Consider the following 57,671-nt stretch of genomic DNA (forward strand, 5'->3'; position numbering starts at 1 on the left):
GCAGCGGTTGTTGTTGGAGACGTCGTGGGAGGCGGTGGAGCGGGCGGGTATCGATCCGTTGTCGTTGAAGGGGAGTCGTACCGGTGTGTTCGCCGGGATCATGTACCACGACTACGGCGCGCGGATAACCGACGCCCCGGATGACGTCGAGGGCTACCTCGGAAACGGCAGCGCGGGCAGCATCGCCTCGGGCCGGGTGGCGTACGCGTTGGGGTTGGAGGGGCCGGCGGTGACGGTGGACACGGCGTGTTCGTCGTCGTTGGTGGCGTTGCACCTGGCGGCGCAGGCGTTGCGGTCGGGTGAGTGCTCGGCGGCGCTCGTCGGCGGTGCGACGGTCATGTCCACGCCCGCGACGTTCGTGGAGTTCAGTCGGCAGCGGGGGTTGTCGGCGGATGGTCGGTGCAAGGCGTTCGGTGCGGGTGCGGACGGCACGGGCTGGGCCGAGGGTGTCGGTGTGTTGTTGGTGGAGCGGTTGTCGGATGCCCGGCGGCTCGGTCACTCCGTGTTGGCGGTGGTGCGTGGTTCGGCGGTGAACCAGGACGGTGCGTCGAACGGGTTGACCGCGCCGAATGGTCCGTCGCAGCAGCGGGTGATCCAGCAGGCCCTGGCGTCGGCCGGCCTGGTGGAATCCGATGTGGACATCGTCGAGGGGCACGGCACCGGCACGAAGCTGGGTGATCCGATCGAGGCGCAGGCGTTGTTGGCGACGTACGGGCGTGGTCGGGGTCGTCCGTTGTGGCTCGGTTCGATCAAGTCGAACATCGGTCATACGCAGGCGGCTGCGGGTGTGGCGGGTGTGATCAAGATGGTGATGGCGATGCGGCATGGTGTGTTGCCGCGCACGTTGCACGTGGATGAGCCGTCGCCGCACGTGGACTGGTCGGTGGGTGACGTCCGGTTGTTGACGGAGTCGGTGGAGTGGGCTTCGTCGGGTCGTCCGCGTCGGGCGGCGGTGTCGTCGTTCGGGATCAGCGGCACCAACGCCCACGTCATCATCGAACAGGTCCCACAACCGGAAACCAGTCCCTCGCCCGAGGTCGGCGGCATCGTGCCGTGGGTGCTGTCCGGGCAGACGGCGGAAGCGGTGCGCGAACAGGCCCGGAGGCTGGCGGTCGTCGACGGCGCCGCGATCGACGTGGGCCTGTCGCTGGCGACCACGCGCCCCCGGCTCACCGCGCGGGCGGTCGTGTGGGGTGATCACGCGAACGGACTCGCGAACCTGGCGGACGGTTCCGGCAGCGTGGTGGAGGGCATGGTTCTCCCGGGTCGTTCGGCGTTCTTGTTCTCGGGTCAGGGTTCGCAGCGGGTGGGTATGGGGCGTGGGTTGTATGCGGCGTTCCCGGTGTTCGCCGCTGCGTATGACGAGGTGGTCGCGGGGTTGGGTGGGGCGTCGTTCTTCGGCGTTGACGTGGAGGTGTTGAGCGGGACGGGTGTGGCGCAGCGTGCGTTGTTCGCGTTGCAGGTGGGGTTGTTCCGCTTGTTCGAGTCGTGGGGTGTGCGGCCGGATGTGTTGGTGGGGCATTCGGTGGGGGAGATCGCGGCGGCCCACGTGGCCGGGGTGTTGTCGTTGGATGATGCCTGTCGGTTGGTGTCGGCCCGCGCGGATTTGATGGAGGCGTTGCCGTCGGGTGGGGCGATGGTGGCGGTGGAGGCGGCCGAGGACGAGGTCGTGCCGCTGTTGACGGACGGTGTGTCGGTGGCGGCGGTGAATGGTCCGCGTTCGGTGGTGGTGTCCGGTGAGGCCGGGGCCGTGGACGCGGTGGTGGCGCACTTCGCGGATCGCAAGACGTCGCGGCTGGCGGTGAGCCACGCGTTCCACTCGCCGTTGATGGATCCGATGCTCGACGAGTTCGCGGCGGTGGTGGGCGGGTTGGAGTTCCACGAGCCGCGCATCCCGATGCTGTCGCCGGTCGCCGAGGCCGACTACTGGGTCCGGCACGTCCGCGACGCGGTCCGCTTCGCCGACCAGGTGGCCGAACTGGACCGACGCGGCGTCTCGAAGTTCCTGGAGATCGGGCCGGGCGTTGTGCTGACGGCGCTGACCAGGGGGTGCTTGCCCGACTCGGAGATCATCGTGGTGCCGACCCTGCGCGCCGACCGGGACGAGGCGGAGACGACAGTCGGGGCGCTCGCGGAGCTGTTCGTCCGGGGCGTCGAGGTGGACTGGTCGTCGTTCTACCCCGGCGCGCGGCGCGTCGACCTGCCCACCTACCCGTTCCAGCGACAGCGCTACTGGCTGTCGGCGGGGCCGCCTCGTTCCGCCGGGGCCGCCGGCCTCGGTCTCGGCTCCACCGGCCACCCGCTGCTGGGCGCGGTGGTGCCCGTGCCGGACCAGGACGAGTACCTGCTGACCGGCACGCTCTCGCTGAGGTCGCACCCCTGGCTCGCCGACCACGTCGTGAACGGCGCGGTGCTCCTGCCCGGCGCGGCGTTCGTCGAGATGGCGATCCGCGCCGGTGACGAGTCGGGCTGCGACCTGCTGGAGGAGTTGACGACCGGCGAACCGCTCGTGCTTCCCGAACGCGGCGGCGTCGCGGTGCACGTGCGCGTCGCCGCACCGGACGACTCCGGTCGCCGTGCGGTGACCGTCCACTCCCGCGCGGACGGGGACGGGGAACCGTGGGTCCGGCACGCCACAGGCGTCCTCGCCGCGTCCACCGGGCACGAGGCCCCCACCGCGTCGGTCACCACCGGCGAACCGGTCGACCTCGACGGCTACTACGACCTGCTGGCCGGGACCGGCCTGGGGTACGGGCCCGCGTTCCGGGGTCTGGAAGCCGCGACGCACGACGGCGCGTGGGTGCTCGCCGACGTCCGGCTGCCGGACGAGGCGGGCGACGCCGCCGGCTACGGCCTGCACCCCGCGCTCCTCGACGCGATGCTGCACGCGATCGGCGCCGGTGGCCTCGTGTCCCCGGACGACGGTCCGCACGTCCCGTTCTCGTGGAGCGGCGTGCGGTTGTGGTCCACGGGCGCGTCGGCCGTCGCGGTCGAGGTGACCGGGCGCGGTGACGGAGTCGTGGCGCTCGTCGCCCGGGACGCGGCCGGCGGACCGGTGCTGTCCGTCGATTCGCTGGTGCTCCGGAGGGCCGCGTCGACCGCACGGCACGACGGGGGGCGGTTGTTCGCCCTGGAGTGGCAGCCGCTCGACCTGCCGTCGCCAGGTGGCGTGGACGTGGACGTGCTGGAGGTCCCGCCGACCGCGGACATCCGAGCCGCCCTCGCCCACGTGCTGCCCGCCCTCCAGGACCGGCTCGACGGTGACGACACGTCCCCGGTCGTGGTGCTGACCCGGGACGCGGAGACCGAGCCCGCGCAGGCGGCCGTGTGGGGCCTCGCGCGGTCCGCGCAGACCGAGTACCCCGACCGCGTGGTGCTCGTCGACCACGACGGGACGCCCGAGTCGCGGGCGGCGCTGGTCGCCGTGCCGGGCGCGGGCGAACCGCAGGTGCGCCTGACCCGCGGTGCGGCGGCCGTGCCGCGCCTGGCGCCGGTCGCTCCCGGTCAGGACGGTCCGTCGCTTGCCGGCGGCACCACCCTGGTGACCGGAGCGTCGGGCCTGCTCGGCGGTGTCGTCGCCCGGCACCTGGTGCGGGTGCACGGTGTCCGGCACCTCGTGCTGACAAGCCGCCGGGGCGGGGACGCGCCCGGCGCCGAAGAACTGCGGGCCGAACTGGTGGCCCTGGGTGCGGACGTCACGTGGGGCGCGTGCGACGTCGGCGATCGGGACGCGGTCGCCGCCCTGCTGGCCACCGTGCCCGCCGACCGGCCGCTCACGGCCGTCGTGCACACCGCCGGCGTGCTCGACGACGCCGTGCTCGCCGACCTGGACGTCGCGCGCGTCGACGCCGTGCTGCGGCCCAAGGTCGACGCGGCACTGGTCCTCCACGAGCTGACCGCCCACCTCGACCTGTCGGCGTTCGTGCTGTTCTCCTCGCTGTCCGGCCTGCTGGGCGGGGCCGGACAGGGCAACTACGCCGCCGCCAACGCGTCCCTCGACGCGGTGGCGCGACAGCGCCGAGCGGCCGGTCTCCCGGCCACGTCCATAGCCTGGGGCCCCTGGGAGTCCGGTGGCATGACGGACGCGCTGACCGACGTCGACCGACGGCGGATGGAGCGCTCGGGCCTGCGGCCCCTGACCGCCGAGGGCGGTGCGGCGCTGCTGGACGCCGCGCTGCGGTCGGATCACCCGGTGGTCGCCGCCGTCCGGCTGGACACCGCCGCCCTGCGCACCGCCGAGACCGTGCCGCCGCTGTTGCGAGGACTCGTGCGGTCGACCGCACGACCGACGGCCCGAACCGAGGCGGACGGGACGCCGCACCTCGCCGAGCGGCTGGCCGCCCGGCCCCCGGCCGACCACCAGAAGATCGTGCTCGACATCATCCGGACCGAGGTGGCCGGCGTGCTGGGCCACGCCACCGGTTCCGGCGTCCAACCCGACCTGCCGTTCCAGGACCTCGGGTTCGACTCGCTGACCGCCATCGAGCTGCGCAACCGGCTCACCGCCGTCACCGGCCTGCGGCTGCCCGCGACGCTCCTGTTCGACCACCCGGCACCCCGCGTCCTCGCCCAGCACGTCCTCCGGGAGATCGCTCCGGCGGCCACAACCCCAGGGAAGTCCCTACTTGTCCACGTCGACGCGCTCCAGCAGGATTTGAAGGCGAGGGGACCGGGCGACGACGAATTGGAACTGGTCGCCGAACGATTGCGCACACTGCTCGCGGACATCGGGAAAACCGCTGCCGGGCAAGACGTCGACGAGCCCGCCGACAGCCTTGAGTCGGCGACCGACGACGAAGTTTTCGACCTGCTCGGCCGGGAGTTCGGAATTTCCTGAGAAACACGGGGTTCGCCGGCGCCGAGTCCATGCCGTACTGGTGAGGGGTGATTTCGGGTGGCGAACGAGGAAAAGCTCCGCTACTTCCTCAAGAGGGCCACGGTCGAACTCCAGGACACGCGGGAGCGGCTGAAGCAGGTCGAGGAGCGCGCGAGTGAACCGATCGCCATCATCGGTATGAGCTGCCGATACCCCGGCGGGGTCGGTTCCCCCGAGGACCTGTGGCGACTCGTCGCCACAGGTTCGGACGCGATCTCGGAGTTCCCGACCGACCGCGGCTGGGACCTGGACGAGCTGTACCACCCGGACCCGGACAATCGCGGCACGAGCTACGTGCGGCACGGCGGATTCCTCTCCGGTCTGCCTCTCTTCGACGCGGAACTGTTCGGCATCTCGCCCCGCGAGGCACTGGCGATGGACCCACAGCAGCGATTGTTGCTGGAAGCGTCGTGGGAAGTGTTCGAACGAGCAGGGATCGACGCCGACACCGTGCGCGGTAGCGACACCGGCGTGTTCGTCGGCGTGATGAACCACGAATTCCTCGGTGTTGCGCAGAACGCCGCCGAGGACGTCGAGGGATACCTCGGCACCGGCACCTCCGGCAGTGTCGCCTCCGGTCGGATCGCCTACACGTTCGGTTTGGAGGGGCCGGCGGTGACGGTGGACACGGCGTGTTCGTCGTCGTTGGTGGCGTTGCACCTTGCGGCGCAGGCGTTGCGGTCGGGTGAGTGCTCGTTGGCGCTCGCCGGCGGCGTCACGGCCATGGTCGGCGCGGCGACGTTCATCGGCTTCAGTCGGCAGCGGGGGTTGTCGGCGGATGGTCGGTGCAGGGCGTTCGCGGCTGGTGCGGACGGCACGGGGTGGGGTGAGGGTGTCGGGTTGTTGTTGGTGGAGCGGTTGTCGGACGCCCGCCGCAACGGTCACACCGTGTTGGCCGTGCTTCGGGGTAGTGCGGTGAACCAGGATGGTGCGTCGAATGGTTTGACGGCTCCGAATGGTCCGTCGCAGCAGCGGGTGATCCGGCAGGCGTTGGGTTCGGCGGGTTTGTCGGTGTCCGATGTGGATGCGGTGGAGGCGCACGGGACGGGTACGGCGTTGGGTGATCCGATCGAGGCGCAGGCGTTGTTGGCGACGTACGGGCGTGGTCGGGATCGTCCGTTGTGGCTCGGTTCGATCAAGTCGAACATCGGTCATACGCAGGCCGCCGCGGGTGTGGCGGGTGTGATCAAGATGGTGATGGCGATGCGGCATGGTGTGTTGCCGCGCACGTTGCACGTGGATGAGCCGTCGCCGCACGTGGACTGGTCGGTGGGTGACGTCCGGTTGTTGACGGAGTCGGTGGAGTGGGCTTCGTCGGGTCGTCCGCGTCGGGCGGCGGTGTCGTCGTTCGGGATCAGCGGCACCAACGCCCACGTCATCCTCGAACAGGCTCCCGCCGTCGAGACCGCGCCGGAACCGGCCGTCGACCGGGTGCTGCCGTGGGTTTTGTCGGCCAAGAACGGGCAGGCCCTGCGCGCCCAGGCCGCACAACTGTCCGAGGTGGACCTGAACCCGGCGGACGTCGGTCTCTCCCTGGCGACCGGTCGCGCGATGCTGGAGCACCGCGCGGTCGTGTGGGGTGACGTGGTCGCGGGAATGACCGCCGCCGTCACCGGGCAACGCCACCACGGCTTGACCACCGGCAAGGCGGAGACCGACGGCGGACTCGTGTTCTTGTTCTCGGGTCAGGGTTCGCAGCGGGCCGGTATGGGGCGTGAGCTGCACGCGGCGTTCCCGGTGTTCGCCGCTGCCTATGACGAGGTGGTCGCGGGGTTGGGTGGGACGTCGTTCTTCGACGTGGGTGCGGAGGCGTTGGCGCGGACGGGTGTGGCGCAGCGTGCGTTGTTCGCGTTGCAGGTGGCGTTGTTCCGCTTGTTCGAGTCGTGGGGTGTCCGACCGGATGTCCTTGTCGGGCATTCGGTGGGGGAGATCGCGGCGGCCCACGTGGCCGGTGTGCTGTCGCTGGAGGATGCCTGTCGGCTGGTGTCGGCCCGTGCGGATTTGATGCAGGCGTTGCCGTCGGGTGGGGCGATGGTGGCGGTGGAGGCGGCCGAGGACGAGGTCGCGCCGCTGTTGACCGACGGTGTGTCGGTGGCGGCGGTGAACGGGCCGCGTTCGGTGGTGGTGTCCGGTGAGGCCGGGGCCGTGGACGCGGTGGTGGCGCACTTCGCGGACCGCAAGACCTCGCGGCTGGCGGTGAGCCACGCGTTCCACTCGCCGTTGATGGACCCGATGCTCGACGGGTTCGCGGCGGTGGTGCGGGGACTGGAGTTCCACGAGCCGCGCATCCCGATGCTCTCCCCGGTCGCCGAGCCCGACTACTGGGTGCGGCACGTCCGCGACGCGGTGCGGTTCGCGGATCAGGTCGCGGAGCTGGACGAGCGCGGCACGACGAAGTTCCTGGAGATCGGCCCTGCCGGCGTGCTGACCGCACTGACACGGAACTGCCTGCCTGATTCGGAAATCCTCGCGGTCCCCACCTTGCGGGCCGACCGGCCGGAGGAACCCTCGGTGGTCGAGGCCCTGGCCGAGCTGCACGTGAACGGTGTCCGGGTCGACTGGACGCCGTTCTTCCCCGGCGGCCGGCGCGTCGACCTGCCCACCTACCCGTTCCAGCGTGAGCGGTACTGGTTGTCGCCGGCCCCGAAAACCTCCGCGTCCGGCCTGGGCCTCACCTCGGTGGCGCACCCCCTGCTCGGTGCGACCGTGCCGGTCGCGGACGACCAGGGCACGCTGCTGACCGGCCGGCTCTCGCGCGCGGAACTGCCCTGGCTCGTCGACCACGCGGTCGACGGCGTGGTCGTCGTCCCCGGTGCGCTGATCGTCGAACTGGTCGTCCGGGCCGGTGACGAGGTCGGCTGCGGTGTCGTCGACGACCTGACGCTCGAAGCGCCGCTCGTCCTGCCCGAGCACGGACACGTCGCGGTGCAGGTCTGGGTGGGGGAGGCGGACGGGGACGGCCGCCGGCCGATGACCGTGCACGCCCACACCGACGAGGACCGGCAGCGGATCGCGTCCGGTGTGCTGGGCGAGAACGTGCCCGGTGTCGCGACACCGCCCGAGTGGCCCCCCGCCGGCGCGACCGGCGTGGACGTGGACGACCTGTACGACCGAATGGCCGACCTCGGCTTGGACTACGGCCCGGCGTTCCGGGGTGTGCGCGCCGCGTGGCGCTCCGACGCGGGGCTGCACGCCGAGTTGAGCCTGCCCGGCACCGCGGCCGACGAAGATGCCTTCGCGCTGCACCCGGCGCTGCTGGACTCGGCGCTGCACGTCCTCGGGGTCGGCGGCCTGCTGCCCGACGGCGGTCCCGCGCTGCCGTTCTCCTGGAAGGGCGTGGTGCTGTGGGCGGCGGGGGCGCGCGACCTGCGCGCCACGCTCACCGCCATCGGCCCGGACGCGGTCTCGCTGGACCTCGCCGACACGAGTGGCGCTCCCGTGATGTCGGTGTCGCGGTTGACCCTGCGGGCGTTCGCCCCCGGCTCGCTGCGGCCCCGGGAGGACGAACACCTGTACGCCGTCGAGTGGGCCCCGGTGACCGTCCGCGAACCGGCGGGGGCGGAATCCTGGGCCGTGTCCAGCGCACCCGCCGCGAGCACCACGGCCGCCGGCGTGCGCGACGTCCTCGCCTCGGTCCTGGCCTCGGTGCAGTCGTGGCTGGCCTCCGAGGACGCCGACGTCCCGCTGGTGATCACCACCCGCGCGGCGGTGGGCGTGGGGGACGAGGAGGTCGACCCGGTCCAGGCCGCCGTGTGGGGGCTGGTGCGGTCCGCGCAGTCCGAGCACCCCGGCCGGTTCGTGCTCGTCGACCTGGACGGTGACGACGCGTCCGCCGGGACCGTCCCGGCGGTGGTGGCGAGCGGCGAACCGCAGGTGGCGGTGCGCGGTGGCCGGGTGTTCACGCCCGGTCTCGCGCGCGTGGCGGCGGGAACCGCAACGCCGCGCTTCGGGACCGGCGCGGTGCTGGTCACCGGCGCGTCCGGCGCGCTGGGCGGACTGCTCGTGCGGCACCTGGTCGAGGAGCACGGCGTGCGCAGGCTCGTCCTGGTCAGCCGGCGCGGCCCGGTCGAGGACCTGGAGCGGCTGCCCGCCGACATCACGTGGGTGGCGTGCGACGTCGCCGACCGGGACGCCCTGGCCGAGGCCTTGGCCGGGCTCGACGTGTCGGCCGTCGTGCACGCGGCGGGCGCGCTGGACGACGGCGTGGTCACCGCGCTGACGCCCGGGCACCTGGACGCGGTGCTGCGCGCCAAGGTCGACGCGGTGCTCGCCCTGCACGAGCTGGTCGGCGACGTGGACGAGTTCGTCACCTTCTCCTCCCTGGCGGGCGTGCTCGGCACACCCGGCCAGGCGAACTACGCGGCGGCCAACGCCTTCCTCGACGCCTTCGCCCGCCGCCGTCGGTCCTCCGGGCTCCCGGCGCGGTCGTTGGCGTGGGGGCTGTGGGCCACGGGCGGCACGGGAGCGGTGGCCGACCGCGACCGGATGGCGCGCGGCGGTGTGCTCGCGCTGCCCGCCGAGACCGGCCTGCGCCTGTTCGACCGGGCGCTCGCGGTCGACCTCGCCGCAGTCGTGCCCGCCGCGCTGGACTTGGCCGGACTGCGCGGTGAGCGGCAGGTCCCGGCGCTGCTGCGCCGGCTGGCGGGTGTCCGGCAGGGCCGTCGCGCGGTGAGCGTCCCCGGGGCGACCGGCCTGGTCGGGGCCGGTGTGCTCCCCGCGGACCGGCCCGCGGCCGTGCTGCACCTGGTGTGCGTGGAGGTGGCGACCGTCCTCGGCCACGCCTCGGCGACCGCCGTCGACCCCGGCCGCTCGTTCAGCGACATGGGCTTCGACTCGCTGACCGCGGTCGAGCTGGCGAACGGCCTGCGCACGGCGACGGGTCTGCGGCTGCCCGCGACCCTGGTGTTCGACCACCCGAGCCCCGCGGTGCTGGCCGGGTACGTCCACGACGAGCTGTTCGGCGCCGCGGACGAGCCGGTCGCGACCGCGCCCGCCGCGGTGCCGCCGGACGAGCCGATCGCGATCGTGGGGATGAGTTGCCGCTACCCGGGCGGCGTCCGGTCGCCGGAGGACCTGTGGCGGCTCGTGGACGACGGAGTGGACGCCATCGCCGGGTTCCCGACCGACCGGGGCTGGGACCTCGCCGGGCTGTTCGACCCGGACCCCGACCACCCCGGCACCTCCTACACGCGGCGGGGCGGGTTCCTGCACGACGCCGCGGCGTTCGACGCCGGTTTCTTCGGCATCAGCCCGCGCGAGGCGCTGGCGATGGACCCGCAGCAGCGGTTGCTGCTGGAGGCGTCGTGGGAGGCGGTCGAACGGGCGGGCATCGACCCGGCCACGCTCAAGGGCCACCCGGTCGGGGTGTTCGCGGGCGTGATGTACCACGACTACGCGCAGAACGTGCGCTCCCTGCCGGACGGTGTCGAGGGCCTGCTGAGCACCGGCGGCTCGGGCAGCGTCGCGTCCGGCCGGATCGCCTACGCCTTCGGCTTCGAGGGGCCGGCCGTCACCGTGGACACGGCGTGCTCGTCCTCGCTGGTGGCCCTGCACCTGGCCGTGCAGTCGCTGCGGTCGGGGGAGTGCTCCCTGGCCCTGGCGGGCGGTGTGACGGTCATGTCGAGCCCGACGACGTTCGTGGAGTTCAGCCGGCAGCGTGGCCTGTCGGTCGACGGCCGGTGCAAGGCGTACGGCGCGGGCGCGGACGGTACCGGCTGGGGCGAGGGCGTCGGCGTCCTGCTCGTGGAGCGGCTGTCCGACGCGGTGCGCAACGGGCACCCGGTGCTCGCGGTGGTGCGGGGGTCCGCGGTGAACCAGGACGGCGCGTCCAACGGCCTCACCGCGCCGAACGGCCCCGCGCAGCAGCGGGTCATCCGGGCGGCCCTGGCCTCGGCCGGGCTGACCCCCGCGGACGTGGACGCCGTCGACGGCCACGGCACGGGCACCGTCCTGGGCGACCCGATCGAGGCGCAGGCCCTGCTGGCCACCTACGGCCGCGACCGCGACCGGCCGCTGTGGCTGGGGTCGGTGAAGTCGAACATCGGTCACACGCAGGCCGCCGCCGGTGTCGCGGGGGTCATCAAGATGGTCATGGCGATGCGCAACGGAGTGCTGCCGCGCACCCTGCACGCCGACGAGCCGTCGTCGCACGTGGACTGGTCGGTCGGTGACGTGCGGCTGCTGAGCGAGGCCGTGGCCTGGCCCGAGGCGGGGCGCCCGCGCCGCGCCGGTGTGTCGTCGTTCGGCGTGAGCGGCACGAACGCGCACGTCATCCTAGAACACGCCGCCGCCGAGGAGTCCCCGGCCGCCGCGCCGGTGGACCGCGTCCTGCCGTGGGTGCTGTCCGCCAAGACCGCGGACGCGCTGCGCGAGCAGGCCGCCCGCCTCGCCCGCCACCTCGACACCCCGGGCGTCGACCCGGTGGCCGTCGGGCACGCCCTGATCTCGGACCGCGCCTCGTTCGCGCACCGAGCCGTCCTCGTCGGCGACCCCGGCGACCTGCCCGACCTGCTGGCCGACCTCTCGGCGGACGCCTCGTCCGCCTCGGTCGTCACCGGTTCGGTCCACACCACCGGCAAGGCCGTGTTCGTCTTCCCCGGGCAGGGCTCGCAGTGGCCGGGCATGGCGAAGTCGCTGCTCACCACCTCGGACGTGTTCCGCGCCCGCGTCGAGGAGTGCGACCGGGCGTTGCGCCCGCACGTGGACTGGTCGCTGCTCGACCTGCTGCTGGAGGAGCCCGACGCGCCCTCGATGGACCGGGTCGACGTGGTCCAACCCGCCCTGTGGGCGGTGAACGTGGCGCTGGCCGCGCTGTGGCGGCACCACGGCGTCGAGCCGGCCGCCGTCATCGGCCACTCGCAGGGCGAGATCGCGGCCGCCGTCGTCGCGGGTGGGCTGTCACTGGAGGACGGTGCCCGCGTGGTGGCCCTGCGCAGCCGCGCCATCACCGCCATCACCGGGGCCGGCGGCATGGTGTCGGTGCCGCTGTCCGCCGCCGAGGTGCTCGACCTGGTCAAGCCCTGGGGCGTGCGCGTCTCGCTGGCCGCCGTCAACGGCCCCGCCGCTGTCGTCGTCTCCGGTGACGCCGACGCGCTCGACGAGCTGGTGGCGTTGTGCGAGGAGCGTCGCGTCCGCGCCCGCCGCGTCGCGGTCGACTACGCCTCGCACTCCGCGCACGTCGAGCGCGTCGAGGAGCGGCTCGCCGAGCTGCTGGCCCCCGTCGCGCCCCGCTCCGGCACGGTCCCGTTCTACTCGACGGTCACCGGCGGGCTGCTGGACACCGCCGCCCTCGACGCGGGCTACTGGTACCGCAACCTGCGCCGGACCGTGCGCTTCGAGGACGCGCTGCGGGTGGCGCTCGACGACGGGCACGACGTGTTCGTGGAGAACAGCGCCCACCCGGTCCTGACCTCCGGGATGCAGGACACCATCGAGTCCGCCGGCGTGCCCGCGGCGGTCGTCGGGACCCTGCGGCGCGACAACGGCGGCCCGAACCGGTTCCTGCTGTCCCTCGCCGAGGTCCACGTGCGGGGCGGCCGGGTCGACTGGCCGGTCTCCTACGCGGGCCTCCCGCGCCGCCGCGCGGACCTGCCCACCTACGCGTTCCAGCACGAGGACTACTGGCTGGCCGACAACGGCGCCGACGCGGGCGACGTGACGGCCGCCGGCCTCGCCTCGCCCGGTCACCCGCTGCTCGGCGCGACCGTACCGCTGGCGGACGGTGACGGCGTCGTGCTGACCGGCCGGCTGTCCCTGTCGTCGCACCCGTGGCTGGCCGAGCACGCCGTGGGCGGCGTGGTCCTGGTGCCCGGCGCGGCGTTCGTCGACCTGGCCCTGCGCGCCGGCGACGAGGTCGGCTGCGACCTGCTGGAGGAACTGGTCGTCGAAGGTCCGCTGGTCGTGCCGGACGGCGCGGCCGTGACCCTCCAGGTGGCGGTCGGCGACCCCGACGACGCGGGTCACCGGTCCGTCACCGTGCACTCGGCCGTCGAGGGCGGCCCCTGGTCCCGGCACGCGACGGGCGTCCTGGCGAGCGGGGCCGGGCCGGTCGTGGGGCTCGACCGGTGGCCGCCCCCGGGCGCCGAGCCGGTCGACGTCGACGGGGTCTACCGCGACCTGGAGCGGTTGGGCCTGCAGTACGGGCCGCTGTTCCAGGGGTTGCGCGCGGCCTGGCGCTCCGCCGACGCCGTGTTCGCCGAGGTGGAGCTGGACGAGTCCGCGGACGTCACCGGGTTCGGCCTGCACCCCGCCCTGCTCGACGCCGTCCTGCACGCCGTCGGCGCGGGCGGCCTGGTGCCGCCGTCCGACGACCCGCTGCTGCCGTTCGCGTGGCGCGGGGTCGGACTGCGGGCGGTCGGCGCGCGGTCCCTGCGGGCCCGGCTCACCGCCGGCGAAGACGACGGCGTGTCGCTGCTGCTGGCCGACCCCGACGGCGACGTCGTCGCCTCGGTCGACTCCCTGGTGCTGCGGCCGGTCTCGGTCGACGGGCTCGCCGCGGCGGCCCCCTCGACCGCGGCGGCCTCCCTGCTGCGGCTCGACTGGATACCGCTCCCGGCCGGCACCGGCTCGGACACCGCGCTGCCCACCCTCGACGAGGCGACCGCCGCCGACGGCGACGCGCCGGACGTCGTGGTCCACACCTGCCCGCCGGGACCGGCGGCCGACTCCCCGACCTTCGCGGCCGACGTGCGGGCGCTCGCCGCGTCCACCCTGGCCGTGGTCCAGTCGTGGCTGGAGACCGACCGCTGGGCGTTCTCCCGCCTGGTGGTCGTGACCTCCGGCGCGGCGGCGGTCGGCGACGAGGCCCCGACCGACCCAGGCCAGGCGGCCGTGTGGGGGCTCGTGCGGTCCGCGCAGTCGGAGAACCCGGGCCGCTTCACGCTCGTCGACACCGACGACCCCGCCGGCGTGCCCGCCGCGGCGGCCTCCGGGGAGGCACAGGTCGCCGTGCGTGGCGGAGCGCTCCTGACGCCCAGGTTGGCGCGTGCCGACTCCGACCGGGCGGAAACCGACGTCGACCTCGGCGCGGGGCCCGTGCTGGTGACCGGCGCGACGGGCGCGCTCGGTGCCGTGCTCGCCCGCCACCTGGTCGCCAGGGGCGTCCGCGAACTGCTGCTGACCAGCCGTCGCGGCCGGGACGCGCCGGGCGCGCGGGAGCTGACCGCGGAACTGGAGGCGCTCGGCGCGGCGGTCACCTGGGCCGCCTGCGACGCCGCCGACCGCGACGCCCTCGCCGACGCCCTCGCCGGCGTGCCCCTCACGGCGGTCGTGCACGCGGCCGGCGTGCTGGACGACGGCGTGGTGCCGGCCCTGACGCCCGAACGCCTCGACGCGGTGCTCAAGCCCAAGGTCGACGCCGCCGTCAACCTCCACGAGCTCACCGCGGGCGCGGACCTGAGGGCGTTCGTCCTCTACTCCTCGCTCGCCGGCACGCTGGGCAACCCGGGCCAGGCCAACTACGCGGCAGCCAACGCCTTCCTCGACGCCTTCGCGCAGCGCCTGCGGGCGAACGGCGTCCCGGCCACCTCCCTGGCCTGGGGCCTGTGGGCCTCCGACAGCGCGTTGACCGCAGACCTCGACGACGCCGACCGCAACCGGATGGCCCGCGGCGGTGTGCTGCCGGTCGACCCCGCGGAGGGCATGGCCCTGTTCGACGCGGGCCTGGCGTCCGGACGGCCGGTGCTGCTGCCCGTGCGGCTCGACGTCACGGCGCTGCGCTCGCGCGCAGACCTGCCCCCGCCGCTGCTCGGCCTGGTGCCGGGCGCGGCGCGGCGGCTGGCCGGCTCGGTCCGCGCCGCCTCCGGCGAGGCAGCCCTGCTGCGGCAGCTCGCCGCCGTGCCCCCGGCCAAGCGGCACGACGCCGTCACGGCCGCCGTGCGCGCCGAGGTCGCGGCGGTGCTGGGCCACAAGTCGGCGACCTCCGTGGACGCGACCCTCGCGTTCCGCGACATGGGCTTCGACTCGCTGACCGCGGTCGAACTGCGCAACCGGCTCACGGCCCTGACCGGCCTGCGGCTGTCCGCCACGCTCGTGTTCGACCACCCGACACCGCAGGAGCTGGCCGCCGCCGTGCTCGCCAAGCTCCCCGTCGAGGGCGCGCCCGGCTCCCTCTTCGACGAGGTGGACCGGCTCGTCACCGTCCTAGCCGACGCAGAACCCGACCACACCACCCGGAACCGGATCAAGGTCCGGCTCCAGTCCCTGCTGTCGCGGTGGGACACCCCCGCGACGGCCGGCGACGACGAGGACTTCAGCGCCGTCAGCGACGACCAGCTCTACGAGCTGCTCGACGAGGAACTCGGCGATTCGTGACCAGCGTGCAGACCGGACCGCGTTCAGGAGCAGACGGCAGATGATGAACGAGGACAAGCTTCGCGACTACCTGAAGCGCGCGACCGCTGACCTGCGCCAGGCCCGCCGCCGGTTGCGCGAGGTGACCGAGCGCGAGCAGGAGCCGATCGCGATCGTCGCCATGAGTTGCCGCTTCCCGGGCGGCATCGCCTCGGCCGAGGACCTGTGGGACCTCGTCGCCGGCGGGGGCGACGCCATCGGCGACTTCCCCGACGACCGGGGCTGGGACCTCGACGCCCTCTACGACCCCGACCCCGACCGCACCGGCACCGTCTACACGCGGCACGGCGGGTTCCTGCCGGGCGCCGCCGACTTCGACCCCGCGTTCTTCGGCATCAGCCCGCGTGAGGCGTTGGCGATGGACCCGCAGCAACGGCTGCTGCTGGAGACCGCCTGGGAGGTGTTCGAGAAGGCCGGCATCGCGCCGAAGTCGGTGCGCGGCAGCCTCACCGGCGTCTTCACCGGCGTCATGTACCACGACTACGCCTCGCGCCTGGCCAGCACGCCGGACAACCTCGAAGGTCTGCTGAGCACCGGCAACTCCGGCAGCGTCGCGTCCGGCCGCATCGCCTACACGCTGGGCCTGGAGGGGCCGGCGGTGACGGTGGACACGGCGTGCTCGTCGTCGCTGGTCGCCCTGCACCTCGCCGTGCAGGCGCTTCGGTCCGGCGACTGCACGATGGCGCTGGCGGGCGGCGTCACGGTCATGGCCGGCCCGTCCGCCTTCGTGGAGTTCAGCCGGCAGCGCGGCCTCGCGCCGGACGGCCGCTGCAAGTCGTTCTCCGCCGACGCCGACGGCGCGTCCTGGTCCGAGGGTGTCGGCCTGCTGCTGGTGGAGCGCCTGTCGGACGCCCGCCGCAACGGCCACCCCGTCCTCGCGGTGGTCCGGGGCAGCGCCGTCAACCAGGACGGCGCGTCCAACGGGCTGACCGCCCCCAACGGCCCGTCGCAGGAACGCGTCATCATGCAGGCGCTCGCCGGCGCCGGATTGTCCACCGAGGACGTGGACGTCGTCGAGGCGCACGGCACGGGTACGCCCCTGGGCGACCCGATCGAGGCGCAGTCCCTCCTGGCGACCTACGGGCGCAACCGCCCCGAGGGGCGGCCGCTGTGGTTGGGCTCGGTGAAGTCCAACCTCGGTCACACCCAGGCCGCCGCCGGCGTCGCCGGTGTGATCAAGGTGGTCATGGCGATGCGGCACGGCGTGCTGCCGCGCACCCTGCACGCCGATGAACCCACGCCGCAGGTCGACTGGACGGCCGGCGACGTGCGGCTGCTCACCGAACCCGTGGACTGGTCCTCCTCGGACCGCCCGCGCCGCGCCGGCGTGTCGTCCTTCGGCATCAGCGGCACCAACGCGCACACCGTCATCGAGGAGGCCCCACCCGTCGAACCCGCCCCCGGGGAGGAGGCCGCCGAGTCCGAGCCGGTGTCGGTGCGCACCGACGTCGTGCCGTGGGTGCTGTCGGCCGCCACCGCCGAGGGCGTGCGGGCACAGGTGGCGCGGCTGCTCGACCACCTGCCGGCGAACGCCGACCCGCTCGACGTGGCGTTCTCCCTGGCCACCGGTCGGTCACCGCTGGAACACCGCGTGGCCGTCGTCGGCTCGGACCTCGTCGGTCTCCGTGCCGCCCTCGACGGCGGTGACCCCGTCGTGGGTCGCGCCTCGGCCGGTGGACCGTTGGCGTTCTTGTTCTCGGGTCAGGGTTCGCAGCGGGTGGGTATGGGGCGTGGGTTGTATGCGGCGTTCCCGGTGTTCGCTGCCGCGTATGACGAGGTGGTCGCGGGGTTGGGTGGGGCGTCGTTCTTCGGCGTTGATGTGGAGGTGTTGGCGCGGACGGGTGTGGCGCAGCGTGCGTTGTTCGCGTTGCAGGTGGGGTTGTTCCGGTTGGTGGAGTCGTGGGGTGTGCGGCCGGATGTGTTGGTGGGGCATTCGGTGGGGGAGATCGCGGCGGCCCACGTGGCCGGGGTGTTGTCCCTCGACGACGCCTGTCGGCTGGTGTCCGCCCGCGCGGACCTGATGCAGGCGTTGCCGTCGGGTGGGGCGATGGTGGCGATCGAGGCGACCGAGGACGAGGTGCTGTCGCACCTGGCCGACGGTGTCTCGATCGCGGCGGTGAATGGTCCGCGTTCGGTGGTGGTGTCCGGTGCGGTGGACGCGGTGGACGCGGTGGACGCGGTGGTGGCGCACTTCGCCGACCGCAAGACCTCGCGGCTGACGGTGAGTCACGCCTTCCACTCGCCGTTGATGGACCCGATGCTCGACGACTTCGCCGCTGTGGTGGGCGGGTTGGAGTTCCACGAGCCGCGCATCCCGATGCTCTCCCCGGTCGCCGAGCCCGACTACTGGGTCCGGCACGTCCGCGACGCGGTCCGCTTCGCGGACCAGATCGCGGAGCTGGACGAGCGCGGCACGACGCGGTTCCTGGAGATCGGGCCGGGCGGCGTGCTGACGGCGCTGACCCGCAACTGCCTGCCCGACGCGGAGATCCTGGCCGTCCCGACCCTGCGCGCCGACCGACCGGAGGACCTGTCGGCCGTCACGGCGCTGGCGGAGCTGCACGTCAATGGGCTCGCCGTCGACTGGTCGGCCTTCTTCGCGGGGCGGGGCGCCGGGCGGACCGACCTGCCGACCTACGCCTTCCAGCACGAGCGGTACTGGCTGGAGGCGTCCACCGGACCCGGCGACCTGCGCCGCGCCGGGCTCACCCCCGCCGACCACCCTCTGCTGAGCGCCGCCGTGTCGGTCGCGGACGTCGACGGCTTCCTGCTGACGGGCCTGCTGTCCCCGCGCACGCAACCGTGGCTCGCCGGGCACGGCGTGCACGACTCCGCGGTCCTGCCCGCCGCCGCGTTCGTGGAACTGGCCGTCGTCGCGGGTGACCACGTGGGCTGCGGGACGATCGAGGAGTTGGCGGTCGAAACGCCACTCGTGCTCGCCGAGGGCGAGTCGGTCGCCGTGCAGGTGTGGATCGGCGCGCCCGACGCGGCCGGCCACCGCGAACTGCGAGTGCACTCCAAGCCGGAGAACGCGGACGTGCCGTGGACGCGGCACTGCACCGGCGCCCTGGGCGACACGCGCCGCGCCGAGCCGGAACAGGTCGTCGACCGGGCCGGCGCGGTGTCCGCCGAGGTCGACGACGCCTCGACGTTCGCGCTGCACCCGGCCCTGCTGGACGCCGTCCTCGCGACCGCCGCCGACGACCGGCCGGACTCGTGGGTGCACGCCGCCACCTGGCGCTCGGTGACCCTGTGGGCGACCGGTGCGACCGCGGTGCGGGCCTGGCTCACGCCCGCCGGCGACGGCGCGTTCTCCCTGCTGCTGACCGACCAGGACGGCCGCGCGGTGCTGACCGCCGAGTCCGTCGGGTTCCGGGCGATCCCGCTCGCCGACCTGCCGCTGAAGTCCGACGACCGGCTGCTGCGCGTGGACTGGACCGCCGTCGACGAGCTCGCGGACCCCGGTGACAGGCCCTGGCACCTGCTCGGCGCGGATGACCGGCTGCCCACCGCCACCGGCGTGTTCCGGACCCTGGAGGAAGCCGCCGCCGACGCACCGGAACTGCTGGTCCTGCCCGGTGGCGACCCGTTCTCGGTGCTCGCGCACGTCCGAGCACTGCTCTCCGACGACCGGCTCACCGGCACGCGGCTCGCCGTGGTCACCCGCCGCGCCGTGGCGACCACCCCGGCCGAGGATGTCCTGGACCTGCGCGCGGCGCCGATCTGGGGCCTGCTGCGGGTGGCGCAGTCCGAACACCCCGACCGGTTCGTCCTCGCCGACACCGACGACGACTCCGCTCACGTCCTGCACGCCGCGCTGCGCTCGGGTGAGCCGCAGGTGGCGCTGCGCGGCGGCACGGTCCTCGTGCCGCGGCTCGACCGCGTCACGCCCACGGCCGAACCACTCCGGCCGCTCGACCCGGAGGGCACCGTCCTGATCACCGGCGGCACCGGCGCGATCGGTGCCGTGGTCGCCCGGCACCTGGTCACCAAGCGGAGCGCACGGCACCTGCTGCTCGTGAGCCGGCGAGGCCCGGACGCCCCCGGCGCGGCGGACCTGCGCGCCGAGCTGACGGCCCTCGGCGCGCACGTCACCGTGGCGGCGTGCGACGTGGCCGACCGTGACGCGCTCGCCGCACTGCTGCGCGACGTGCCCGCCGAGCACCCGCTGACCGCCGTCCTGCACACCGCCGCGGTCGTGGACGGCGGCCTGGTCGAGCAGTTGACGGAGGAGCAGCTGGCCCGTGTCCTCGCCGCCAAGGCGACCGCCGCCCTCACCCTGCACGAGCTGACCGAGGACCTCGACCTGGCCGAGTTCGTCCTGTTCTCCTCGCTCACCGGCGTCCTCGGCGACGTGGGGACCGGGGCCTACGCGGCGGCCAACTCGCTGCTCGACGCGCTGGCCCACCACCGCCGCGCCCAGGGCCTGGCCGGCACCTCCCTGGCCTGGGGCCTGTGGTCGGTGCGCGGCGAGCAGACCGCCCTGAGCCGCGCCGACCTCGACCGGATGGGCCGCGCCGGGGTGCTCGCGCTGTCCGAGGGCGAAGCACTCGCCCGACTCGACCACGCCTGTGCCGCGCCCGACGCGTTGCTGGTGCCCGCCAAGCTCGACCTGACGGCGCGCTCCGGCGCGGTGCCGACGATGTTGCGCCGCCTGGTCCGCGTCTCCCCACGCCGCGTCGCCGCCACCGGCCCGGCCCGCGATTCCCTCGCCGCCCGGCTCCTCGCGACACCCGTCACCGACCGGGCGGACCTGGTCCTGGACCTGGTGCGCGCCCAGGCCGCCACGGTGCTCGCGCACGCCACCACCGACCTGGTCGAGGCAAGCCGGGCGTTCCGCGACCTCGGCTTCGACTCGCTCACCGCGATGGAGCTGCGCAACCGGCTCGGCACCGCCACCGCACTGCGCCTGCCCGCCACGCTCGTCTTCGACTACCCGACCCCCGAACTCCTCGCCGACCACCTGCTGGAGCGACTCGTCGGCGACACCCCCGCGCCCGCGCGCCCCGCCGCCGTCGGCGACGTGGCGGACGACCCCATCGCCATCGTGGCCATGAGCTGCCGCTTCCCCGGCGAGGTCGCCTCGCCCGAGGACCTGTGGCGGCTCGTCCGGGACGGCGTCGACGCGATGACCCCGATGCCCGCCGACCGGGACTGGGACCTCGACGACCTCTACGACCCCGACCCCGACCGGGCCGGGACTTCCTACGTGCGTGAAGGCGCGTTCCTCGACTCCCCGGCCGACTTCGACCCGGCGTTCTTCGGGATCTCGCCGCGCGAGGCGGTGGCGATGGACCCGCAGCAGCGCCTGCTGCTGGAGACGTCGTGGGAGCTGTTCGAGCGCGCCGGCATCGACCCCGCCGCGCTGCGCGGCAGCCTGACCGGCGTCTTCGTCGGCACCAACGGCCAGGACTACGCCGAGCGCCTGCGCCACGGCGGACCTGACGTGCAGGCGCACCTCGTCACGGCCAGTTCGGCGTCCGTGGTGTCCGGTCGGATCGCCTACACGTTCGGTTTGGAGGGGCCGGCGGTGACGGTGGACACGGCGTGTTCGTCGTCGTTGGTGGCCCTGCACCTCGCGACGCAGGCGCTCCGGCTCGGTGAGTGCGACATGGCCGTGGTCGGCGGGGCGACCGTGATGTCCACGCCGAACGCGTTCGTCGGGTTCAGCCGGCAGCGCGGCCTGGCGGCGGACGGTCGGTGCAAGTCGTTCGCGGCGGCGGCGGACGGCACCGGGTGGGGTGAGGGTGTCGGGTTGTTGTTGGTGGAGCGGTTGTCGGATGCCCGGCGGCTCGGTCACTCCGTGTTGGCGGTGGTGCGTGGTTCGGCGGTGAACCAGGACGGTGCGTCGAACGGGTTGACCGCGCCGAATGGTCCGTCGCAGCAGCGGGTGATTCGTGCGGCGTTGGCGGGTTCGGGTCTTGGTGCGTCCGATGTGGATGCGGTGGAGGCGCACGGGACTGGTACGGCGTTGGGTGATCCGATCGAGGCGCAGGCGTTGTTGGCGACGTACGGGCGTGATCGGGATCGTCCGTTGTGGCTCGGTTCGATCAAGTCGAACATCGGTCATACCCAGGCCGCCGCGGGTGTGGCGGGTGTGATCAAGATGGTGATGGCGATGCAGCACGGTGTGCTGCCGCCGACCCTGCACGTGGACGAGCCCACGCCGCACGTGGACTGGTCCGCCGGTGACGTCCGCCTGCTCACCGAAGCCGTTGAATGGGCCGAGCCGCGTCGGGCGGCGGTGTCGTCGTTCGGGGTCAGCGGCACGAACGCGCACACCGTCATCGAGTACGTCCCGGCGGAGCGTCCGGTGCCCGCGCCGCCGGTGGACGGTCCGGTGCCGTGGGTGCTGTCGGCCAAGACCGAGCAGGCCCTGCGCGACCAGGCCGCCCGATTTCTTGCGGTGGACGCCTCACCGGTCGACGTGGGCTACTCGCTGGTCGGCACCCGGGGGACGCTGGAGCACCGGGCGGTCGTCTTCGGGCGCTCCCCGGAGGACTTCGCCGGAGCGCTGAACGCGCTGGCCGGGGGGACGGCCCATGCGGCGGTCGCCCGAGGACGGGGCCGGTCCGGTTCCACGGCGTTCCTGTTCTCGGGTCAGGGTTCGCAGCGGGCGGGTATGGGGCGTGAGCTGCACGCGGCGTTCCCGGTGTTCGCTGCCGCGTATGACGAGGTGGTCGCGGGGTTGGGTGGGGCGTCGTTCTTCGGCGTTGATGTGGAGGTGTTGGCGCGGACGGGTGTGGCGCAGCGTGCGTTGTTCGCGTTGCAGGTGGGGTTGTTCCGGTTGTTCGAGTCGTGGGGTGTGCGGCCGGATGTGTTGGTGGGGCATTCGGTGGGGGAGATCGCGGCGGCCCACGTGGCCGGTGTGCTGTCGCTGGAGGATGCCTGCCGGTTGGTGTCGGCCCGCGCGGATTTGATGGAGGCGTTGCCGTCGGGTGGGGCGATGGTGGCGGTGGAGGCGTCGGAGGAGGAGGTCGTGCCGCTGCTGACGGACGGTGTGTCGGTGGCGGCTGTGAATGGTCCGCGTTCGGTGGTGGTGTCCGGTGCGGTGGACGCGGTGGACGCGGTGGTGGCGCACTTCGCGGACCGCAAGACCTCGCGGTTGGCGGTGAGTCATGCGTTCCACTCGCCGTTGATGGATCCGATGCTGGACGACTTCGCGGCGGTGGTGCGGGGACTGGAGTTCCACGAGCCGCGCATCCCGATGCTGTCGCCGGTCGCCGAGCCCGACTACTGGGTGCGGCACGTCCGCGACGCGGTGCGGTTTGCGGATCAGGTCGCGGAGCTGGACGAGCGCGGCACGACGAAGTTCCTGGAGATCGGACCGGGCGGTGTGCTGACCGCCCTGACCCGCAACTGCCTGCCCGACACCGAACTCCTGGCCGTCCCCACCCTGCGCGCCGACCGACCGGAGGAGACGACCGCCCTCACGGCGCTGGGTGAGTTGTTCGCCCACGGCGTCGGGGTGGACTGGACACCGTTCCTCCAGGGGGGCCAGCGGGTCGACCTGCCGACCTACCCATTCCAGCGGCAGCGCTACTGGCTCCAACGCGCTGCGGGGAGCACCGCCGACACCGACGCGGCGGGCTGGCGCTACCGCGTCGACTGGAAGCCGCTGGGCGTCCTGCCCGAGGGACGGCTCACCGGGACGTGGTTGCTGGTCGTGCCGGAGTCCGAAGACCTCACGGAGCCGGTCGCCGCTGTCCTGCAACGAGCGGGTGCGGACGTGGTGCGGTGGCGCTTCACGGGGGCCCCGCTGCCGGCAGGCGACTACAGCGGCGTCCTGTCCCTGCTCGCGTTAGGCGACGACCCGGCCCCGGCCACCCTCGCCCTGGTCCAAGCCGTGCTGGCCGCCGACGTCGAAGCGCCGCTGTGGTGCGCGACGCGCGACGCGGTGACCGAGCCGGCGCAGGGCATGGTGTGGGGTCTGGGGCGGACGGTGGCGTTGGAGCACCCGGCGCTGTGGGGCGGTTTGGTCGACCTGCCTGCCGAGCCGGACGAACGCGTCCTCGAACGACTGGCACCAGTGTTGGCCGGTGGTCATGGTGAGGATCAGGTCGCGGTGCGTGCATCGGGTGTGTTGGTGCGTCGTTTGGTGCGGGTGTCGTCGGTGTCGTCGGGTGTGTGGCGTGCTCGTGGTACGGCGTTGGTCACGGGTGGTACGGGGGCTCTGGGTGGTCATGTGGCCCGGTGGTTGGCGGGTCGTGGTGTGGGGCGGGTGGTGTTGACCAGCCGTCGTGGCGCCGGGGCGCCGGGTGCGGCCGAGTTGGTGGCCGAGCTTGGTGAGTTGGGTGTCGAGGTCGTGGTGGTGGCTTGTGACGTGGCGGACCGCGTCCAGGTGGAGGCGTTGCTTGCGGAGTTCGAGCCGACGTCGGTGTTCCACGCGGCCGGGCGCGACCACTTCGACCCGGTGGACACGCTCGACCAGGAAGAATTCGCCGCGGTGCTGTCGGCGAAGGTGGAGGGTGCGCGTCACCTGGACGAGTTGCTGGGTGAGCGGGAGTTGGACGCGTTCGTGCTGTTCTCGTCCATCGCCGGTGTGTGGGGCAGTGGTTATCAGGCCGCGTACGCGGCGGCCAACGCCTACCTGGACGCGTTGGCGCACCGGCGCAGGTCCCGTGGGCTGGCGGCTACCGCGGTGGCGTGGGGGCCGTGGGCCGACGGCGGCATGGCAGACGGCGACTCCGCCGACCAACTGCTGCGCCGCGGTGTGCGCAGGATGTCGGCCCGCCGCGCGATCGACGCGCTCGGGCACACCCTCGACCGCGGCGAGCACGCCGTCGTGGTCGCCGACGTGGACTGGTCGCGGTTCGCGCCGACGTTCACGGTCGGCCGGCCCAGCCCGCTGCTGGGCGACCTGCCCGAGGTCCGGGCGGCGCTGGAGCCGACCGCCGCCCCGGACGGCGGCGGCTTGGCGGCCAGGCTCGCGACCCTGCCCGTCGGCGACCAGGAGCACGTCCTCGTCGACCTCGTCCTGACGCACGCGGCGGCCGTCCTCGGCCACGCCGGCACGGACGACATCGAGCCGGACCGGGCGTTCAAGGAGTTGGGCTTCGACTCACTCACCGCGGTGGAGCTGCGCACGGCGCTGGCCGGCGCGACCGGCCTCGCCCTGCCCGCGTCCCTGGTCTTCGACTACCCGAACGCGATCGTCCTCGCCCGGCACCTGCGCGCGGAACTCGTCACGGCCGACGTCGTCGTGGCGAACACGGCCCGTGTCGCCGACGTCGCGGACGACCCGGTCGTCATCGTCGGCATGAGCTGCCGCTTCCCCGGCGGCGTCCGGTCCGCCGGCGACCTCTGGGACCTGGTCGCCGAGAGCCGCGACGCCATCGGGGACTTCCCCGTCGACCGCGGCTGGGACCTGGACCGGCTGTACCACCCGGACCCGGACCACGCGGGCACGACCTACAGCACGCGCGGCGGGTTCCTCCACGACGCGGCCGACTTCGACGCCGCTTTCTTCGGCATCAGCCCGCGTGAAGCACTGGCGATGGACCCGCAGCAGCGCCTGCTGCTGGAGACCGCCTGGGAGACGTTCGAGGTCGCCGGGATCGACCCGCGCTCGGTCGCGGGCAGCGCCACGGGCGTGTTCGTAGGCATGGCCTACCAGGGCTACGGCGCGGGGGCCGGCGACCGGCCAGACGGCGTCGAAGGGCACCTGCTCACCGGCGGCGCGGCGAGCGTCGTGTCCGGCCGGATCGCCTACACGCTGGGCCTGGAGGGGCCGGCGGTGACGGTGGACACGGCGTGCTCGTCGTCGCTGGTCGCCCTGCACCTCGCCGCCCAGTCCGTCCGGTCCGGTGAGTGCTCGATGGCGCTGGCGGGTGGCGTCACGGTGATGGCCGACCCGACGGTGTTCGTGGAGTTCAGCAGGCAGCGCGGTCTGTCGGTCGACGGCCGCTGCCGGGCCTACGGCGCGGGCGCGGACGGCACGGGCTGGTCGGAAGGCGCCGGCCTGCTGCTGGTGGAGCGGTTGTCGGATGCCCGGCGGCTCGGCCACGAGGTGTTGGCCGTGGTCCGGGGCAGTGCGGTGAACCAGGACGGCGCGTCGAACGGGTTGACCGCGCCGAACGGTCCTGCGCAGCAGCGCGTCATCCGGCAGGCGTTGGCGAACGCGGGGTTGAAGACGGATGACGTGGACGTGGTGGAGGGCCACGGCACCGGGACCTCGTTGGGTGATCCGATCGAGGCGCAGGCGTTGTTGGCGACCTATGGGCGTGATCGGGGTCGTCCGTTGTGGTTGGGGTCGTTGAAGTCGAACATCGGTCACACGCAGGCTGCCGCGGGTGTCGGCGGTGTGATCAAGATGGTGATGGCGATGCGGCACGGTGTGCTGCCGCGCACCCTCCACGCCGACGAACCCACGCCCGGGGTCGACTGGGCGTCCGGTGAGGTCCGGCTGCTGACCGAGGCCGTGGAGTGGGTGGAGGCGGACCGGCCGCGTCGGGCGGCGGTGTCATCGTTCGGCGTCAGCGGCACGAACGCCCATGTGATCATCGAACAGGCGGCCGAGGTCGAGGTTCAACGCGAAGTGAGCCCCGAGCCGCCGGTGGTGCCGTGGGTGCTGTCCGGTCGCGGTGCCGCCGCATTGCGGCGGCAAGCCCGGCAAGTGCTCCACACATCGGCCGACGCGGACGCCACCGACGTCGCGCTGTCCCTGGCGGGACGCACGGCCTTCGAGGACCGCGCGGTCGTGCTGGGCGCGAACCTGCTCGACGGTCTCCGGCACTTGGCGGACGGCGAATCCGCGCCGGGTGTGGTAATCGGCAGTCGGCGCGCCGGACGGCTCGCGTTCCTGTTCTCGGGTCAGGGTTCGCAGCGGGCTGGTATGGGGCGTGAGCTGCACGCGGCGTTCCCGGTGTTCGCTGCCGCGTATGACGAGGTGGTCGCGGGGTTGGGTGGGGCGTCGTTCTTCGGCGTTGACGTGGAGGTGTTGGCGCGGACGGGTGTGGCGCAGCGTGCGTTGTTCGCGTTGCAGGTGGGGTTGTTCCGCTTGTTCGAGTCGTGGGGTGTGCGGCCGGATGTGTTGGTGGGGCATTCGGTGGGGGAGATCGCGGCGGCCCACGTGGCCGGTGTGCTGTCCCTCGACGACGCCTGCCGGTTGGTGTCCGCCCGCGCGGATTTGATGGAGGCGTTGCCGTCGGGTGGGGCGATGGTGGCGGTGGAGGCGGCCGAGGACGAGGTCGTGCCGCTGTTGACGGACGGTGTGTCGGTGGCGGCTGTGAATGGTCCGCGTTCGGTGGTGGTGTCCGGTGCGGTGGACGCGGTGGACGCGGTGGTGGCGCACTTCGCGGACCGCAAGACCTCGCGGCTGGCGGTGAGTCACGCCTTCCACTCGCCGCTCATGGACCCGATGCTGGACGAGTTCGCGGCGGTGGTTGGTGGGTTGGAGTTCCACGAGCCGCGCATCCCGATGTTGTCGCCGGTCGCCGAGCCCGGCTACTGGGTCCGGCACGTCCGTGACGCGGTGCGGTTCGCGGATCAGGTCGGTGAGCTGGACGAGCGGGGTGTCAGCAAGTTCCTGGAGATCGGACCGGGCGGTGTGCTGACCGCTCTGGCCCAGAATTGCCTGCCTAACAAGGAGGTCGTGGCCACTCCGGCGCTCCGTGCCGACCACGAGGAGGTCGCCACCACCGCCATGGCCGTGGCGAGGCTGTTCGTCACCGGTGTCCCGGTGGATTGGCGGGCGTTCGTGCCCGACGCCCGGCCCATCGGCCTCCCGACCTACGCGTTCCAGCGTGAGCGGTACTGGCTGACGACCGGGGCGCACCACCGGAGCGATCCGGCCGAGGCCCGATTCTGGGAGACCGTCGAACGCGAAGACCTGGAGCAGTTGGCCGCCACCCTGGACATCACCGGCGACGAGTCGTTCAGCGCGGTGCTGCCGAGGTTGTCGGCCTGGCGCAGGCGCCGTCGTGACGAGGCAGCCGCCGACGGCTGGCGCTACGACGTCTCGTGGCAGCCGCTGGACGACGCGGAAGCCGTGACGCCGGACGGTACCTGGTTGCTCCTCCTGCCGGCGGTCGGCGACGTGCTGCCCTGGGTGGACGTCGTGCACGACCTGCTGGCCGATCGTGTGGCCGAGCTGGTCGTGGTGCGGGTCGGCCTCGACACCGACCTGTCCACCGCGCTCGCGGACCTGCCCGAGGTCGGGCGAGTGGTGTCCCTCCTCGCCGGCTCGGACACCCGGGACGGGACCGCGCTGACCCTCCGCCTGGTCCAAGCCCTGTTGGACGCGGGTGTCGAGGTGCCGTTGTGGTGCGTGACGCGCGAGGCGGTGGCTGACCCGGCGCAGGGCATGGTGTGGGGTCTGGGGCGGACGGTGGCGTTGGAGCACCCGGCGCTGTGGGGCGGTTTGGTCGACCTGCCCGCCGAGGTCGACGACGTGGCGATCGGCCGTTTGGCGTGGGTGTTGGCCGGTGGTCATGGTGAGGATCAGGTCGCGGTGCGTGCATCGGGTGTGTTGGTGCGTCGTTTGGTGCGGGTGTCGTCGGTGTCGTCGGGTGTGTGGCGTGCTCGTGGTACGGCGTTGGTCACAGGTGGTACGGGGGCTCTGGGTGGTCATGTGGCCCGGTGGTTGGCGGGTCGTGGTGTGGGGCGGGTGGTGTTGACCAGCCGTCGTGGTGCCGGGGCACCGGGAGTCGACGCCCTGGTGGCCGAGCTTGGCGAGCTGGGTGTCGAGGTCGTGGTGGTGGCCTGTGACGTGGCGGACCGCGTCCAGGTGGAGGCGTTGCTTGCGGAGTTCGAGCCGACGTCGGTGTTCCACGCGGCCGGGCGCGACCACTTCGACCCGGTGTCCTCCCTGTCACTCGAAGACCTGCACGCGGTGCTGTCGGCGAAGGTGGAGGGTGCGCGTCACCTGGACGAGTTGCTGGGTGAGCGGGAGTTGGACGCGTTCGTGCTGTTCTCGTCCATCGCCGGTGTGTGGGGCAGTGGTTATCAGGCCGCGTACGCGGCGGCCAACGCCTACCTGGACGCGTTGGCCCACCGGCGCAGGTCCCGTGGGCTGGCGGCTACCGCGGTGGCGTGGGGGCCGTGGGCCGACGGCGGCATGGCGGCCGAGACCGGTGCCGAGGAATCCCTGCGCCGCCGCGGGTTGAGGACCATGCCCGCTGCCCAGGCCGTGCTCGCCCTGCACCGGGCACTGGCCGACGACCGCACCACGTCGACGGTCGCCGACGTGGACTGGTCGACGTTCGCGCCGACCTTCACGGTCGGCAGGCCCAGCCCGCTGCTGTCCGCGCTGCCCGAGGTGCGGGACGCCCTGGACGGTGGAGCCGCGCCCACGTCGACCGCGAGTGCCGAACTGGTGGCGCGGTTGACCGGACTGCCCGAACCCGAGCAGGACCGCCTCCTGGTCGACCTGGTCCGGACGCGCGCCGCCGCCGTGCTCGGCCACGGCTCGACCGGGTCTGTTTCGGCGGACCGGGCCTTCCGCGACCTCGGGTTCGACTCGCTGACCGCGGTCGAACTGCGTAACACCCTGGGTGCCGAAACCGGTCTGTCCCTGCCGACCACCCTCGTCTTCGACCACCCGAACGCCACCGAGCTGGCCCGGCTGCTCAAGACCGAACTGCTCGGCACGGCAGGGGGTGCCGACACCGTCCTGCCCGTCGCGGTGGGCTCGTCCGAGGACCCGATCGTGATCGTGGGGATGAGTTGCCGCTACCCGGGCGGTGTCCGGTCGCCGGAGGACCTGTGGCGGCTGGTGGCGGACGGCGTCGACGCCGTCGACGAGTTCCCCACCGACCGCGACTGGGACGTCGAGAAGCTCTACGACCCGACCGGCAAGGCCGGCAGCTCCTACGTGCGGCACGGGGGTTTCCTGTACGACGCGGCGGAGTTCGACGCGGATTTCTTCGGTATTTCGCCGCGTGAGGCGGTGGCGATGGACCCGCAGCAGCGGTTGCTGTTGGAGACGTCGTGGGAGTTGTTCGAGCGGGCGGGTATCGATCCGTCGTCCGTGCGGGGTTCGCAGGTCGGTGTGTTCATCGGCTCGGGCTACCAGGACTACGCGGCACAGGTCTTGGCGGCCGACGGTGCGGGCGGCTACGTGGGCACGGGCACGTCCGGCAGTGTGATCTCCGGGCGGCTGGCCTACACGTTCGGCCTCCAGGGGCCGGCGGTGACGGTGGACACGGCGTGTTCCTCGTCGCTGGTCGCCCTGCACCTCGCCGCCCAGGCGGTGCGCAACGGCGAGTGCACGATGGCCCTCGCCGGCGGTGTGACCGTCATGGCGACGCCGGGGCCGTTCATCGAGTTCAGTCGTCAGGGTGGTCTGGCGGCGGACGGTCGGTGCAAGCCGTTCGCGGCGGCGGCGGACGGCACAGGGTGGTCCGAGGGTGTCGGTGTGCTGCTGGTGGAGCGGTTGTCGGATGCCCGGCGGCTTGGTCACGAGGTGTTGGCCGTGGTCCGGGGCAGTGCGGTGAACCAGGACGGCGCGTCGAACGGGTTGACCGCGCCCAATGGCCCCGCACAGCAGCGGGTCATCCGGCAGGCGTTGGCGAACGCGGGGCTGCGGACCGACCAGGTGGACGTGGTGGAGGGGCACGGCACGGGCACCGTCCTGGGTGATCCGATCGAGGCGCAGGCGTTGCTGGCGACGTACGGGCGTGATCGGGGTCGTCCGTTGTGGTTGGGGTCGTTGAAGTCGAACATCGGGCACGCGCAGGCGGCGTCGGGCGTGGCGGGTGTGATCAAGATGGTGATGGCGATGCGGCACGGTGTGCTGCCGCGCACGTTGCACGTGGACGAGCCGACCCCGCACGTGGACTGGACGGCCGGTGACGTGCGGCTGCTGACCGAGCAGCGGGAGTGGCCCGCCGGGGACCGCCCGCGCCGGGCGGGTGTGTCGTCGTTCGGCGTGAGCGGCACCAACGCCCACACCATCATCGAGTCCTACGACGACGTCCCACTGGTTGTACCGGCCGCGCCGCCGTCGCCGGAGGTCGTACCGTGGCCGTTGTCGGCCAGGAGCGTCCCGGCACTTCAGGAGCAGGCCCGGCGCCTGCTCGACGCCGTGGACTCCCGGGGACCGGACCTGGCTTCCGTGGGGCTCACGCTCGCGACGCGGCGTGCGGCGCTCGAACACCGGGCGGTGGTCGTCGGCACGGACATCCACGACTTCCGCGCCGGTCTGGCAGCCCTCGCGCAGGGACAGCAGGCTGCCACCGTGGTCACCGGTGAACAGGAGGCCGGTCAGACCGCGTTCCTGTTCTCGGGTCAGGGTTCGCAGCGGGCCGGTATGGGGCGTGAGCTGCACGCTGCGTTCCCGGTGTTCGCCGCTGCGTATGACGAGGTGGTCGCGGGGCTTGGCGGGACGTCGTTCTTCGACGTGGGTGCGGAGGTGTTGGCGCGGACGGGTGTGGCGCAGCGTGCGTTGTTCGCGTTGCAGGTGGCGTTGTTCCGCTTGTTCGAGTCGTGGGGTGTCCGACCGGATGTGCTGGTGGGGCATTCGGTGGGGGAGATCGCGGCGGCCCACGTCGCCGGTGTGCTGTCCCTCGACGACGCCTGTCGGTTGGTGTCCGCCCGCGCCGACCTGATGCAGGCGTTGCCACCCGGCGGCGGGATGGTCGCGGTGGAGGCGACCGAGGACGAGGTGTTGCCGCACCTGGCCGACGGTGTCTCGATCGCGGCGGTGAACGGTCCGCGTTCGGTGGTCGTGTCCGGTGAGGCAGGGGCCGTGGACGCGGTGGTGGCGCACTTCGCGGACCGCAAGACGTCGCGGCTCAAGGTGAGCCACGCCTTCCACTCGCCGTTGATGGAGCCGATGCTGGACGGGTTCGCGGCGGTGGTGGGCGGGTTGGAGTTCCACGAGCCGAGCATTCCGATGCTGTCCCCGGTCGCCGAGGCGGGTTACTGGGTGCGGCACGTTCGGGACGCCGTCCGCTTCGCCGAGCAGGTCGTGGAGCTGGATGAGCGGGGTGTCAGCAAGTTCCTGGAGATCGGGCCGGGCGGCGTGCTGACCGCCTTGACCCGCAACTGCCTGCCCGACGCGGAGATCCTGGCCGTCCCGACGCTGCGCACTGACCACGACGAGGCGACGACGATCGTCACGGCCGTGGCGCGGCTGCACACCCACGGCGTCAACGTGGACTGGTCCCCGTTCTTCCCCGACGCGCAGCCGGTCGACCTGCCCACCTACGCCTTCCGGACGCGCACCTACTGGATGAGCGCGCCGGCGGCCGAAGTGGCGGCCGACCCGGCCGACTCCGCGTTCTGGAGCATCGTCGAAAGGCAGGACGCGATCGGCCTGGCCGAGGTGCTGGGCACCGCGCCGGCCGAGTTGGACCACGTGCTGCCCGCCTTGTCCGCCTGGCGTCGGCAGCGGCACGACCAGTCGGCGGTGTCCGGGTGGCGCTACCGGGTCGCCTGGCAGCCGGTGACCCTGGACGACCGCCGACCGGCCGGCCGTTGGTTGGTGGTGGTGCCTTCGGGCGTCGAGCACACGGACTTCGTCGAAGGCGCTCTCACCCGACACGGGGCTGTTCCGGTCACTATCGAGGTGGAGCCGGGCACCACCCGCACGTCCCTCGCCGACCTGGTTCGCCAAGCCCTCGAAGCGCCGGACGAGCCGTTGGCGGGCGTCCTGTCGCTGCTCGCCCTCGGCGACGAGGACGCGACGCCGGGCCTGGCCCAGGGGTTGAGCGACGCCGAGGTGATCGCGCCGCTGTGGTGCGTGACGCGCGGCGCGGTCGGCACCGGTCCCGTCGACGCCGTCGAGCACCCCGAACAGGCCAAGGTCTGGGGTCTCGGCCGGGTGATCGGCCTGGAGCGCCCCGACCTCTGGGGTGGTCTGGTGGACCTGCCTGCCGAGCTGGATGAGCGTGTCCTCGGCCGTTTGGCGTGGGTGTTGGCCGGTGGTCATGGTGAGGATCAGGTCGCGGTGCGTGCATCGGGTGTGTTGGTGCGTCGTTTGGTGCGGGTGTCGTCGGTGTCGTCGGGTGTGTGGCGTGCTCGTGGTACGGCGTTGGTCACGGGTGGCACGGGGGCTCTGGGTGGTCATGTGGCCCGGTGGTTGGCGGGTCGTGGTGTGGGGCGGGTGGTGTTGACCAGCCGTCGTGGCGCCGGGGCGCCGGGTGCGGCCGAGTTGGTGGCCGAGCTTGGTGAGTTGGGTGTCGAGGTCGTGGTGGTGGCCTGTGACGTGGCGGACCGCGTCCAGGTGGAGGCGTTGCTCGCAGGCATCGCGGACTTGACCGTCGTCGTGCACACCGCGGGCGTCGACCACCTCACGCCGCTGGACGAGTTGACCCCGGAGGGCTACGCCGCCGTGCTGTCGGCGAAGGTGGAGGGTGCGCGTCACCTGGACGAGTTGCTGGGTGAGCGGGAGTTGGACGCGTTCGTGCTGTTCTCGTCCATCGCCGGTGTGTGGGGCAGTGGTTATCAGGCCGCGTACGCGGCGGCCAACGCCTACCTGGACGCGTTGGCCCACCGGCGCAGGTCCCGTGGGCTGGCGGCTACCGCGGTGGCGTGGGGGCCGTGGGCCGACGGCGGCATGGCGGAAGGCCCCGCCGAGGAGCAGCTGCGGCGGCGTGGCCTGATCCGGATGCCCGCACGGCAGGCAGTGCTCGCCCTCCAAGGGGCACTGGCCGACGACGAGATCGCCCTGACCGTGGTCGACGTCGACTGGGCCGCGTTCGCGCCGACGTTCACCGTGAACAGGCCCAGCCCGCTGCTCGGCGACCTGCCCGAGGTCCGGGCGGCGCTGGAGACCGTTGCACCCGAGTCGGGCGGTGAGCCCGAGTTGGTGGCCCGGTTGTCCACGCTGTCCGAGGCGGAGCAGGAGCGAACGCTGGTCGAGCTGGTCCGGGCCGGTGCGGCGCTCGTGCTGGGCCACGGCGCGGCGGGTGACGTCGCCACCGACCGCGCGTTCCGCGACATGGGCTTCGACTCCCTCACGGCGGTCGAGCTACGGAACGCGTTGAGCGAGCGGACCGGGCTGGCCCTGCCGTCGACGATCGTCTTCGACTACCCGGACGCGCGGGAGCTGGGCAAGTTCATCAAGGCCGAGCTGCTGGGCTCGTCCGATGGAGCGGTGACCGCGTCCGAGGTCTCGGCGGACCTGTCCGAGGACCCGATCGTGATCGTGGGGATGAGTTGCCGCTACCCGGGCGGTGTCCGGTCGCCGGAGGACCTGTGGCGGCTGGTGGCGGACGGCGTCGACGCGGTCGACGAGTTCCCCGCCGACCGCGGTTGGGACCTCGACTCCTTGTACTCGCCGGACGGGGGCCCCGGGCGGTCCTACGTGCGGCACGGGGGTTTCCTGTACGACGCGGCGGAGTTCGACGCGGATTTCTTCGGTATTTCGCCGCGTGAGGCGGTGGCGATGGACCCGCAGCAGCGGTTGCTGTTGGAGACGTCGTGGGAGTTGTTCGAGCGGGCGGGTATCGATCCGTCGTCCGTGCGGGGTTCGCAGGTCGGTGTGTTCATCGGCTCGGGCTACCAGGACTACGCGGCACAGGTGCTCAAGGCCGACAACGCCGAGGGTTACCTGGGAACCGGCAGTGCGGCGAGCGTCCTGTCCGGGCGGCTGGCCTACACGTTCGGTCTCCAGGGGCCGGCGGTGACGGTGGACACGGCGTGTTCCTCGTCGCTGGTCGCCCTGCACTGGGCGGTCCAGGCCCTGCGCAACGGCGAGTGCTCCATGGCCATCGCGGGCGGTGTCATGGTGATGGCTACCCCCACGGCGTTCGTCGAGTTCAGTCGTCAGGGTGGTCTGGCGGCGGACGGTCGGTGCAAGCCGTTCGCGGCGGCGGCGGACGGCACAGGGTGGTCCGAGGGTGTCGGTGTGCTGCTGGTGGAGCGGTTGTCGGATGCCCGGCGGCTCGGTCACGAGGTGTTGGCCGTGGTCCGGGGCAGTGCGGTGAACCAGGACGGCGCGTCGAACGGGTTGACCGCGCCGAACGGTCCTGCGCAGCAGCGCGTCATCCGGCAGGCGCTGGCCAGTGCCGGGCTGTCGACGGCGGACGTGGACGTGGTCGAGGCGCACGGCACGGGGACCACGTTGGGTGATCCGATCGAGGCGCAGGCGTTGCTGGCGACGTACGGGCGTGATCGGGGTCGTCCGTTGTGGTTGGGGTCGTTGAAGTCGAACATCGGGCACGCGCAGGCGGCGTCGGGTGTCGCGGGTGTGATCAAGATGGTGATGGCGATGCGGCACGGTGTGCTGCCGCGCACCCTGCACGTGGACGAGCCGACCCCGCACGTCGATTGGACGGTCGGTGACGTCAGGCTGCTCACCGAACCCGTGGACTGGTCCTCTTCGGACCACCCGCGCCGGGCGGGCGTGTCGTCGTTCGGCGTGAGCGGCACCAACGCCCACACCATCATCGAGGAGCCCTCGCTGGTGGTCGGCACACCCCCCGCCCCCGGTAACCCGGCCCCGGTGGTGCCGTGGGTGCTCTCCGCGTCGACCGCGGACGGCTTGCGGATGCAGGCCGGTCAACTGCTGTCGTTGGTCGAGTCGACCGGACCGGACCCGGTGGACGTCGCGTACTCGCTGGTGACGGGCCGTGCCGCACTGCGGAACCGGGCCGTGGTGCTCGGGGACGGACCCGGTGGACTGACCGCTGGTCTCCGCGCCCTGGCGGCGGGCGACAGCGTCCCCGCCTCGATCCGGGGAGAGGCCGTCCAGGGCTCCACGGCGTTCCTGTTCTCGGGTCAGGGTTCGCAGCGGGCTGGTATGGGGCGTGAGCTGCACGCGGCGTTCCCGGTGTTCGCTGCCGCGTATGACGAGGTGGTCGCGGGGTTGGGTGGGGCGTCGTTCTTCGGCGTTGACGTGGAGGTGTTGGCGCGGACGGGTGTGGCGCAGCGTGCGTTGTTCGCGTTGCAGGTGGCGTTGTTCCGGCTGGTGGAGTCGTGGGGTGTGCGGCCGGATGTGTTGGTGGGGCATTCGGTGGGGGAGATCGCGGCGGCCCACGTGGCCGGGGTGTTGTCCCTCGACGACGCCTGCCGGTTGGTGTCCGCCCGCGCCGACCTGATGCAGGCGTTGCCGTCCGGTGGGGCGATGGTGGCGATCGAGGCGACCGAGGACGAGGTGCTGCCGCACCTCACCGAGGAGGTCTCGATCGCGGCGGTGAACGGTCCGCGTTCGGTGGTGGTGGCGGGTGAGGCCGGGGCTGTTGAAGTGGTGGTTGCGCACTTCGCGGACCGCAAAACCTCGCGGCTCAAGGTGAGCCACGCCTTCCACTCGCCGCTCATGGAGCCGATGCTGGACGACTTCGCCGCCGTGGTGGGGGAACTGGAGTTCTCCGAGCCGCGCATCCCGATGCTGTCGCCGGTCAGCGAGCCCGACTACTGGGTGCGGCACGTGCGCGACGCCGTCCGCTTCGGCGACCAGATCGACGAACTCGACCGGCGCGGCATCGCGAAGTTCCTGGAGATCGGGCCGGGCGGTGTGCTGACGGCGCTGACCCGCAACAGCCTGCCCGACGCGGAGATCCTCGCCGTCCCGACCCTGCGCGCCGACCGACCCGAAGTCACCGCCGCCACCACCGCCCTCGCCCACCTGCACGTCAACGGAGTCGAGGTGGACTGGACGCCGTTCCTGGCGGGCGGCTCGCGGGTGCCCGTGCCGACCTACCCGTTCCAGCGGGAGCGCCACTGGCTGGAGAGCTCTCCCGCCGCGACCGCCGCCGACCCGGTCGACGCGGAGTTCTGGGCGACGGTCGAGCGCGGCGACCTCGGCGAACTGGCGAGCACCCTCAACGTGCGCACCGACGACCGGTTCGGCGACGTGCTGCCCCGGCTCACGGAGTGGCGTCGCCGCCGACGTGAGCAGTCCGCCTCCGACTCGCTGCGCTACGACGTGGCGTGGCGGTCACCGGCGGACCTGCCGGCGGCAGATCTGGACGGGACCTGGCCCGTGGTCGTACACGCGGACCGCCTCACCGCCGAACCCGTGGTCGCCTGTCTGCGCGGACTCGTCGAGCACGGCGCCACACCCCTGGTGGTGGCGCTGGAGCCCGGCGACGACCGGTCGACCCTGGCCGCGCGGCTGGCGGGCACGGACGCGGCCGGCGTCCTATCGCTGCTGGCGGTGACCGGCGACCCGGGACGGCCCGCCGACGCGGTGGCCTCGACGGTGCTGCTGGTGCAGGCGCTGGTCGATGCCGGGGTGGGAGCGCCGCTGTGGTGCGCCACCCGCTCGGCGGTCTCCACCGGTGCCGATGACCCGCTGCGCAACCCCGTGCAGGCACTGGTCTGGGGCACGGGCCGGGCAGCTGCCCTGGAGCACGCCGCGCGCTGGGGCGGCCTGGTGGACCTGCCGGAGACCCTGGACGACCGGGTGCTCGCCGACCTCGCCTCCGTGCTCTCCGGGCGGTCCGGGGAAGACCAGGTCGCGATCCGCCCGTCGGGCGTCCTGGTCCGCAGGCTCCGGCGGACACCTCCGACAACACGACCGGTGCGCGCCCGCGGCCTCGGCGGCACGGTGCTCGTCACCGGCGGCACCGGCGGGCTGGGCGCGCACGTGGCCCGGTGGCTCGCCACCGGTGACACGCGGGACGTGGTGCTCACCAGCCGGCGCGGCGAGGACGCACCCGGCGCCGTGGACCTGCGCGCCGAGCTGGAGGCCGCGGGTGTCGGCGTCACGATCGCCGCGTGCGACATCGCCGACCGGGCCGCGGTCGCGGCGCTGCTGGACCAGGTGGGACCGCTGACGGCCGTCGTGCACGCGGCGGGTGTCGCCGACGCGGCGATGATCGCCGACACCACGGCCGAAGAGGTCGCCGCCGCGCTGGCCGCCAAGGTCGACGGCGCGCGGCACCTCGACGAGCTGCTGGGCGACCGGGAACTGGACGCGTTCGTGCTGTTCTCCTCCATCGCCGGCGTCTGGGGCAGCGGTGGTCAAGCGGCCTACGCCGCGGGAAACGCCTACCTCGACGCCCTCGCCGCAGCCCGGCGCGCCCGCGGCCTCACCGCGACGGCCGTCGCGTGGGGTCCGTGGGGCGGGGGCGGCATGGTGGCCGACACCGGGGACGAGGAGCGACTGCGGGCGCGCGGCCTGACGCCGTTGACCCCCTCGTCGGCGCTGCTCGCCCTCCAGCGGGCGCTGGACGAGGACGCGACCGCGCTCGTGGTGGCCGATGTCGACTGGGAGCGGTTCATCGAGCCGTTCACCGTCACCCGCCCCAGCCCCCTGCTCGACGAGCTCGCCGGGACGCACCGCGCGCCCGACCCCGTCGAGTCAGGGTCGGCGCAGGACGCCCTGCGCGCCACCCTGGCCGACGCGCCGCCCGCCGAGCGCGACCAGGTCCTGCTGGACCTGGTCCGGGCGAACGTGGCGAACGTCCTCGGCCACGGCAGCCCCGACCGCGTGGAACCCGGCCGGGCGTTCCGGGACCTCGGCTTCGACTCGCTCACCGCGATCGAGATGCGCAACGGCCTGACCGCGGCGACCGGGCTCGCGCTGCCGGCCACGCTGGTCTTCGACCACCCGACGCCGAGCACCCTCGCCCGGCACCTGCTCGCCGAACTCGTCCCCGACGACGCGGCGCCGGGCACCTCGGTGTTCGGCGAACTCGACCGGGTGGAGTCGGCCATCGCCACCACCGGCGGCGACGTCGTCGTCCGGTCCCGGATCAAGCTCCGTTTGCAGGACCTGCTGGCGCGGCTCAACGGCGACGCGGACGACACCGCGGCCGACCGGCTGGCCGACGCGACGGTCGACGACATCTTCGACCTCGTCGACCGGGAACTGGACGTGTCGTGAGCAGCCCCACCGCACATGCCGAGACCACCGGGCGGAACGCACCATGACGAACACCAACGAAGAGAAGCTCCTCGACTACCTCAAGAGGGTGACGGCCGACCTCCGCCAGGTGCGGACCCGGCTGCGCGAGGTCGAGGAGAAGGACCAGGAACCGATCGCCATCGTCGGCATGGCCTGCCGATTCCCCGGCGGTGTCCGCTCGCCCGAAGACCTGTGGGCCCTGGTGGAGGAGGGGCGCGACGCGATCGGCGACTTCCCCGCCGACCGCGGTTGGGACGTCGAATCGCTCTACGACCCGGACCCCGACGCCCAGGGCAGGTCCACCACCCGGTCCGGCGGGTTCCTGTACGACGCGGCCGACTTCGACCCCGCGTTCTTCGGGATCTCGCCGCGTGAGGCGGTGGCGATGGACCCGCAGCAGCGCCTGCTGCTGGAGACGGCGTGGGAGGCGTTCGAGCACGCGGGCATCGACCCGGACACCGCGCGCGGCACCAGGACGGGCGTGTTCGTCGGCTCGGGCTACCAGGACTACGCGACGCGCGTGTTCGCGGCGGCCGGCGAGTCCGACGGCTACCTCGGCACGGGCAACGCGGCGAGCGTGCTGTCCGGGCGCCTGGCCTACCTGTTCGGGCTGGAGGGCCCGACCCTGACCGTCGACACGGCGTGCTCGTCGTCGCTGGTCGCCCTGCACCTGGCGGCGCAGTCGCTGCGCTCCGGCGAGTCGACGCTCGCCCTGGCGGGCGGGGTGATGGTGATGTCCAGCCCCACGGCGTTCGTGGAGTTCAGCAGGCAGCGCGGTCTCGCCCCGGACGGCCGCTGCAAGGCGTTCGGCGCGGGTGCGGACGGCACCGGCTGGTCCGAGGGGGTCGGCCTGCTGCTGGTGGAGCGCCTGTCGGACGCCCGCCGCAACGGCCACCCCGTCCTCGCGGTGGTCCGGGGCAGCGCCGTCAACCAGGACGGCGCGTCCAACGGGCTGACCGCCCCCAACGGCCCCGCGCAGCAGCGCGTCATCATGCAGGCCCTGGCGAACGCCGGGTTGTCCACGTCGGACGTGGACGTGGTGGAAGCGCACGGCACGGGCACCGTCCTGGGCGACCCGATCGAGGCGCAGGCGCTGTTGGCGACGTACGGGCGTGATCGCGAACAGCCGTTGCTGCTGGGGTCCCTGAAGTCCAACATCGGCCACGCCCAGGCCGCCGCCGGGGTCGGTGGCATCATCAAGGTGGTCATGGCGATGCGGCACGGCATCGTGCCCCGCACCCTGCACGCCGATGAACCCACCCCGCACGTGAACTGGGCGAGCGGCGCGGTCCGGCTGGCCACGGACGCGGTGCCGTGGCCCGAGGTCGACCGGCCGCGCCGGGCCGCCGTGTCGTCGTTCGGAGTCAGCGGCACGAACGCGCACACGATCGTCGAGCAGGCGCCGGAGGAGCCGGAGCCCGGGCCGACGCCGTCGATGCCCGCCGTGCCGTGGGTCCTGTCCGCCCGCAGCCCCGAGGCGTTGCGGGACCGCGCCGCGTCGCTGTCGGCGCACGCCCCCGCCTGGACGGACCCGGTGGACACCGGGTTCTCGCTGGCCACCGGACGTGCGGCGCTGGAACACCGCGCGGTCGTCGTCGGCACGGACGCCGAGGGGATCGCCGACGCCTTGCGCGCCTTGGCGACCGGAGCGCCGTCCGCCGGCCTGGTGACGGACACCGCGCGGCTGGGAAAGGTCGCGTTCCTGTTCTCGGGTCAGGGTTCGCAGCGGGCCGGTATGGGGCGTGAGCTGCACGCGGCGTTCCCGGTGTTCGCCGCTGCCTATGACGAGGTGGTCGCGGGCCTGGGTGGGACGTCGTTCTTCGACGTTGACGTGGAGGTGTTGGCGCGGACGGGTGTGGCGCAGCGTGCGTTGTTCGCGTTGCAGGTGGCGTTGTTCCGGCTGTTCGAGTCGTGGGGTGTGCGGCCGGATGTGTTGGTGGGGCACTCGGTGGGGGAGATCGCGGCGGCCCACGTGGCCGGGGTGTTGTCGCTGGAGGATGCCTGCCGTGTGGTGTCCGCCCGCGCCGACCTGATGCAGGCGTTGCCACCCGGCGGCGGGATGGTCGCGGTGGAGGCGACCGAGGACGAGGTGTTACCGCACCTGACCGACGGTGTCTCGATCGCGGCGGTGAACGGTCCGCGTTCGGTGGTCGTGTCCGGTGAGGCAGGGGCCGTGGACGCGGTGGTGGCGCACTTCACCGACCGCAAGACCTCGCGGTTGGCGGTGAGTCACGCCTTCCACTCGCCGTTGATGGAGCCGATGCTGGACGGGTTCGCGGCGGTGGTGGGCGGGTTGGAGTTCCACGAGCCGAGCATTCCGATGCTGTCCCCGGTCGCGGAGGCGGGTTACTGGGTGCGGCACGTGCGCGACGCGGTCCGGTTCGGCGACCAGGTCGGTGAGTTGGACGAGCGCGGCACGACGAAGTTCCTGGAGATCGGACCGGGCGGTGTGCTGACCGCCCTGACCCGCAACCGCCTGCCCGACGCGGAAATCCTCGCCGTCCCGACCCTGCGCGACAACGCGCCCGAACCAGTGGCCGCCCTCGCCGCTCTCGGCGCGCTGCACACCTCGCACGTGCCCGTCGACTGGCCGGCGGTGTTCCCCGGCGGTCGCCGCGTCGACCTTCCCACCTACCCGTTCCAGCGCGAGCGGTACTGGCTGGACGTCCCCGGCACCGCCGTGACGCCGGACCTCGACGACTGGCGCTACGAAGTCGCCTGGCGCCCCTTCGACGCGATCGGCCCCGCGCCGACCGGCACCTGGCTCGTGGTCGGTCCGGACGGCGACGACGCGGCCGCGATCACCGCCGCCCTCACCGGCCGGGGTGTGCTGGTCGTGCGCACCGACGGCGCGGACCTCGCCGACGTGACCGCCCCGGTGGACGCGGTCCTGGCCCTGCACACCCTGCACGACACCGACCCGGTCACCACGCTGCTGCTCCTGCGCGCCCTGGACGCCGCCGGGATCACCGCGCCCCTCTGGTGCCTGACCCGCGGCGCGGTGGCCACCGACGCACCCGGCGACCCGACCCGCGCACTGACCTGGGGACTCGGTCGCGTCGTGGCGCTGGAGCAGCCCCACCGCTGGGGTGGCCTGGTCGACCTGCCCGCGGGCGGCATCGCCGAGGACGTCCTGATGACGGTCCTCGGCGGCGGCACGGGGGAGGACCAGGTCGCGATCCGCGACGACCACCCGCTCGCCCGGCGGGTCGTCCGCGCCGCCCGGGGGGCGACCTCGCGCCCCTGGCAGCCATCGGGCACGGTCCTGGTCACCGGCGGTACCGGTGCGCTCGGCGGGCACGTCGCCCGCTGGCTGGCCCGGTCCGGAGCGCGGCACGTCGTGCTGGCCGGGCGGCGGGGCGAGCATGCGCCGGGCGCGGCCGGGCTGCGCGCCGAGTTGGAGGAGCTCGGCGCGCGGGTCAGCCTGGTCGCCGCCGACGTCGCCGAGCGCGCGGACGTCGCCCGACTGCTCGCGGTCGCAGACGAGGACGGCGCGTTGACCGCCGTCGTGCACGCCGCCGGCGTGCCTGGTGCCGAGGTGCTCGCCGACACCACGCCCGAGCGGTTCACCGTCGCGCTGAGCGCCAAGGTGGGTGGCGCGCGCCACCTGGACGAGCTGCTGGGCGACCGGGAGCTGGACGCGTTCGTGCTGTTCTCGTCCATCGCCGGTGTCTGGGGCGGCGGCGGCCAGGGCGCGTACTCGGCGGGCAACGCCTTCCTCGACGCCCTCGCGGTCGACCGGCGGGCGCGCGGCCTCACCGCGACCGCCGTGGCCTGGGGACCGTGGGCCGGTGCGGGCATGGTCGCCGACGGCGACGACGAGGAGCGCCTGAAGCTGCGCGGCCTCACCGCCTTGCCGCCCCGCTACGCGATCGCCGCCCTCCAGCGGGTGCTGGACCTCGACGCGACCGCCGCGGTCGTCGCCGACGTGGACTGGCCGGTGTTCCTCGCGCCCTTCACGGCAGCCAGGCCCGCGCCCCTGTTCGCCGAGCTGACCGGGGTCACGGGGACGGGGGCGGGCGGCCCGAGGACCCGCTCCGCGCTCGCCGACCGCGTGGCCGCACTGCCCGAGGAACAGCGGGAACGGGTCGTGGTCGACGTGGTCCGCGCCCACGCCGCCGCCGTCCTGGGCCACCGCTCGGCCGATGCGGTGGAGGCGGACCACGCGTTCAGCCGGCTCGGCTTCGACTCGCTCACCGCGGTGCAGCTGCGCAACGCCCTGATCGCCGAGACCGGCCTGGAACTGCCCACCACGCTCGTGTTCGACCACCCGACCGCGGCCGAACTCGGCGCCCACCTGCTCGGCGGACTGCTCGGCCTGGACGGGCCGGGGGAGGCCGCGCCCACCGGCGCGGACCACGCCGACGAGCCCATCGCGATCGTCGGCATGGCCTGCCGCTACCCGGGGGGCGTGCGGTCGCCGGAGGACCTGTGGCGGCTGGTGGCGGACTCGGTGGACGCCACCACCGACTTCCCGACCAACCGCGGCTGGGACGTCGACGCCCTGTACGACCCCGACCCCGACCGCCCCGGCACGACCTACACCCGGCGGGGCGGCTTCCTGCACGACGCCGACGAGTTCGACCCGGCGTTCTTCGGCATCTCGCCGCGCGAGGCGGTGGCGATGGACCCCCAGCAGCGGCTGCTGCTGGAGACCACGTGGGAGGTGTTCGAACGCGCGGGCGTCGACCCGCTTGCGTTGCAGGGCAGCCAGACCGGTGTGTTCATCGGCTCCGGCTACCAGGACTACATCGGTCGTGCGCTGGACGTGCCCGACGGCGTGGAGCGCTACCTGGCGACCGGCAACGCCGCCAGCGTGATCTCCGGCAGGCTCGCCTACACCTTCGGGCTGCGCGGCCCCGCGCTCACGGTCGACACCGCGTGCTCGGCGTCACTGGTGGCGTTGCACCTGGCCTCGCAGGCCCTGCGCGCGGGCGAGTGCGAGCTGGCCGTGGCCGGCGGCGTGATGGTCATGTCCGCGCCCAGCGCGTTCACCCAGTCCAGCAGGATGCGGGGGCTCGCCCCGGACGGGCGCTGCAAGGCGTTCTCCGACGGCGCGGACGGCACGGCGTTCGCCGAGGGCGTCGGCGTCGTGCTGGTGGAGCGGCTGTCCGACGCCCGCCGCAACGGCCACCGGGTGCTCGCCGTGGTCCGCGGCTCCGCCGTCAACCAGGACGGCGCGTCGAACGGCCTCACCGCGCCCAGCGGCCCGGCGCAGCGCCAGGTGATCCGGCGGGCGCTGGCCGACGCCGGGCTGACCGGCGCCGACGTGGACCTGGTCGAGGCGCACGGGACCGGTACCGTCCTGGGCGACCCGATCGAGGCGCAGGCCCTGCTGGCCACCTACGGCCGGGAGCGGACCGCGGAGAACCCGCTGTGGCTGGGCTCGCTCAAGTCCAACATCGGCCACGCGCAGGCCGCGGCGGGCGTCGGCGGCATCATCAAGGCGGTCATGGCGATGCGGCACGGGACCATGCCGTCGACGCTGCACGCGGACGAGCCGACCTCGCACGTCGACTGGTCGCCGGGCACCGTGCGGCTGCTGACCGAGGCGCGCGACTGGCCGGAGCGCGGCAGGCCGCGCCGCGCGGCGGTGTCCTCCTTCGGCGTGAGCGGCACGAACGCGCACGTCGTGCTGGAGCAGGGCGATCCCGACCCGGCCCCGACCGGCGCCGCCGAGCCGGACGGACCGGTGGCGTGGGCGCTGTCGGCCCGCGGCCACGCCGGCCTGCGGGCCCAGGCCGGGGCGCTGCTGGCGGCGGTCGGCGAGCGGTCCGCCGCGGACGTCGCGCACGCCCTGCTCACCACCCGCGCCGCGCTGGAGCACCGGGCCGTCGTGGTCGGGGACCGCACCGCCCTGCGCGACGGGCTCGCCGCGATCGTCGCGGGCGAGCCAGCCGGCAACGTGGTGCTGGGCACCGCGCAGGCCGTCGCCAAGCCGGTGTTCGTCTTCCCCGGCTACGGCGCGCAGTGGATCGGCATGGCCAAGGACCTGATCGCCACGTCCGACGTGTTCGCAGCCGAGGTCCGGGCCTGCTCCGAGGCGTTCGCCCGGCACTTCGACTGGTCGGTGCTCGACGTGCTGACCGAGCGCCCGGGCGCGCCGGCGATCGAGAAGACCGACGTCGTCCAGCCGGTGCTGTTCACCGTGATGGCCGCGCTCGCCGCGCTGTGGCGGTCGTGCGGCGTGGAGCCGGCCGCCGTGGTGGGCCACTCCCAGGGCGAGGTCGCCGCCGCGTACGTCGCGGGCGGCCTGACCCTGCCGGACGCCGCGCTCGTCGTGGCCGCGCGGGCCAAGGCGTGGCTGCCGATGATCGACCGGGGCTCGATGGTCGTGGTCGCACTGGCCGCCGACGAGGTGGCCCGGCGCATCGCGCCGTGGGGGGACCGGTTGTCCGTCGCCGCGGTGAACGGCCCCACCTCCGTCACCGTGTCCGGCGACGTGGAGGCGACGGCCGAGCTGCTGGCCGAGCTGGCCGCGCAGGACGTGCGGGTCCGCAAGGTGCGCGGCGCGAACGCCGCCGGCCACTCCGCGCAGGTCGACGACCTGCGCGCCGTGCTGGAGCCGCAGCTGGCGGCGGTCGCGCCGCGCACCGGCACGATCCCGTTCCACTCGACCGTCACCGCGGGCGTCCTCGACACCGCCGAGCTGGACGGCGACTACTGGTTCCGCAACCTGCGCCGCACCGTGCTGTTCGAGCCGACCGTGCGCGGCCTGGTCGAGCAGGGACACCAGGCGTTCCTGGAGGTCAGCTCGCACCCGCTGCTCACGTCGATGATCCGCGAGATCGCCGACACCGCCGGCGTGGACGCGGTCGTCACCGGCTCGCTGCGGCGCGACTCGGGCGACCTGGCGCGGGTGCTGACCTCGGCCGCCGAGCTGCACGTGCGGGGCGTGGCGGTCGACTGGGGCGCCGCGCACGCCGGCCTGCTGGACGGGGCGGTCCCGGTCGACCTGCCGACCTGCGCGTTCCAGCGGCGGCGCTACTGGCTCGACACCGCCGCCCCCGGTCGCACGGCCGACGAGGTGGAGGCCGCGTTCTGGGACGTCGTCGAGAACGACGACCTCGACGCGCTCGCCGCGACCCTGGACGTGCCCGACGCGGGCGTGTTCGCCCCGGTGCTGCCCGCGCTGTCGCGGTGGCGCCGCCGGCGCCGGGAGAACTCCGAGGTCGACGCGCTCCGCTACCGGGTGGTGTGGCGCCGGGTCGCCGACCCGGCGCCACCCGCCGACCCGGGCACGTGGCTGGTCGTCGTCCCCGCGGGCGCCACCGACGCCTGGTCCGCGGAGGGCCTGCCCGGGGGAGTGCGGGTCGAGGTCCCGGTGGACGCCGACCGCGACACCCTCGGTCGCCTCCTGGCCGGGGCGGCGGACGGTCTCGCAGTCAGCGGCGCGTGGTCGCTGCTCGGCCTCGCCGGGGGGCACTACCGCGACCTGACCGACCTGCCTGCCGGGGTCGCGTTGAACACCCTGCTGTTCCAGGCGCTCGCCGACGCCGGCATCGCCGCGCCGCTGTGGTGCGCGACCAGCGGCGCGGTCGCCGTGGACGAGGAGGACGTGGTCCGCGCCGCCGAGGGGTACCAGCTGTGGGGTGTGGGCCGGGTTGCCGCGCTGGAGCAGCCGGCCCGCTGGGGCGGCCTGGTCGACCTGCCCGCCGTGCCCGACGAGCGGACCACCGCCCGGCTGGCCGGCGTGCTCGGCGGCACGCCCGGCGAGGACCAGGTCGCGCTGCGGCCCTCCGGGGCGTTCGCCTGCCGGCTCGTGCGCGCCCGCCCCGACGTCGCCCGGGAGTGGCGTACCAGCGGCACCGCGCTGGTCACCGGCGGCACCGGCGGCATCGCCCGGCACCTGGCCCGCTGGCTGGTCGGCGCGGGCGCGGAGCACGTGCTGCTGACGAGCAGGCGCGGTCGCGCGGCGGAGGGCGTCGAGGAGCTGGAGGCGGAGCTGGCCGGGCTCGGCGCGCGGGTCACCGTGGCCGCGTGCGACGTGGCCGACCGCGAAGCGGTGGCCGGACTGCTGGCCTCGGTCCCCGAGGACGCGCCGCTGCGCTCGGTGTTCCACGCCGCGGGCACCGCGCGGTCCTCCGTGCTGGCCGACGCCGCGCCCGACGAGTTCGCCGAGGCCGCGAGCGGCAAGGTCACCGGCGCCCGCAACCTCGACGACCTGCTCGGCGACCGGGAACTGGACGCGTTCGTGCTGTTCTCCTCCGGGGCCGGGGTGTGGGGCAGCGGCGGCCAGGCGTCCTACGCCGCCGCCAACGCCCACCTCGACGCCCTGGCCCACCAGCGGCGTGCGGCCGGCCGCACCGCGACCGCCGTGGCGTGGGGTGGCTGGGCGGGCAGCGGCATGGCCGACGACGAGGCCGTCGTCGAGCGGTTCACCCGGCGCGGCATGATCGCCGTGCGGCCCGAGGTCGCCCTGCGCGGCCTGGGCGGGGCGCTGGCCGCCGGCGAGACCGGCCTGGTCGTCGCCGGGGTGGACTGGGAGCGGTTCGTGCCCGTGTTCACCGTGGGCCGCCCGAGCCCGCTGCTGTCGGAGCTGCCCGAGGCGCGGCGGTCGCTCGCGAAGACCACCGGGGCCGCTGTGGAGGAGGACGGCGACGGCCCCGGCCTCACCGCCCGCCTGGCCGGCCTGCCCGCCGACCGGCGGGAAGCGGAGCTGCTGGCGTTCGTCTGCGCCCAGGCCGCGGTCGTCCTCGGCCACGACAGCGCCGAACCGCTCCTGCCGCACCAGCAGTTCCTGGAACTGGGTTACGACTCGCTGACCGCGATCGACCTGCGCAACCGGCTCGCCGCGGCCACCGGGATACCGCTGCCGGCGAGCCTGGTGTTCGAGCACCCGTCACCGGAGAAGCTGGCCGCCCACCTGCTGCGCTCGATCGGCGTCCCCGAGGCGCAGCAGGCCCCGCCCGCGGCCCCGGACACCCTGGTCGCCCTCTACGCCCACGCCGGCGGCACCGGCCGGGTGACCGAGGCGATGGGGATGCTGGCGGAGGTGTCCCGGTTCCGGCCGTCGTTCGACGAGGACACCGCCGCCGCGCACGTCGTCACCCCGGTCCGCTTCGCCACCGGCGACGCCCGACCGCCGCTGGTGTGCCTCGCGCCCTACATCGCGCCCGCCGGCGTGCAGCAGTACGCGCGGCTCGCGGCGGCGTTCCGCGACCAGCGGGACGTGTGGGTGCTGCCCGCGCCGGGCTTCGCGGCGGGCGAGTCCCTGCCGTCCTCGGTGGACGCCCTGGTCGCCGCGCAGGCCGAAGCGGTCCTGCGGTGCGCCGGTGACGAGCGGCCGGTGATCGTCGGCTACTCGTCCGGCGGCTGGATCGCGCACGCGGTCGCGGCACGCCTCCAGACCACCGGCACACCGCCCCTCGCGGTGGTGATGCTGGACAGCTTCACCCGCGACGTCCCCATGAACCCCGGGTTCCTGTCCCTCATGGCCCAGCAGCAGGCGGAGCGGTTCCGCTTCATGGCCTCCGGCGGCGACCAGCTCACCGCCATGGGCGGCTACCTGAGGATCTTCGACACGTGGGAGGCACCAGCCCTGGACGTGCCCACGCTGCTCGTCCGGGCCGCCGAGTCGCTGCCGGGCGTGCCCGGCGACGGCGACAACCGCCCGGCGCCACCCGGTCACGTCGACACGACCGTCGAGGTCGCCGCCGACCACTACTCGATGATGGAGGACCACGCGGAGGCCACGGCCGCCGCGCTGCACCGGTGGCTGGCCGAACACCAGGCCGCTCTTCCCCGCTGACCTCCCGCACACCGCGCACGCACGCCGACGACGTCCGCCCGCGTGCCGGTCGACCACGTCCGCGCACCACCCCCGAACGGAGAGACACCATGTCCCAGTCGCTGTACGAGATCGGCGAGATCCCGCCCCTCGGCGAGGTCCCGCGGCAGATGTACGCCTCGCTCATCCGCCAGGAGCGCTACGGCCGCCCCGAGGACGCGTTCAAGGTCGAGGCCATCGACGTGCCGGAGGTCGGGCGCGGCCAGGTGCTGGTGATGGTCATGGCCGCCGGCATCAACTACAACAACGTGTGGGCCGCGCGCGGCACGCCCGTGGACGTCATCGGCATGCGGCAGAAGACGGGCCGGCCCGAGGACTTCCACATCGGCGGCTCCGAGGGCGCCGGCGTCGTGTGGGCGGTCGGCGAGAACGTGCGCAACGTCGCGGTCGGCGACCACGTCGTCATCTCGCCCGCCCAGTGGGACGAGACCGCCGAGGACCTCCGGCTCAGCCGCGACCCCATGGGGTCCAAGACGCTCGGCGCCTACGGCTACGAGGTCAACTACGGCACGTTCGCCCAGTTCGCCCTCGTCGACGACTACCAGCTGCACCCCAAACCCGCCAACCTCACGTGGGAGGCCGCCGCCTGCTACATGCTCACCGCCAGCACCGCCTATCGGCAGCTCGTCGGCTGGGAGCCCAACGTCGTGCGACCCGGCGACCCGGTGCTGATCTGGGGTGGTTCGGGCGGGCTCGGCTCGATGGCCATCCAGATCACCAAGCTGCGCGGCGGCATCCCGATCGCCGTCATCTCCGACGACTCCCGGGCCGAGTACTGCCGGTCGCTCGGCGCGGCGGGCGTGATCAACCGCACCGAGTTCGACCACTGGGGCCGGCTGCCCGACATCGACGACCAGGCCGCGTCCAAGGCGTGGGTGAAGTCGGTCCAGGGGTTCGGCCGGCGCATCTGGGAGATCCTCGGCGAGCGCAAGGCACCCAAGATCGTGCTGGAGCACTCCGGCGAGAACACCGTGCCCACCTCCGTGTACCTGTGCGACACGCTCGGCATGGTCGTGCTCTGCGGCGGCACCAGCGGCTACAACGGCGACGTCGACCTGCGGCACCTGTGGATGCGGCAGAAGCGCTTCCAGGGCTCGCACGGCGCGAACCTCCGCGAGTGCCGCGAGGTCACCAACCTCGTCGCCGCGGGGCTGCTCGACCCGTGCCTGAGCGCGTGCGAGGAGTTCGAAGCCGTCGGCAAGGTCCACCAGCTCATGGCCGACAACGCCCACCCCGGCGGCAACATGGCGGTCCTCGTCAACGCCCCGCGCGCCGGCCTCACGTCGCTCGCCGACGACCTCACCGCCGTCGCCTGACCGACCGACCACAAGGGACGGAAGAACATGACGGAGTCCATCGCCGTGCCCCACCTGCCGACCGCGCGCGGGTGTCCCTTCGCGCCGCCGGACGGTCTCGCCGACATCCGCGAGAAGAACCCGATCACCCGCGCGGTGTTCGAGGGCGGCGAGGAGGCGTGGCTGTTCACCGGCTACCAGGAGGTCCGGGACCTGCTGCGCGACCAGCGGTTCAGCGTGCGCATCCCGCGATCGGTGCACACCAGGGACGAACAACCGCCCAGGCCCGGGCGCGGCAGCCTGCTGTGGCAGGACCCGCCGACCCACACCGCCGACCGCAGGCTGCTGGCCAAGGAGTTCACCGTCCGCCGCATGCAGTCGCTCCAACCCCGCATCCAGCGGATCGTCGACGAGCACCTCGACCGGATCGCGTCCCTGCCGCAGCCGGTGGACCTGGTGGCCGAGTTCGCCACCCCCGTCCCGTCCATGGTCATCTCCAGCCTGTTCGACGTCCCCGTGGAGCAGCTCGACGCGTTCCAGGACGCGGCGGCGGAGATGATGCGCGTCGACGTCGAGCCGGAAGCCGTGCAGGCCGCCGCCGGGCGCATCATGTTCGCGCTGCACCAGCTGATCCAGGCCAAGCGCGCGGAGCCGGGGGAGGACCTGCTGTCGGCCCTCATCGCCGCCGACGACCCGGAGGGCGTCGTGGACGACACCTTCCTGGTCACCGCCGCGGCCACGCTGCTCATCGCGGCGCACGACACCACCGCGTGCATGATCGGCCTGGGCACGGCGCTGCTGCTCGACCGGCCCGACCAGGTGGCCCTGCTGCGCGCCGACCCGTCCCTAATCGGCAACGCGGTCGAGGAACTGCTGCGCTACCTCACGATCGGGCAGCGCGGCGCCGAGCGCGTCGCCCTGGAGGACGTGCGGTACGGCGACGTGAAGATCAAGGCGGGGGAGCAGGTCGTGGCGCACGCCCTGGCCGCCAACTTCGACCCCGCGTTCGTGCCCGAGCCGGAGCGGTTCGACATCACCCGCCGCCCGTCCGCCCACATGGCGTTCGGGTTCGGCCCGCACCAGTGCATCGGCCAGCAACTGGCCCGGATCGAACTCCAGATCGTGTTCCGGAGCCTGTTCGAGAGGTTCCCGACGCTGCGGCTCGCGGTGCCGGTCGAAGAATTGCCGTTCCGCCACGAGATGGTGTTCTACGGCGTGCACGAGCTGCCGGTCGAGTGGTGACCGGCACGCCCCCCGCTCCCGCGGTCTGGGGGATCACCTACTCATCGGCCCGACGCCTCCCCGACCGCGGGACACCTCCGTACGCTCCGTTACCAGGGCGTCGACAGCATCGTCGAACAGGAGAAACGTGATGAGGACACCGGAAGGCACCACTTCTCCGGTGGGTGCGCCGCGCTTCCCGACCGCCCGTCGGGCGGGGTGCCCCTTCGACCCGCCGCCGGCCTTCGACACCATCAGGTCGGACGCGCCGATGAGCCGCATGACCTACCCGTACGGACAGGTCGGCTGGCTCGTCACCGGGTACGACCAGGCCCGCGCGGTCCTGGGCGACGTGCGGTTCAGCTCGCTGCCGGAGGGCAAGCTCTCCCCGGTCAAGGTGCCCGGCTCCGAACTGGACCTCGCCGCCCTGCCGCCCGGCATGTTCGTCAACATGGACGCGCCCGAGCACACCCGCTACCGCAGGCTGCTCAACAGCCACTTCACCGTCCGCCGCGTCCGGCAGATGGAGGAGTGGGTGACCGGGATCGTGGAGGGCGTGCTCGACGACATGGAGAAGGCCGGCTCGCCGGTCGACCTGGTCGAGCGGTTCGCCAAGCCCATCCCCACCCTGGTGACCTCCGAACTGCTCGGCCTGCCCGTCGAGCAGCGGGCCGGGTTCCAGCACGACGTGAGCGTGCTGTTCAGCCTGTCCAGCTCGGGCGAGGAGATGGTCGAGTCCATGACGCGGCTCGGCGGCACGCTCGGCGCCCTGCTGGCCGCCAAGCGGGCCGAACCGACCGACGACCTGCTCGGCAACCTCATCAGCGACACCGACCTGACCGACGACGAACTGCTCGGCATCACCTTCGTGCTGCTCATCGCCGGCCTGGAGACCACGGCCAACATGTTGGCGCTGGGGGCTTTCGCACTGATGGAGCACCCCGACCAGCTCGCCGCGCTGCTCGCCGACGAGTCCGTCGTGGACGACGCGGTCGAGGAGCTGCTGCGGTACCTGAGCGTGGTGCAGGTCGGCCCGGTCCGGGTGGCCGCCGAGGACTTCGAGTTCGAGGGGCACCGCATCCGCAAGGGCGAGGTGGTCACCGTCTCGCTGCCGGCGGCGAACCGCGACCCCGGCAGGTTCCCCGACCCCGACCGGCTCGACTTCGGGCGGGGCGACTCCGGGCACATCGCGTTCGGCCGGGGGCCGCACCAGTGCATGGGCCACCACCTCGCGCGGCTCGAACTGCGCATCGGCTACCTGTCGCTGTTCCGGCGGTTCCCGGGGCTCCGGCCGGCGGTGCCGGCGGGCGACGTACCCACGCGCGAGATGATGGTCACCTACGGCGTGCAGCGGCTGGACGTGGTGTGGTGATCGACATCGAGATCGACCTCGACCGCTGCTGCGGGGCCGGCACGTGCGTGCTGCGCGCCCCCGAGGTGTTCGACCAGGACGACCGGGACGGCACCGTGGTCGTCCTGGCCGAGCACCCGGCCGACGACCTGGCCGAGTCGGTCGCGCGGGCGGCGGAGGACTGCCCCGCGAGCGCCATCCGGGTCGCCCGCCGCCCGGCCCCGGGCGGGGTGGTCGCGTGAAGCCGCGGTTGACGACCCTGGGCGACAGCTTCACCCAGGGCCACGGTGACGACCCGCTCTGCGGCGGCTGGACCGCGCGGCTGGCCGAACTGCTCGGCGTGGCGGGCGGGCGCACCCGCAACCTCGGCGCGTTCGGCGCCACCACCCAGGACGTCGTCGAGCGCCAGCTCGCCGCCGCCCTGGTCAACAAGGCGCCGATGATCGGTCTCAACGTCGGCGTCAACGACCTGATCAGCGACTACGAGCCGGACCGGTTCCGGCGCAACGTGGAGCTGATCCTCGGCACGCTGGCCGGCCCGAACACGACCGTGTTCACGGCCACCTACCCACCCATCCCGCGCATCGCGGCACTGCCCCCCGCCTTCCGGGAGCTGGTCGGCTCGCGCTTCACCGAGGCGAACGACGTGGTGCGGGCGGCCACCGGGCGGCACGGTGTGCTGCTGCTGGACATCGCCCGCGACCCGCACTGGCTGACGCCCGAGCTGTGGTCCGACGACGACCTGCACCCGAGCCCGTCGGGCCACCGCCACTTCGCCGAGCGAATGGCGGAGCTGCTCGCCGGCGCGGCCGGCACGTCCGCCCACACCGGCCGCTGGGCCGGCTGAACACCGGAGCGCCACCCGGCGCCCGGCATCGAACGGTGGTGCGCCCGGACGCGCGCCACGCGGCAACCGATCGCGGCCATCGCACCGCACGGCGCCGGGACCCCGGGGCACCACGACCGGGGCCCGCGCCGCCGGGCGCGGTGCGCGCAGACGGGAGGACGACGGTGAACGGCCCGGACGAGTCAGGTCGGCGCAGACTGGCCGACAGCCCGATCGCGATCGTGGGCCTGTCGGGCCTGTTCCCGCGAGCACGGGACCATCGCGACTACTGGCAGAACATCGTCGACGCGGTGGACTGCACGGACGACCTCCCGGAGGATCGGTGGAGCACCACCGACCACCACGACCCCGATCCGTCCACACCGGACAAGACCTACGCGCGGCGCGGCGCGTTCGTGCCCGACGTGGCGTTCGACCCGATCGAGTTCGGGATGCCGCCCAACCAGCTGGAGATCACCAGCACCATGCAGACCCTAAGCCTGGTCGTCGCGCGCGACCTGCTGCGGGACGCGGGCGCCCCCGGCTCGGACTGGTACGACCCGTCCCGCACCGGCGTGGTGCTGGGAGTGACGGGCACGGTGCCGCTGTCGCACCCGCTCGCCGCCCGGCTGTCGACACCCGTGCTGCGCGAGGTCGCGGTGAGCTGCGGCCTGTCCGAACAGGACGCCGACGTGCTCGCCGACAAGTACGCCAAGGCCTTCCCGCCGTGGGAGGAGAACACCTTCCCCGGCCTGCTGGCGAACGTCACCGCCGGGCGCGTGGCCAACCGGCTCGGCCTGGGCGGCATGAACTCCACCGTGGACGCCGCCTGCGCGGCCTCGCTGTCCGCGGTCCGGGTGGCCGTCGCGGAGCTGGTCGACGGCCGCGCGGACCTGATGATCACCGGCGGCTGCGACACCGAGACGTCGCTGTTCATGTACATGTGCTTCAGCAAGACGCGCGCCCTGTCGAGGTCCGACCGCATCCGCCCGCTCGACGAGTCCGCGGACGGCACGCTGCTCGGCGAGGGCATCGGCATGATCGCCCTCAAGCGGCTCGCGGACGCCGAGCGCGACGGTGACCGGGTCTACGCGGTGATCCGCGGGATCGGGTCGGCCAGCGACGGCCGGGCCAAGAGCATCTACGCGCCGCGGGCGGAAGGACAGATGCTGGCGCTCCAGCGGGCCTACGCCGACGCCGACTGCTCGCCCGCGTCCGTGCAGCTGTTCGAGCTGCACGCCACCGGCACCCCGGTGGGCGACCGCACCGAGCTCGAAGCCCTCACCTCCGTGTTGCGCGACGCCGGCGCGGAACCGGGGTCGGCGGCCATCGGCAGCGTCAAGTCGCAGATCGGCCACACCAAGGGCGCGGCGGGCGCCGCGAGCCTGATCAAGCTGGCGCTGAGCCTGCACCAGAAGACACTGCCGCCCACGATCAACGTGGAGCGGCCGAACCCCGGGGCGCTCGGGGAGGACGCGCCGGTCTACGTGAACACGGCCACCCGCCCGTGGATCAAGGACCCCCGGCGCCCGGTGCGCCGCGCCGGCACCTCCGCCATGGGCTTCGGCGGCACGAACTTCCACGTGGTGCTGGAGGAGCACGCGCCCTCCAGGGAGGGCGTCCCGGTGCTCCAGCGGACCGCGCGGGCCCACCTGTGGCACGCCCCGGACGTGCCCGCGCTGGTCGAACTGCTGCGCGCCGGTGGACCGGGTGGGGACGGCGGGCCGGTGCCCGCGGACCACGTCCGGATCGGGTTCGTCGCCACCGACGGGGAGGCGGACGTGCGGCTGCGCGCCGCAGCCCTCGCGCAGCTCGCCGCCGACCCGGACGCCGAGCGCTGGGACCACCCGGCCGGCATCCACTACCGCCGCTCCGGCCTGGTCGACCCGAAGGTGGGCGCGCTGTTCAGCGGCCAGGGCAGCCAGTACCTGGAGATGGGGCTCGACGCGGCACTGGCCAACCCGACCGTGGCGGGGGCGTTCGACGACGCCAATGCCCTGTTCCGGGCGGGCGGCGGCGCGTCGCTGGCCGACGTGGTCTTCCCCCCTCCGGTGTTCGACGCCGACGCGCGCGACCGGCAGGAGCACGCGCTGCACCGCACCGAGTGGGCGCAACCCGCCATCGGCGCGCTGTCCGCCGGGCAGTTCCGCCACCTGCGGGAGCTGGGGCTGGGGGTCGCCGGGTGCCTGGGGCACAGCTTCGGCGAGCTGACCGCCCTCTGGGCCGCCGGCAGCGTCGGGGACGAGGACTTCTTCCGGCTGGCCTGCGCCCGGGGCGAGGCCATGGCCCCGCTCGACGACGACGGCGACCGCGGCGCGATGGCCGCCGTGCAGACGGGCCGGGACGAGGTCGCCGCCCTGCTGGCGGACTTCGGCGACCTGCTGGTGTGCAACGACAACGCACCGGACCAGGTGGTGATCGGCGGTGGGGCCGACGCGGTGGCGGCGTTCGTCGCGGAGTGCGGCCTGCGGGGTCTGCGGGCGCGCAGGCTGCCCGTGTCGGCCGCGTTCCACACCCCCTACGTCGCGCACGCCCTGGACCGCTTCAGGCCGGCCGTGGACGCCGCGGTGATCGGGTCGCCGTCGGTTCCGGTGTACGCCAACACGTCCGGGGCGCGGTACGGCGACGACGTCGACGCCAACCGGCGCACGCTGGTCACCCAGCTGTCGCGGCCCGTCGAGTTCGCGGACGCCCTGCGCGCGATGCACGCCGACGGGTGCTCGGTGTTCGTGGAGTTCGGTCCCAAGCAGGTGCTGACCCAGCTGGTGCCCCGCGTGCTGCCGGACGCGGACGTCGTCGCCATCCCCACCGACGCCGGGCCCCTCGGCGACGGCGACGCGGCCCTCAAGCAGGCGGCGCTGCGGCTCGCCGTGCTGGGCGTGCCCCTCACCGGCATCAACCGCCACGACGCGCCCGCGCCCGAGCGGGTCGAACCGGGCGGTCCGACGATCACGTTGAACGGCGCGGACCACGTGCCGGAGAGCCGCCGGGCGGCGTACCGCGAGGCGATCGAGGACGGGTACAGGGTTTCGACGATGGAAGCGACACCACGCACGGCGGAGGCCGCCGTCCCGGTCAACGGGCACCAGTGGCGCCCGCCGGCCCCGGTCGCGGCCGGGCACGCCCCGGCGGCGCCGGACGACGCGCTCGCGCACCACCTGGCGCTGCACGAGCGCTACCTCGACAGCCAGCTGCGGATCACCGAGGACCTGGTCGGCGCGGTGCGCCGGGCCGCCGACACCGGCGGCGACGTCGACGCGCTGCTGCGCGTGGTCGAGCAGGTGAAGGAGCAGTCCCTCGGCATCGGCCGCACCCACACCAGGGCGAACGAGGTCCTGGCGGGTCTCGCGGGCCTCGGCGCCGGGTCCGCTGCCCCCGCGCCGTCGTCCCCCGTCCTCCTCCCGGCCGCGCCCGCGCCGTTCGCACCGGCTCCCGCCGCGGCCACCGGACCGGCGGCTCCGGCGGTCCCCGCCGTCCCCGAGACCGCCGTCCCCGAGACCGCCGCGCCGAACGCGGTCGGACCGGACACGGCGCGGGAAGCGCTGGTCGGGATCGTCGCCGAGCGCACCGGCTACCCGGCTGCCATGATCGACACGGGGATGGACCTCGAAGCAGATCTCGGCATCGACTCCATCAAGCGCGTGCAGATCCTCGACGCCGTGCAGAGCAGCCTGCCGGGACTCCCGGTGCTGGGCCCGGAGCAACTGGGCGAACTGCGCACCCTCGACGACATCGTGTCGTACCTGACCGAGGGCGGCGACACCCCGCCCGTCCCGTCCCCGGCGACGTCCACCCCGACCCCGAGCCCGGCCCCGGTCCCGGCTCCCGACGCGCCGCGCGCGGCGGCGGAGCTGCACCGGGTGGAGCTGGTGCGGCTGCCCGCCGCCGACCGCGCCCCGGACGTCTTCCGCGAGGCGCCCACGGCACTGCTCGTGGAGCACGGCGGGGTCGGCGCCGACGCGGACGCCTGCGCCAAGGCCCTGGCCGAGGCGGGCTGGACGGTGCACCGCGGCGACTTCGCCGAGGCCGACGTGCCCGCCGGACCGCTCGACCTGTGCCTGGTGGTGCTCGGCACGGACACGGTGTGGGACCTCGCCGTCGACCGGCTCGCCGATGTCGTGGCCCTCGCGGGGAAGATCTCCCCCCGCCTCGCGGAGACCGCGCGCGGCGGGACGAGGACCGCGTTCGCCACCCTGACGAGGCTCGACGGCGGGTTGGGCCTGCGCGGCACGCGCGACCGGGCCGAGGCGGTCGCGGGCGGCGTCGCCGGCATCGTGAAGGTGCTGGCCCGCGAGGAACCCGGCGTCTTCTGCCGCGCGCTGGACCTCGCCCCCTCCCTGAGCGTGGACGCGGCGGCCGACACCGTGCTGGCCGAGCTGCACGACGCGGCGCGCGACGTCCTGGAAGTCGGGGTCGACGGCGACCTCGCCCGCTGGACGGTCCGGCCAGCGCCCTACGGCTCCTCGCCGTGGGCGGGAGCCGCGACCCCCCTGTCCACCGACGGGGAGTCGACCATCGGACCGGATGACGTGGTGGTCGTGACCGGCGGCGCGCGCGGCGTCACCGCGGCCTGCGTGCGGGCCCTGGCCGAGCGGACCGGTGCCGAGTTCGTCCTCCTGGGGCGCACCGACCTGGAGGACGAGCCGGACTGGGCGCTGGGCGTCACCGACGACGCGCTGCCCGACGCCCTGGCCCGCACCGGCACGCTGTCCCCGCGCGAGTTCACGGCGGCCGTGCGGGAGGTGCGCGCGCGGCGCGAGGTCGCGGCGACGCTGACCGCCGTGGCCGACGCCGGGGCACGCGTCACCTACCTGGGTGTGGACGTCGGCGACGCGACCGCCGTGCGGGACGCTCTCGCCCCCCACGCCGAACGCGCCACCGTCCTGGTGCACGGCGCAGGCGCGCTGGCCGACGCCCTGCTGCCCGACAAGACGCCCGAGGACGTCCGGCGGGTCTTCACCCCGAAGCTGACCGGCCTGCGTTCGGTGCTCGACGCGCTGGCCGGCGCGCCGCTGCGGCACGTCGTGTTCTTCACCTCCGTGGCGGGCCTGCTGGGCAACCCCGGCCAGGCCGACTACGCCGCCGCCAACGAGGCGCTGTGCCGGGTGGCGGCGACCCTGAAGCGGGAGCGGCCGGAGCGCTTCGTGACCGCCGTCGACTGGTGCGCCTGGGACGGCGGCATGGTGGGCCCCGACCTGCGGGCCGTGTTCGCCGCCCGGGGGGT

9 protein-coding genes and 1 pseudogene (1 of these 10 running past the window's edge) are annotated in these 57,671 nt (G+C 73.7%); all 10 read left to right on the plus strand.

Translation table 11 applies throughout. The features are described from left to right. A partial coding sequence (locus CKY47_RS34605; RefSeq protein WP_371320785.1) for an SDR family NAD(P)-dependent oxidoreductase occupies window positions 1-4,837 on the plus strand: 4,837 nt, incomplete at its 5' end. A gap of 57 nt (window positions 4,838-4,894) precedes the next feature. Further along, window positions 4,895-15,187 (plus strand): SDR family NAD(P)-dependent oxidoreductase, encoded by a 10,293-nt coding sequence (locus CKY47_RS34610; RefSeq protein ID WP_306750588.1) that lies wholly within the window; start codon window positions 4,895-4,897, stop codon window positions 15,185-15,187. A gap of 40 nt (window positions 15,188-15,227) precedes the next feature. Next, complete coding sequence (locus CKY47_RS34615; protein ID WP_306750589.1) at window positions 15,228-37,943, plus strand: type I polyketide synthase; 22,716 nt, start codon at window positions 15,228-15,230, stop codon at window positions 37,941-37,943. A gap of 49 nt (window positions 37,944-37,992) precedes the next feature. Further along, window positions 37,993-47,715 (plus strand): annotated as a pseudogene (locus CKY47_RS34620) (type I polyketide synthase); the annotation flags it as partial. An 89-nt stretch (window positions 47,716-47,804) separates the two neighbouring features. Then, entirely contained in the window at window positions 47,805-49,070 is a 1,266-nt protein-coding gene (gene ccrA, locus CKY47_RS34625; protein WP_306750591.1) for a crotonyl-CoA carboxylase/reductase, read from the plus strand. Between the two features lie 27 nt (window positions 49,071-49,097). Next, window positions 49,098-50,291: a cytochrome P450 gene (locus CKY47_RS34630; RefSeq protein WP_306750592.1), complete on the plus strand. Its 1,194-nt coding sequence runs from the start codon at window positions 49,098-49,100 to the stop codon at window positions 50,289-50,291. Between the two features lie 130 nt (window positions 50,292-50,421). Continuing rightward, window positions 50,422-51,642 (plus strand): cytochrome P450, encoded by a 1,221-nt coding sequence (locus CKY47_RS34635; protein WP_306750593.1) that lies wholly within the window; start codon window positions 50,422-50,424, stop codon window positions 51,640-51,642. After that, window positions 51,639-51,863, plus strand: a complete 225-nt coding sequence (locus CKY47_RS34640; protein ID WP_306750594.1) for a ferredoxin — start codon at window positions 51,639-51,641, stop codon at window positions 51,861-51,863. Before CKY47_RS34635 ends, CKY47_RS34640 begins: the two co-directional genes overlap by 4 nt. Next, complete coding sequence (locus CKY47_RS34645; RefSeq protein WP_306750595.1) at window positions 51,860-52,468, plus strand: SGNH/GDSL hydrolase family protein; 609 nt, start codon at window positions 51,860-51,862, stop codon at window positions 52,466-52,468. The genes CKY47_RS34640 and CKY47_RS34645 overlap by 4 nt, the downstream gene beginning before the upstream one ends. 164 nt (window positions 52,469-52,632) lie before the next feature. After that, window positions 52,633-57,671, plus strand: partial view of an SDR family NAD(P)-dependent oxidoreductase gene (locus tag CKY47_RS34650; RefSeq protein WP_306750596.1) — the 5' portion only. Its footprint extends 1,015 nt past the window's final position; the window shows 5,039 of its 6,054 coding nt (coding positions 1-5,039); the start codon lies at window positions 52,633-52,635; the stop codon falls past the right edge of the window.

Source organism: Saccharothrix longispora (assembly GCF_030852425.1).
GTDB classification, from domain to species: Bacteria; Actinomycetota; Actinomycetes; order Mycobacteriales; family Pseudonocardiaceae; genus Actinosynnema; species Actinosynnema longispora.

Coding starts and splice junctions, on each gene's coding strand:
- CKY47_RS34615 (WP_306750589.1), top strand. CDS start 15,228: ATGATGAACGAGGACAAGCTTCGCGACTACCTGAAGCGCGCGACCGCT.
- ccrA (WP_306750591.1), top strand. CDS start 47,805: ATGTCCCAGTCGCTGTACGAGATCGGCGAGATCCCGCCCCTCGGCGAG.
- CKY47_RS34630 (WP_306750592.1), top strand. CDS start 49,098: ATGACGGAGTCCATCGCCGTGCCCCACCTGCCGACCGCGCGCGGGTGT.
- CKY47_RS34635 (WP_306750593.1), top strand. CDS start 50,422: ATGAGGACACCGGAAGGCACCACTTCTCCGGTGGGTGCGCCGCGCTTC.